55 protein-coding genes (1 of these 55 running past the window's edge) are annotated in these 57,347 nt (G+C 66.1%); 29 read left to right on the top strand and 26 right to left on the bottom strand.

Going from position 1 to position 57,347, the window contains the following annotated elements; translation table 11 throughout:
* On the top strand, window positions 1-485 hold the 3' portion of the coding sequence (locus M1248_RS28680) for an SDR family NAD(P)-dependent oxidoreductase (RefSeq protein WP_317150458.1). The gene continues 289 nt to the left of window position 1, outside the view; the window shows 485 of its 774 coding nt (coding positions 290-774); its start codon lies beyond the left edge, outside the window; it ends in the stop codon at window positions 483-485.
* A 24-nt stretch (window positions 486-509) separates the two neighbouring features.
* Here M1248_RS28680 and M1248_RS28675 read toward each other — a convergent pair whose 3' ends face one another.
* Window positions 510-1,172 (bottom strand): hypothetical protein, encoded by a 663-nt coding sequence (locus tag M1248_RS28675; RefSeq protein ID WP_317150457.1) that lies wholly within the window; start codon window positions 1,170-1,172, stop codon window positions 510-512.
* Window positions 1,173-1,325: 153 nt separating this feature from the next.
* Here M1248_RS28675 and M1248_RS28670 point away from each other — a divergent pair, with 153 nt between their 5' ends.
* From M1248_RS28670 to M1248_RS28645, 6 genes are all read left to right on the top strand, one after another.
* The gene (locus M1248_RS28670; protein ID WP_163733882.1) at window positions 1,326-2,111 is read left to right on the top strand and encodes a FadR/GntR family transcriptional regulator; all 786 of its coding nucleotides are present in this window, start codon (window positions 1,326-1,328) and stop codon (window positions 2,109-2,111) included.
* Window positions 2,112-2,141: 30 nt separating this feature from the next.
* A complete protein-coding gene (locus M1248_RS28665) occupies window positions 2,142-3,719 on the top strand; it encodes a class I adenylate-forming enzyme family protein (protein ID WP_317150456.1) in 1,578 nt (525 codons plus the stop codon).
* Window positions 3,716-4,489 (top strand): class II aldolase/adducin family protein, encoded by a 774-nt coding sequence (locus tag M1248_RS28660; protein WP_163733876.1) that lies wholly within the window; start codon window positions 3,716-3,718, stop codon window positions 4,487-4,489. Before M1248_RS28665 ends, M1248_RS28660 begins: the two co-directional genes overlap by 4 nt.
* Before the next feature lie 34 nt (window positions 4,490-4,523).
* Window positions 4,524-5,792: an amidohydrolase family protein gene (locus M1248_RS28655; RefSeq protein WP_317150455.1), complete on the top strand. Its 1,269-nt coding sequence runs from the start codon at window positions 4,524-4,526 to the stop codon at window positions 5,790-5,792.
* Between the two features lie 409 nt (window positions 5,793-6,201).
* Window positions 6,202-8,175, top strand: coding sequence for a DUF4185 domain-containing protein (locus M1248_RS28650; protein ID WP_317150454.1), 1,974 nt, complete (start codon window positions 6,202-6,204; stop codon window positions 8,173-8,175).
* Window positions 8,176-8,274: 99 nt separating this feature from the next.
* Complete coding sequence (locus tag M1248_RS28645; protein WP_317150453.1) at window positions 8,275-9,396, top strand: hypothetical protein; 1,122 nt, start codon at window positions 8,275-8,277, stop codon at window positions 9,394-9,396.
* A 3-nt stretch (window positions 9,397-9,399) separates the two neighbouring features.
* Here M1248_RS28645 and M1248_RS28640 read toward each other — a convergent pair whose 3' ends face one another.
* Window positions 9,400-11,142 (bottom strand): Hsp70 family protein, encoded by a 1,743-nt coding sequence (locus M1248_RS28640; protein WP_317150452.1) that lies wholly within the window; start codon window positions 11,140-11,142, stop codon window positions 9,400-9,402.
* Window positions 11,143-11,313: 171 nt separating this feature from the next.
* On the opposite strand from M1248_RS28640, the gene M1248_RS28635 reads away from it, so the two are divergent.
* Window positions 11,314-11,772: a nuclear transport factor 2 family protein gene (locus M1248_RS28635; protein ID WP_317150451.1), complete on the top strand. Its 459-nt coding sequence runs from the start codon at window positions 11,314-11,316 to the stop codon at window positions 11,770-11,772.
* A 3-nt stretch (window positions 11,773-11,775) separates the two neighbouring features.
* Here the strand turns inward: M1248_RS28635 and M1248_RS28630 are convergent, their stop codons facing one another.
* From M1248_RS28630 to M1248_RS28620, 3 genes are read right to left on the bottom strand one after another with little or no spacing between them, the layout of a single operon-like run.
* A complete protein-coding gene (locus tag M1248_RS28630) occupies window positions 11,776-12,420 on the bottom strand; it encodes a L,D-transpeptidase (protein ID WP_317150450.1) in 645 nt (214 codons plus the stop codon).
* Between the two features lie 9 nt (window positions 12,421-12,429).
* Window positions 12,430-13,257: an SRPBCC domain-containing protein gene (locus M1248_RS28625; RefSeq protein WP_317150449.1), complete on the bottom strand. Its 828-nt coding sequence runs from the start codon at window positions 13,255-13,257 to the stop codon at window positions 12,430-12,432.
* Window positions 13,257-13,844, bottom strand: coding sequence for a helix-turn-helix domain-containing protein (locus M1248_RS28620; protein ID WP_317150448.1), 588 nt, complete (start codon window positions 13,842-13,844; stop codon window positions 13,257-13,259). Before M1248_RS28620 ends, M1248_RS28625 begins: the two co-directional genes overlap by 1 nt.
* Window positions 13,845-13,901: 57 nt before the next feature.
* On the opposite strand from M1248_RS28620, the gene M1248_RS28615 reads away from it, so the two are divergent.
* The gene (locus M1248_RS28615) at window positions 13,902-15,392 is read left to right on the top strand and encodes a bifunctional phosphatase PAP2/diacylglycerol kinase family protein (RefSeq protein WP_317150447.1); all 1,491 of its coding nucleotides are present in this window, start codon (window positions 13,902-13,904) and stop codon (window positions 15,390-15,392) included.
* On the opposite strand, the gene M1248_RS28610 is transcribed toward M1248_RS28615, so the two are convergent.
* Window positions 15,346-16,017, bottom strand: coding sequence for a phosphatase PAP2 family protein (locus tag M1248_RS28610; RefSeq protein WP_317150446.1), 672 nt, complete (start codon window positions 16,015-16,017; stop codon window positions 15,346-15,348). The genes M1248_RS28615 and M1248_RS28610 overlap by 47 nt on opposite strands.
* A 48-nt stretch (window positions 16,018-16,065) precedes the next feature.
* Between M1248_RS28610 and M1248_RS28605 the strand changes: the two genes are divergently transcribed.
* On the top strand, window positions 16,066-16,548 hold the full coding sequence (locus M1248_RS28605; protein ID WP_317150445.1) for a hypothetical protein: 483 nt from the start codon (window positions 16,066-16,068) through the stop codon (window positions 16,546-16,548).
* Between the two features lie 14 nt (window positions 16,549-16,562).
* Window positions 16,563-17,045: a hypothetical protein gene (locus M1248_RS28600; protein WP_317150444.1), complete on the top strand. Its 483-nt coding sequence runs from the start codon at window positions 16,563-16,565 to the stop codon at window positions 17,043-17,045.
* Between the two features lie 32 nt (window positions 17,046-17,077).
* On the opposite strand, the gene M1248_RS28595 is transcribed toward M1248_RS28600, so the two are convergent.
* Window positions 17,078-18,694, bottom strand: a complete 1,617-nt coding sequence (locus M1248_RS28595; protein ID WP_317150443.1) for an HNH endonuclease signature motif containing protein — start codon at window positions 18,692-18,694, stop codon at window positions 17,078-17,080.
* A gap of 160 nt (window positions 18,695-18,854) precedes the next feature.
* Between M1248_RS28595 and M1248_RS28590 the strand changes: the two genes are divergently transcribed.
* Both M1248_RS28590 and stf0 read left to right on the top strand, forming a co-directional pair.
* Window positions 18,855-20,228 carry a sulfatase gene (locus M1248_RS28590; protein WP_317150442.1) on the top strand — a complete coding sequence of 458 codons (1,374 nt, stop codon included), beginning with the start codon at window positions 18,855-18,857 and terminating at the stop codon, window positions 20,226-20,228.
* Window positions 20,229-20,295: 67 nt separating this feature from the next.
* Entirely contained in the window at window positions 20,296-21,099 is an 804-nt protein-coding gene (gene stf0, locus M1248_RS28585) for a trehalose 2-sulfotransferase (RefSeq protein ID WP_317150441.1), read from the top strand.
* A 3-nt stretch (window positions 21,100-21,102) separates the two neighbouring features.
* Here stf0 and M1248_RS28580 read toward each other — a convergent pair whose 3' ends face one another.
* Entirely contained in the window at window positions 21,103-21,864 is a 762-nt protein-coding gene (locus tag M1248_RS28580; protein WP_317150440.1) for a trans-aconitate 2-methyltransferase, read from the bottom strand.
* A 26-nt stretch (window positions 21,865-21,890) separates the two neighbouring features.
* Between M1248_RS28580 and M1248_RS28575 the strand changes: the two genes are divergently transcribed.
* Window positions 21,891-23,096, top strand: a complete 1,206-nt coding sequence (locus M1248_RS28575; protein ID WP_317150439.1) for an alpha/beta hydrolase family protein — start codon at window positions 21,891-21,893, stop codon at window positions 23,094-23,096.
* Here M1248_RS28575 and eccE read toward each other — a convergent pair.
* From eccE to M1248_RS28510, 13 genes are all read right to left on the bottom strand, one after another.
* The gene (gene eccE / locus M1248_RS28570; protein ID WP_317150438.1) at window positions 23,052-23,996 is read right to left on the bottom strand and encodes a type VII secretion protein EccE; all 945 of its coding nucleotides are present in this window, start codon (window positions 23,994-23,996) and stop codon (window positions 23,052-23,054) included. The two genes, M1248_RS28575 and eccE, sit on opposite strands and share 45 nt — an antisense overlap.
* Window positions 23,993-25,375, bottom strand: coding sequence for a type VII secretion-associated serine protease mycosin (gene mycP, locus M1248_RS28565; protein ID WP_317150478.1), 1,383 nt, complete (start codon window positions 25,373-25,375; stop codon window positions 23,993-23,995). The genes eccE and mycP overlap by 4 nt, the downstream gene beginning before the upstream one ends.
* A 19-nt stretch (window positions 25,376-25,394) precedes the next feature.
* A complete protein-coding gene (gene eccD, locus M1248_RS28560) occupies window positions 25,395-26,834 on the bottom strand; it encodes a type VII secretion integral membrane protein EccD (protein WP_286201649.1) in 1,440 nt (479 codons plus the stop codon).
* The gene (locus tag M1248_RS28555; protein ID WP_163733820.1) at window positions 26,813-27,694 is read right to left on the bottom strand and encodes an ESX secretion-associated protein EspG; all 882 of its coding nucleotides are present in this window, start codon (window positions 27,692-27,694) and stop codon (window positions 26,813-26,815) included. The genes eccD and M1248_RS28555 overlap by 22 nt, the downstream gene beginning before the upstream one ends.
* 6 nt (window positions 27,695-27,700) lie before the next feature.
* On the bottom strand, window positions 27,701-27,991 hold the full coding sequence (locus M1248_RS28550) for a WXG100 family type VII secretion target (protein ID WP_163733816.1): 291 nt from the start codon (window positions 27,989-27,991) through the stop codon (window positions 27,701-27,703).
* Window positions 27,992-28,026: 35 nt separating this feature from the next.
* A complete protein-coding gene (locus tag M1248_RS28545; RefSeq protein ID WP_083129361.1) occupies window positions 28,027-28,320 on the bottom strand; it encodes a type VII secretion protein EsxS in 294 nt (97 codons plus the stop codon).
* Between the two features lie 56 nt (window positions 28,321-28,376).
* Window positions 28,377-29,921: a PPE family protein gene (locus tag M1248_RS28540; RefSeq protein ID WP_163733813.1), complete on the bottom strand. Its 1,545-nt coding sequence runs from the start codon at window positions 29,919-29,921 to the stop codon at window positions 28,377-28,379.
* Window positions 29,922-29,923: 2 nt separating this feature from the next.
* Entirely contained in the window at window positions 29,924-30,244 is a 321-nt protein-coding gene (locus M1248_RS28535) for a PE family protein (RefSeq protein WP_317150437.1), read from the bottom strand.
* Window positions 30,244-34,251 (bottom strand): type VII secretion protein EccCa, encoded by a 4,008-nt coding sequence (eccCa, locus tag M1248_RS28530; RefSeq protein ID WP_317150436.1) that lies wholly within the window; start codon window positions 34,249-34,251, stop codon window positions 30,244-30,246. The genes M1248_RS28535 and eccCa overlap by 1 nt, the downstream gene beginning before the upstream one ends.
* Window positions 34,248-35,819 carry a type VII secretion protein EccB gene (gene eccB / locus M1248_RS28525; protein ID WP_317150435.1) on the bottom strand — a complete coding sequence of 524 codons (1,572 nt, stop codon included), beginning with the start codon at window positions 35,817-35,819 and terminating at the stop codon, window positions 34,248-34,250. Before eccB ends, eccCa begins: the two co-directional genes overlap by 4 nt.
* Window positions 35,816-37,633, bottom strand: a complete 1,818-nt coding sequence (gene eccA, locus M1248_RS28520; RefSeq protein ID WP_317150434.1) for a type VII secretion AAA-ATPase EccA — start codon at window positions 37,631-37,633, stop codon at window positions 35,816-35,818. Before eccA ends, eccB begins: the two co-directional genes overlap by 4 nt.
* Before the next feature lie 104 nt (window positions 37,634-37,737).
* Window positions 37,738-38,634 (bottom strand): class I SAM-dependent methyltransferase, encoded by an 897-nt coding sequence (locus M1248_RS28515; protein WP_317150433.1) that lies wholly within the window; start codon window positions 38,632-38,634, stop codon window positions 37,738-37,740.
* Between the two features lie 56 nt (window positions 38,635-38,690).
* Complete coding sequence (locus M1248_RS28510; RefSeq protein ID WP_163733796.1) at window positions 38,691-39,587, bottom strand: oxygenase MpaB family protein; 897 nt, start codon at window positions 39,585-39,587, stop codon at window positions 38,691-38,693.
* A gap of 80 nt (window positions 39,588-39,667) precedes the next feature.
* Between M1248_RS28510 and M1248_RS28505 the strand changes: the two genes are divergently transcribed.
* A complete protein-coding gene (locus tag M1248_RS28505; RefSeq protein WP_163733793.1) occupies window positions 39,668-40,276 on the top strand; it encodes a TetR/AcrR family transcriptional regulator in 609 nt (202 codons plus the stop codon).
* Here the strand turns inward: M1248_RS28505 and M1248_RS28500 are convergent.
* A complete protein-coding gene (locus tag M1248_RS28500) occupies window positions 40,273-40,848 on the bottom strand; it encodes a VOC family protein (protein ID WP_317150432.1) in 576 nt (191 codons plus the stop codon). The two genes, M1248_RS28505 and M1248_RS28500, sit on opposite strands and share 4 nt — an antisense overlap.
* Window positions 40,849-40,951: 103 nt before the next feature.
* Between M1248_RS28500 and M1248_RS28495 the strand changes: the two genes are divergently transcribed.
* Genes M1248_RS28495 through M1248_RS28470 form a run of 6 tightly spaced genes read left to right on the top strand, consistent with a single transcriptional unit; the run spans window position 40,952 to window position 46,625 of the window.
* Window positions 40,952-41,590: a TetR/AcrR family transcriptional regulator gene (locus M1248_RS28495; RefSeq protein WP_163733787.1), complete on the top strand. Its 639-nt coding sequence runs from the start codon at window positions 40,952-40,954 to the stop codon at window positions 41,588-41,590.
* Window positions 41,587-42,729 (top strand): alpha/beta hydrolase, encoded by a 1,143-nt coding sequence (locus tag M1248_RS28490; protein WP_163733784.1) that lies wholly within the window; start codon window positions 41,587-41,589, stop codon window positions 42,727-42,729. Before M1248_RS28495 ends, M1248_RS28490 begins: the two co-directional genes overlap by 4 nt.
* Entirely contained in the window at window positions 42,705-43,733 is a 1,029-nt protein-coding gene (locus M1248_RS28485; protein WP_317150431.1) for a 2-hydroxyacid dehydrogenase, read from the top strand. The genes M1248_RS28490 and M1248_RS28485 overlap by 25 nt, the downstream gene beginning before the upstream one ends.
* Window positions 43,734-43,745: 12 nt before the next feature.
* Window positions 43,746-45,938, top strand: coding sequence for an acyl-CoA dehydrogenase (locus M1248_RS28480; protein WP_317150430.1), 2,193 nt, complete (start codon window positions 43,746-43,748; stop codon window positions 45,936-45,938).
* A 57-nt stretch (window positions 45,939-45,995) separates the two neighbouring features.
* On the top strand, window positions 45,996-46,274 hold the full coding sequence (locus M1248_RS28475; protein ID WP_317150429.1) for a hypothetical protein: 279 nt from the start codon (window positions 45,996-45,998) through the stop codon (window positions 46,272-46,274).
* A 39-nt stretch (window positions 46,275-46,313) separates the two neighbouring features.
* Window positions 46,314-46,625: a hypothetical protein gene (locus M1248_RS28470; protein ID WP_317150428.1), complete on the top strand. Its 312-nt coding sequence runs from the start codon at window positions 46,314-46,316 to the stop codon at window positions 46,623-46,625.
* On the opposite strand, the gene M1248_RS28465 is transcribed toward M1248_RS28470, so the two are convergent.
* Window positions 46,622-47,401 (bottom strand): SDR family NAD(P)-dependent oxidoreductase, encoded by a 780-nt coding sequence (locus M1248_RS28465; RefSeq protein WP_163733768.1) that lies wholly within the window; start codon window positions 47,399-47,401, stop codon window positions 46,622-46,624. The genes M1248_RS28470 and M1248_RS28465 overlap by 4 nt on opposite strands.
* Before the next feature lie 29 nt (window positions 47,402-47,430).
* On the bottom strand, window positions 47,431-49,119 hold the full coding sequence (gene fadD2 / locus M1248_RS28460) for a long-chain-fatty-acid--CoA ligase FadD2 (protein ID WP_163733765.1): 1,689 nt from the start codon (window positions 49,117-49,119) through the stop codon (window positions 47,431-47,433).
* A gap of 56 nt (window positions 49,120-49,175) precedes the next feature.
* On the opposite strand from fadD2, the gene M1248_RS28455 reads away from it, so the two are divergent.
* The 3 genes from M1248_RS28455 to M1248_RS28445 all read left to right on the top strand — a co-directional run bounded on the left by M1248_RS28455 (window position 49,176) and on the right by M1248_RS28445 (window position 51,453).
* Window positions 49,176-50,441, top strand: a complete 1,266-nt coding sequence (locus M1248_RS28455; RefSeq protein ID WP_317150427.1) for a DNA polymerase domain-containing protein — start codon at window positions 49,176-49,178, stop codon at window positions 50,439-50,441.
* A gap of 122 nt (window positions 50,442-50,563) precedes the next feature.
* Window positions 50,564-50,974, top strand: a complete 411-nt coding sequence (locus M1248_RS28450) for an STAS domain-containing protein (protein ID WP_174262149.1) — start codon at window positions 50,564-50,566, stop codon at window positions 50,972-50,974.
* 104 nt (window positions 50,975-51,078) lie between these two features.
* A complete protein-coding gene (locus M1248_RS28445; RefSeq protein WP_083128119.1) occupies window positions 51,079-51,453 on the top strand; it encodes an NYN domain-containing protein in 375 nt (124 codons plus the stop codon).
* Here M1248_RS28445 and M1248_RS28440 read toward each other — a convergent pair.
* Window positions 51,437-52,300 carry a helix-turn-helix transcriptional regulator gene (locus tag M1248_RS28440; RefSeq protein WP_317150426.1) on the bottom strand — a complete coding sequence of 288 codons (864 nt, stop codon included), beginning with the start codon at window positions 52,298-52,300 and terminating at the stop codon, window positions 51,437-51,439. The genes M1248_RS28445 and M1248_RS28440 overlap by 17 nt on opposite strands.
* Before the next feature lie 120 nt (window positions 52,301-52,420).
* Between M1248_RS28440 and M1248_RS28435 the strand changes: the two genes are divergently transcribed.
* The 3 genes from M1248_RS28435 (at window position 52,421) to M1248_RS28425 (ending at window position 55,137) form a co-directional block, all read left to right on the top strand.
* Window positions 52,421-53,212, top strand: a complete 792-nt coding sequence (locus tag M1248_RS28435) for an SDR family oxidoreductase (protein ID WP_317150425.1) — start codon at window positions 52,421-52,423, stop codon at window positions 53,210-53,212.
* 65 nt (window positions 53,213-53,277) lie between these two features.
* On the top strand, window positions 53,278-53,712 hold the full coding sequence (locus M1248_RS28430; protein WP_317150424.1) for a MarR family winged helix-turn-helix transcriptional regulator: 435 nt from the start codon (window positions 53,278-53,280) through the stop codon (window positions 53,710-53,712).
* Between the two features lie 9 nt (window positions 53,713-53,721).
* Window positions 53,722-55,137, top strand: a complete 1,416-nt coding sequence (locus M1248_RS28425; protein ID WP_163733751.1) for an NCS2 family permease — start codon at window positions 53,722-53,724, stop codon at window positions 55,135-55,137.
* On the opposite strand, the gene M1248_RS28420 is transcribed toward M1248_RS28425, so the two are convergent.
* Window positions 55,120-56,025 (bottom strand): SCO6745 family protein, encoded by a 906-nt coding sequence (locus M1248_RS28420; RefSeq protein WP_317150423.1) that lies wholly within the window; start codon window positions 56,023-56,025, stop codon window positions 55,120-55,122. The two genes, M1248_RS28425 and M1248_RS28420, sit on opposite strands and share 18 nt — an antisense overlap.
* Window positions 56,026-56,060: 35 nt before the next feature.
* Here M1248_RS28420 and M1248_RS28415 point away from each other — a divergent pair, with 35 nt between their 5' ends.
* Window positions 56,061-57,026 carry a DUF808 domain-containing protein gene (locus M1248_RS28415; protein WP_317150422.1) on the top strand — a complete coding sequence of 322 codons (966 nt, stop codon included), beginning with the start codon at window positions 56,061-56,063 and terminating at the stop codon, window positions 57,024-57,026.
* A 200-nt stretch (window positions 57,027-57,226) separates the two neighbouring features.
* A partial coding sequence (locus M1248_RS33455; RefSeq protein WP_410506749.1) for a hypothetical protein occupies window positions 57,227-57,347 on the top strand: 121 nt, incomplete at its 3' end.

Raw genomic sequence — 57,347 nt, 5'->3', positions numbered from 1 at the left:
ACGCCTACCTGCCCGGCGGCGTCGTCGATTTGCCGCTCGAAGCCTTCGACGAGGTGATGCGGGTCAACACAAGGGGTTTCGTGATCTGCGCCAAGCACGCGATCCCTCCGATGATCGAGTGCGGCGGCGGGTCGATAGTTTTCACCGCGTCGATCGAGGCCTACAACGGTGGGGGCAGCCGGGTTTCCTACGCGATGAGCAAGGCGGCCGAGCTTGCGCTGATGCGTCACATCGCCCGCAAGTACGGTCCGAAGGGGATTCGTGCCAATGCCATTGCGCCAGGCCTGATCTGGCACTACAAGTTCGACGAACAGTGGATGCCGGAAGGCGTCGTGGAGCAGACGCGGGCCCGTCAGATGATCAAGTCGCGCTTCGGCAATCCGGACGACGTCGCCGCTCTAGGCGCGCTGCTGCTCTCCGACGACGGCAGCTTCATCACCGCTCAGACGATCAGTGTCGACGGCGGAGTGACGTTCCGACCCTAGCTAGACGGGCTCAGTCAATCCGGCTCAGCGGTAATAGTTCTCGTCGCCGGTGGGATAGCCACCACCGGTGGTGGTGATGTGAACATGGTCGTAGTGGCCGTAGCCGCCGCCTCGTTGCGCACCGTTGGGGGTGTAGTAGGACCCGCGCCAGATGGCGTCCTGCATGCCGAACCTCGACGCGTTGCGCAGCACGTAGTCGACGATCTCATTGCCGAGCGCGATGCCCTCCGCTGTGCCGGCGTTGGGGATCATCACGTCGAGGGCGAGACCGTTCGGATGCCATCTCAGTGCATCGGGGCGCACCCCGCCGATGCTTTGGATCTCGGGGAAGGCCGCGGTGATCGCGCGTGACGCCAGGATCGTCTTCACCTGAAGGCCGCGCTCGGGAGCGAGTCCGACGGGCAGCGTGCGGTCGACGGTGCGGTATCGCGAGGCCGCGATGACGGTGTCGGGAGCGGAGCTCAAGCTGACCTGGCCGACGATTGGCGTCGGGAACGGATTCATCGGGGCGGCGGCCACGATCTCGACGTTCCAGGGAGCGACCTCTTCGACGGGAGCGCTCTTGGCTACATCCTTGCTGGGTTGCATGTCGGCGCCGACCGCGAAGAGCACGGCGGCGGGGCCGAGTACAGATGCCAGGACAACAGGCGACCTACGTCGCTTTTTGGCTAATGAGTGCCGCCCCACGCAGAGCACCATAACCGCAATTCGGTCATAACACAGCAAGGGTCCGACCTGCAACGATGTTTTCGCTGGTCACCGGCCTGAGATAATTTTGTTATCTCTCCGTTATCGGCGTCCGAGGGCCGGTTCGGCGTTTGATGCGTGGAGAATCGATTCGTGGCAGAGCCGACCATTCAGTTTCGCCGTCTCGCCGAACAGGTGGCCGACGAGCTCCGGCGCCGCATTCTGCGCGGTGAGCTGGCCGACGGCAGCATCCTGCCCAAGGAGGATGAGCTGCTCCTGCAGTTCCCGGTGAGCAAGCCGTCGCTGCGCGAGGCGATGCGCATTCTCGAGGCCGAAGGGCTGCTGCGCGTGCGCCGCGGCAAGCTCGGCGGATCCGTCGTGCGGCGACCCAACGCCGCCAATGTCGCATACACCGTCGGCCTGGTGCTCGGATCCCAGGAGGTGGGCCTGTCCGACGTCGGTAACGCCCTCCTTCAGGTCGAGCCGGCGTGCGCGGGGCTGTGCGCCCAGCGCGCCGACCGCGGCACCACCGTGGTCCCACAGCTGCGACGGGTGCACGCCGAAGCAGTCGAGGCCGTGGAGGACCTGCGGCTCGTGACATCGGCGAGCCGGCGGTTCCACGAGTCCCTCGTCGCGCTGTGCGGCAACCAGACCATGATCATCCTGGCCGGGGCGCTGGAAATGCTGTGGTCGGCGCACGAGACGAGCTGGTCGAGCCGGGTGGCGGACGGCAGCATCGTGCCGATCGACGAGCGACTGGCCGTGCTGGAGGACCACCGGCAGGTGATCGACGCGATCGAGGCCGGCGACGCCCGTCGCGCCTATGACCTCGCCGCGGCGCATCTCCTCGACGCCCAGCACTACCCGGGCTCGTCGGGGGTCGTCGACCCCTCGATGCTGCGCGGCTGGGCGACCACCCCTCCGGAAACCGACCGTTGACCGCCGGTCCTATTTTCATATGATTTGGTGATGAGCGTCGACGGGGCCACGGTGACCAGGGCCGAGGCGGCGCAGTACCGGGCCGCGGGCTGGTGGACGGACGTCACGCTGTCCGACTGCGTGCGCCGCAACGCCGCCTCCGCACCGCATAAGCCCGCCTACATCGACTTCACCCTCGATTCTGCGGGCCCTCAGTTCAGCTGGAAGGAGTTCGACAACGCCGCCACCAACCTCGCCCACGGGTTGCGCGGCCTCGGTGTCGCGCCGGGAGACTTTGTCGGCCTGTGGCACAAGGACACCGCCGCGATCCACGTCGCGCTGGTGGCCATCGAGCGGTGCGGCGCCGCGGTCGTCGGTCTCGGCTCCCGCGTCGGTGTGCGCGAGGCCGAGCACATTCTTCACGTCACGCAACCCACCGTGCTGATCGCCGACGCTGAACGGCACGGTCTAGCCGTCGAGGCCGCTGGTTCGTCGATGCGCGTCGTGGCGCTCGGCTCCGAACTCACGATCGACACTCGGCATTGTCCGCAGTCGGTGCTGCCGCAGGCCGGGGCGGACGACGTCTTTCTGATCAACTCCACATCGGGCACCACGGGTATGCCCAAGTGTGTCGTGCACACCCAGAACCGTTGGCATTACTTCCATCTCAAGGCGGTCGCCAACGGCGCGCTCACCGCGGACGATGTCTTCCTGCCGATCATCCCCACGCCATACGGCTTCGGGATCTGGACCTCGCACACCACACCCATCCACTTGGGCGCGACCACGGTCCGCATCGAACGGTTCGATCCCGGCGCGACGTGCGCGGCGATCGAACGGCACCGCGCCACAGTGTTGTGTTGTGTCAGTACGCAACTGGCGATGCTCCTCGCAGATCCGGCCTCGCGGGACCACGACCTGAGCAGTCTGCGCGTCGTCTTCACCGGCGGCGAGCCGCTGCCGTACACCCAGGCGGCACGCTTCGAGGAGCTGACCGGAGTGACGATCCTGCAGTTCTACGGGTCCAACGAGACCGGCATGTTGAGCGCTACCACCCTTGCGGATTCGTTGGATCGCCGGCTGCGTACCGCTGGCCGCATCGTGCCGGAGATGCAGGTTCGGTTGTTCGACGGCGATCGCGACGTCACCGAAACCGGTCGCGGACAACCGGTATGCCGAGGGCCTGCGCTGTCGCTCGGCTATCTCGGCGGCAGCGACCACGATCAGCTGTTCACCAAGGACGGCTGGATGCGGATGGGCGACATCTGCGAACTCGACGCCGACGGCTACCTCACCCTCACCGGCAGAACATCGGACTTCATCCTGCGCGGCGGGAAGAACATCAGTGCTGTCCAGGTCGAGGAGGCCGTGGCGACTCATCCCGCCGTCGCCGTCGCCGCGGCGGTCGCAATGCCCGACCCGGTCTTCGGCGAACGCGTCTGCGTGTATGTCGAGCTCAAGCAAGAGGCCGTACTGGATCTGCCTACCCTGGTCGAACATCTTCTAGCGCAAGGTGTTTCGAAGGAACTGTTTCCGGAGCGGCTCGAGATACTCGACGAGTTGCCCAGATCGTCCGGGGGAAAGGTCGCCAAAGGTCAACTTCGCGAACGGATCCGGGAGGGATCATGACCACAGAGGAAATTCGCCGCGGTGGCCTCGACGTTTGGTCGCCGTCGATAACACCACCCATCGGCAGCGACCTCACCGACGAACAGCTGATGGCCGTCGCGTTCCGGCACCTGGCCGACATCGGATTCGCCGAGAACATGGCCGGGCACATCACCTGGCAACCCGACGGCCAACACGACATGTACGTCAACCCCTGGGGACTGTGGTGGCAGGAGTTGACCGCGTCCGACATATGCGTGGTCGATGAGGACGCTCACGTCGTGCGCGGCCGCTGGGATGTCACACCCGCCATCCACCTGCACACCGAACTGCACCGCATCCGGCCCGACGCCCGCGTGATAATCCACAACCATCCGTACTACGTCAGTCTTATCGCGGCACTGGGGATCCTGCCCGAGCTCGTACATCAGACCGGGGCACTGTTCCTCGACGACATGTACCTCGTCGAGAAATACGACGGTGAGATCGACGCCCCCTGGCGCGCAAGGGAACTAGCACAGCAGATCGGCTCGGCCAACCTCATACTGCTCGCCAACCACGGCGTCATCGCCGCCGGACGCAACCTGGCCGAGGCGGTCTATCGCGCCGTGTCCATCGAACGGGTCTGCCGGCTGGCCTACGACGTGATGGTCACCGGGCGGACACCGTCGCAGATGAGCCGCGGCGACATGGTCGGCATGCAGCAGTCACTGATCGAACGCGCCGCCGACGTCTACTGGGCGGGCGCCGCCCGGATGACGATCAAGGCCGACCCCGACGTTCTGAACTGACAGCCCAACCGATGACACGAATCGAGGATCGCCCATGACTTCCATCGACGACATGGCGGCCAATCTCAACTTCACCACGGCCAAGACGGGCGCCGACCGCACCGTCACGTTTCTGCCCGAACCCGAACGGGCAGAACGCCGTTACACCGTGATCTCCGTCGACGACCACATCGTCGAACCGCCCGACACGTTCGAGGGCCGGGTGCCGCGCAAGTTCGCCGACCGCGCCCCACGGGTCGTCGACACCGACGACGGCGGTCAGACCTGGATGTACGACGGCAACTCACTGCCGAACGTGGGCTTCAACGCGGTGGTCGGGCGGCCGGTGTCCGAATACGGGTTCGAGCCCGCCCGGTTCGACGAAATGCGCCGCGGCGCATGGGATATCCATGCTCGCGTCAAAGACATGGATCTCAACGGCGTGTACGCATCCTTGAATTTTCCGTCGTTCCTGCCCGGTTTCGCGGGTCAGCGACTCCAGCAGGTCACCGATGACCGCGACCTCGCGATGGCGTCGGTGCGGGCGTGGAACGACTGGCACATCGAGGCATGGGCGGGCGCCTATCCCGAACGGATCATCCCGTGTCAGTTGCCGTGGCTACTCGATCCCGAGGTCGGCGCGAAGATGATCTACGAGAATGCCGAGCGCGGCTATCACGCGGTGTCGTTCAGCGAGAACCCGGCGATGCTCGGACTCCCGACGATCCACTCGGGTTACTGGGAGCCGCTGATGGCGGCGTGCGCAGATACCGGGACGGTGGTGAACCTGCACATCGGGTCGTCGGGGACGTCTCCGTCGACCACCGCCGACGCACCGCCCGATGTGCAGGGCGTGTTGTTCTTCGCCTACGCGATCTCGGCGGCGGTCGACTGGCTGTACTCCGGCGTGTGCACTCGGTACCCCGATCTGAAGATCTGCCTCTCCGAAGGCGGCATCGGATGGGTGGCGGGCCTGCTCGACCGGCTCGACCACATGCTGAGCTACCACGAGATGTACGGGACGTGGAAGGCGCTCGGCGAGACACTGACGCCCGCGGAGGTCTTCAAGCGCAACTTCTGGTTCTGCGCCGTCGAGGATCAGTCGTCGTTCGTCCAGTACGAGCGGATCGGCGAGGACAACATCCTGCTCGAAGCGGATTACCCGCACTGCGACTCCACGTGGCCGCACACCCAACAGACGATTCACGAACAGATCAGCGGTTTACCCGACGCGATCATCAGGAAAGTGACGTGGGAAAACGCGGCCCGGCTCTATCAGCATCCGGTTCCCGTAGCCGTTCAAAACGATCCCAACGCATTCTGAAACTTGCGAACGCAAATATCCGGCAACGCCATCGCCCGACGGCAATCGCGGGTGCATGCTGGATATCCGAGGATTTTGCGGACCGTCCAGAACCCAGCAACGCAAATTAGGTGAATTCGCGTCAATTAGTGGGACAGGTGTGACATTCTTCTCCCGGGTCGGGATGCATCAATCAGGGGAAGAGAAATTGGGTGCATCTGCATACGTTGGTCGTGTCGGCGGATTGGCTATAGCTCTGGGGGTCGGAGCGGCCGTCGCGACGGGGCATGGGGTGGCGTGGGCCGACGACGAGTCGGGTTCGTCGACATCGGAGTCATCGACGTCCACGAGCGTGAATTCCGGTTCAACGGGGACCTCGCCGAATTCGCCGTCGCTTGATTCGACCACACCGGGTGCACCGTCCCCAGGAGTGACGCCGGGAGCATCGCTGGGAACATCGCCGGCCACGTCGGTCAACGGCATTGCTACCAATGCCGAAAACACCGAATTCGACGACACCGAGCTAGACGACACCGAGCTAGACGACACCGAAGTCGACAAAACCGAACTCGACGACTCCGGGCTCGACGACTCCGGGCTCGACGACACCGGGCTCGACGAGAATCCCCCGACCGTCTCCGGACCCGAAGCCGCGCCGCCGACGACGAACAACGAGCGGACCGTCACGGGCGGCAACCGCTCCGCGGCAGAGCAGCAGGCGTTCTTCAACGAGACCGCGGCGGTGACGACGGAGAACCTCACGTCCCGCACGCTCAACGTCATGGACACGACCGCTTCGAACATCGGGGAATCGAACACCGTCGAAGGCGCGGTCGAACGAAGCACCGTTGAAGAGAACACCGTGTTCACCTCGTTCACCCTGAACGCCGAGTCCACGGAGAATCTCGCCGCTGTCACGATGGCGCCGCCGGTCACCGCGACGTTCGAGCAGCCGCTACTGCAACGCGTGGTGCTCAACCTGTTGTCCAGCCTCGGAATCGGGGCCTTGGCCTCCGGTGCGCCCAGCGCGCCGGTGTGGTCTCCGTTCGCGATGGCGCTGCTCGCTCTGGGATCGCGTCGCGAGTTCACCGAGCCGGTCACGGCCCAGACCAAGACCGTTGGCACGTCGCCCGTCGCCGCGCTGACGGCTCCGGAGATGTCCACGGCCGCCGTGGCGCCGACCTACCCCGGGACCACGCGGACACCGGTAGCCGTGAGCACCAACACGCATTTCATCGAGTTCGTCTCCGGCGCGGGCAACCTGAACAACACCATCTCCCGTTTCGGCATCGGCGGCACCGACCTCGGCATCATGTGGGACAACGGAATCAAGGACAATCCGTTGACCGCAGTCGACGAGCATCAGGTTCTGATCGCGTTCGGTGACACCTTCAGCAGTGCCAGCCCGGTCCGCACCGGCGTGTGGCGGTTCAACACGCTGTTCCGCAGCGCCGACGACGTGCTGAACAACGGGTTGTACGTGCCCAACGGCACGCCGTACGACATCTTCAGCGGCTCCCCGATGGAGAAGCCGAACTGGTCCGACCCGATCTTGCCCAGCCCCGGCCAGCCTGTCCATCCCCCGTATGCCGTCGGGCCCGAGGTGACGATCATCCCGACCGCAGGGGTGTCGGTCCCGTACGACAACACCTACGGCGCGCGGCAATACATGAGCTTCATGTCCGTCAGGTCGTGGGACACCCCGGGCCGATGGACGACGAACTACTCGGGGATCGCCTACTCCGACGACAACGGACAAACGTGGCGAATCGCACCGACGAGCATTCGCACGGCGTCCTGGTTCCGGGCCACCGTCCCCTACGTCGCCGGCAACGAGAATTTCCAGCAGATGGCGTTCGTCAAACCGCCCGCGGACTCGCCGGAGGCACAGCAGGGTTGGGTCTACGCGTACGGCACTCCGTCCGGACGGGGCGGCACGGTCTACCTGTCGCGCGTTCAGCAGACCCAGATCGCCGATACGACCAAGTACCAGTACTGGGATGGTCAGACGTGGGTCGCCAACAAGCCGGCGGCTGCCAAGCCGGTCCTTCCCGGAACGACCACCAGTTTCTTCGGGTTCTTCAAGCAGACGACGTACCCCAGCGCAAGCGAGATGTCGGTGCAATACAACCCGTACCTGAAGAAGTACGTGATGCTCTACGGCGATTCAAACAACAACATGGTGATGCGTACTGCGAACTCGCCGCAAGGGACGTGGTCCGCGCCGACGGTTCTGGTGACGGCGCAGAAAGTCCCCAGCCTCTACGCGCCGTACATCCACCCGTGGTCGGGCACCGCGAACCTGCCTGAGTCAGAGCGGCACTACCTCTACTGGAACCTGTCGACATACAACGACTACCAGGTGAGGTTGATGCGGACGGACTTGACGAAGATCCAGGTCTGATCCGGTCGATCCTGGGCGGTCCGACCACCGCACTTTCCTCGCAGCGGTACCCTCGAGATCGAATTCAAGCTAGATCGAGGGCCCAGATCGGGGGTGGCCATGGACCTCGTGCTCGGCGTATCGATGACCTCGGCGGCCGTGCGGTGGGTGCTCGCCGAGGGCACGACAGGCGAAGGCGCGACCATCAGCCGCGGCGCGTTCGACCTGGACGACGCCGTCGATCCGGACGATCTACTGGATGTGCTGCTGGTCGATGAGGCCGACAATCGGATGCACGCCATCGGCCTCACCTGGACCAACGAAGCAGAAGACGCGGCATCCGGGGTGTTGGAAGCGCTGCGGGCCAGGGGCCGCGAGAACGTCATCGCGGTGTCCGAACTCGAGGCGGGCGACGTTCTGGCCGCCGGAATCGCAGGCATCGCCGAGTACGACGACGTCGCTGTCTGCATCGTCGAACCCGATGCGGCGGTCGTCGCGATCGTCGACGCCGACGGCGTGACCGTCGACCGTCTCGGCCGTCCGTCGGACGGCTCCGATGTGGTGGAGCTGCCGAGTTCGGTCATGACGATGCTCGAACTCGACGACTGGCATCCCGATGCGATCTTCGTGGTGGGCTCGGCCGACGACCTCGACCTCATCAAGTCGACTCTCGAGGACGTCACCGACGCACCGGTCTTCTCGGCCACCGAGGCCGATCTCGCGCTCGCTCGAGGTGCCGCGCTGGCATCGGCCCGCGCCGTGAACGGCCTGGACACCGTCGGATCGCATGCGCCCCCGCGGGTTCGCGCTTTGACCGCGGTACTCATCGCGGCCGCCGTCACGTTCGTCGTATCGCTGTCCGTCGCGCTCGGACTGAGCCTCACACCGTCGACGCCCGAACGGCCGACCGCCGCCAACCCCGAGCCCACGGCCGAGGTGCCGCCGCTACCGGGCAACCAACCCGCGAACAAAGTCTCGAAGCTCACCGCATCTCTACAGGCGGCCCGCCCTGTGGTGGCGCAGACCATCGTGGTGGCCGCGCCACCGGCTCCGGAATTCGTGCCGCCGGCCGCGCCCGCATACGTGCCCCCGCCCGCGCAGGCCCCCATTCCGACCTATGCGCCGCCGCCGGTGTACGTACCGCCCGTGGCTCCGCAGCCGCGGCTGCGGGATCGGATCATCGAACGCATTCCGATCATCAACCGGTTCCACGAACCGCAGTACCAGTATCCGACGCGCTGACGCCTACGGCGCAGGCGGCTGAAACGGGTTGTTCGGCACCTGAATTGGAATTGGCACCGGTACGAACGGCACCGTTATGTGGGTCGTCGTCATCGCGGGTGTCGTGGTGGTGGTCGTCGTAGTCGTCGGCGACGTCGTGGTCGTGGTGGTTGTCGTTGTCGTCGTGGTTGTCGTTGTGGTGGTGGTCGTCGTGGTCGTGGGCGGCGTTGTCGTCGTCGGTGGCGTGGTGGTCACGTACGTCGTGACCGTCTCCTGCGTGGGCGGCGGAGACTCGGGGGCGACGGTAACGGTTTCCGGTGGCGGCGGCGCCACGCTGGCCGGTGGCTCGGCGGTCGCCGGCGGCGGCGGTTCGGCGTTCGTCGGTTTCGGCGCGCTGGCGGTGCTGGGCGGATCGGTCTTGCTGCTGCTGTCGGTCACGCTCGTCAACGCGATCGCCACGCCACCGACGGCGATGAACGCAACCGCGGCCGCCAATCCGATCACCAATTGCGGCAACCGCTGCCACGTGCGTGGTTTGTCGATCGGGCCGGTGGACGGCACGTACTGCACGGGTTGGCGCATCGAGAGGGCGTCCGCGTCGTACGGGCTCTCGTACCGGTTTTCGCCGGTGTACGGGACGGGTTCGTCGCCGATGTCGTCATCCTGCGACCACGCCAACGCATTGGCGGTTTCCGTTGAGGGGGCGTCCATGCTGGCCGCGGCGGGCGCCAAACCCGTTGGTGCGTCTGCGATCACCGGCGCCATACCGGTCTGGGCCTCGGCTGCGGAGCCGTAGGCCGCGAACAGCGCAGCTCCCACTGCCGCGTCGAGAGCGGGCTGCGGTGTCGCGATCACTTGGGTGTCTGTGAGCTGCGAAAGACGTTGCGCGATCAGGGGAATGCTCGCACCGCCGCCTACCGTGACGGCGGCGGCGATGCTGGGCCAGCCAATGCCGTTGCGTTCCAACGTATTTTCCAGCTCAGCGAGCATGCTGTCGAGCGGGGCTGCGATCAGCGACTCCAACTCGTTGCGGGTCAACCTGATTGTCGACCGGTAATTGGGAAGTTCGGCGACGATCTCTGTCGTTGTCTCCGTCGACAGCCGTTCCTTGGCGCTGCGGCATTCCTCCCGCAGCCGACTCAGCGAGCCCACCGCGGCCGTGGCCGCCGGATCGATACCGCCGTTTTCCGCAATGCCGTTGACGACGTGGCTCAGCAGCGCCTGATCGATCTGGTCGCCTGCGAAGTCGGGGTACCTGGTGGTCTCGTCGATTGGCTCGAATGATGCGGCGGCGTCCGCCAACGTGATGCTCGTTCCGCCGCCCCCGAAGTCGAGCAGCGCAATGATGCCCTGAGCCGGTAGTCCCGGATTGGTCTGCAGCGCCGTCAGGGCCGTGATCGCATCGGACACCAGCCGCGCGGGCATGCCGTTCGGCGACAGGGTGGGATCGGCACGCAACGCGTTGCGCAGACTGCGCAGCGTGGCCATCCCCCAGTGCGCGGGTACGGCGACCGCCACGTCGGACGACGGTTGCCCGCCGGTCGCGCGGACCATGTCGCCGAGCGCCTGGACCAACAGCTGTTCGGCCCGATGCGTCGAACCGTCCGGAGCGACCAACGGCACCGGGTCGCCGACCCGCTCGACGAATCCGTCCAGCACGGAGCCATCGCCGAGGGTCACCGCGGCACGGTGTGTGACAGGTTGATTGCCGACGCGCACCGCGACCAAGTTCGTCGTCCCGATCGACAACCCCAACGGGTCGCTCATAACGGACCACACCCTAGCGTCCCCACCTGCTGATATCCGTTAGACACTCCGTACCAACGGCGTTCCACCGACACGGTTTTGGCTCCCCCGAGTTCGCTGTGGCTCAACGGGCGAACACACTTGGCGGGGTTTCCGGCGCGGCGCGGTAGCCGGTGTGCTGCAATGTCGGCCATGGGTGACATCGACGACATCAAGCAAGTCAAATACCGGTACCTTCGCGCGCTCGACACCAAGCACTGGGACGAGTTCGCCGATACGCTCACCGAGGACGTGGTCGGCCGGTACGGCGAATCGATCGGCGAGGAGCACCACTTCACCAATCGCGACGAGTTGGTCACGTTCATGCGCAACTCACTCGGGCCGGAGATCATCACCGAGCACCGCGTCACCCATCCGGAGATCATCGTGGACGGCGACCAGGCGACGGCCACGTGGTACCTGCAGGACCGAGTGATCGCACCGGATTTCAACTTCATGTTGATCGGTGCGGGGTTCTATCACGACAAGTACCGGCGAACCGGCGACGGCTGGCGTATCAGCGAAACCGGATACGACCGAACCTACGATGCGTCGATGTCGACAGAGAATCTCAACTTCAAGGTGAAAGCCGGTAGGGCAATCAACCTTTGAGCGTCACTGCGAGATGGCGATCAGCGCACCCGGCTTGAGCCACCGCATGATTTCGACCAGTTTGGCGTCGTCGATCGCGATGCAACCCGCGGTAGGGCCCCCGTCGTTGGCGTGAAGGAAGAAAGCGCTGCCGTTGCCGGGGACGCGTTCGTCGTTGACGCCCATCACCACCGCGTGGACGTACTGCGGGATCTGGAGGTTCTCTGTTGGGGGATCCGTGCTGAACGGGCACTGGGACTTCTCACATACCTGCATGGTGTTGTAAGTCGGGCTGTTCACATCGCCGTCCCACCAGTGATTCGGGCCGACCTGAACGTATTGCAGCCCGCCGCCGGGGTTGGGCGCGGTCCCGAACGCGTAGTCGAGGGTGAAGAAACCCATCGGCGTCTTCATCTCGCCTTCGCGAGTCGTGGGCGCCATACCCCTGCTTCCGACGAACGCCGGTATGCCGGCCGCGACGGGCTGCCAGCCTGCCGGCGTGCGTTGGTAGACATCCATTTTGGCTGATGAACCGCCCACTCCGACAACGGAAATCACCTGGGTGGCTTCGCCGACGTAATGCGCGAACCACGGCGAGGTCTGAGCGTGGCTGGTTGCGCCGGCGAGTGGCAGCAGTGCCACGCAGAGCAGTATCAGCAGCCGACGCACCCACTCATGCTAGGTGCTGACGGGGTCACCTTCGAGGAGGCCACGCAGCCAAGCTGTCCATTTCGGCTGTTCGGCTGCCGCCACGTCCGGGGCGTCGGGTCCGTATAGATAGATGCTGGCCATGACCCGGCCCTCATCCCCGACCGTGCATGCGCCGACGACCGCGATCCCCTGCGACGGCTGGTCGATCCGCATCATCACCTCACGCGAGATCCCGTCCTGATGGATGCGCTCGATACGGCCCGCCAACCGGGGTGCGTCGCCGGATATTTCGACGCGATCGCCGACATTTGCGGCTCCGAGGTTCAGCGCGGTGGTCATCTTCGACCAAGCCTGCCTTTCGCCGCCGTGGTGGGTGGCCGACGTCCGAATCGTCGCCGCTTGCGCCCCAGCGAAGTTCGCGAGATAGATCTTGAGGATCTCGAAGAAGCCGGGCCATCCGGTTTCGAAGCTCTCGATCTCATCGTCCCAGTCGTCCTTGTCGGTGACCATGGTGTGCACCATGCGAACCACGCACCGGTCGCCGGACCGAGCGGTGATGGTCACCTCGGTCGCGACCGGCGGGGCGTCGCCATTCCATCCGTATTCCTCGTATTCGAAGCGCACCGGGGGATCCCAGTTGGTGACCTTGCCCGACGAGACGTCGGCGCCACAGTTCTCGTCGCCGAAATCGAAGCTGATGGCGCCGCCGACACGCTCCTCGATCTGTGTCGTCGTGAACCACGCACTCATGCCGGGTCCGGTTGCGATGGCCTGCCACACCTGTTCAGGCGTACCGGGTACAAGGAACTCCATCTCGACCCATCGGCGTCCGGAATCGTCTCTCTTCAAGGGCATTACGCATCCTCCTTCGGCTTCGGATAGGCCGCGACCACCAACCGGTAGCTGCGCCCATCGGAATCTGATTCGTCGTGATATCGGGCGGCCAGTGACGTCACCGCTTCGGACAGATCCTTGGTGAAGGCGGCCCGGTCGGCGGGAGAACGGAACCGGATCACCGCGTCGATCGACAACGTCGGGAGTCGCTTGTTGCTGGTGCGCGCCGTACGCCAGAGATCGCCGACCTCGCGCACGACACGCGCCGACAGCGCGATCAGGTAGCTCGCCGACAGCCGGTCCTCGGAGCGGCCCGGATCGGAGGCGACCGGCCCGAGCGCGCCGGGCGACACCACGTAGGACGCCGCCGTCGCGACGAGCAGACGTTCTTTGAGTCCGCCCCACTGGCGTTCGCCCGCTTCGGTGACCAGCTGGTGGCCTTCGAGGGCACGCAGATGGTAGTTGACCTTCTGCCGGGCCATGCCCATGCGCGACGCGAGGGTGGCCGCCGACGCCGGTTCGGTCAATTCGGCCAGCAGTCGACCCTTGATCGGATCGAGCGCGCTGGCCGCCGCGGCCGGATCTGCGATCACCTCGACATCGAGCACGGGGCCATCCTTGCCCTTGACAAAATAATTTGTCAATACCGTGGATAGATTAGCGGCATGGAACTCCTCCCCATTCGTCGTCATCGAGGCATCCGCCAAATCGGAGAGGGCCTCGGGACGCTGGACCGCGAGGTGTTCGAAGCCATCGCCGAGTCGCCCAGTCCCCTGCTCGATTCGCTGATGCCGCAGCTGACCCGCGCCGCGGACCACTCGAAGCTGTGGTTCGCCATCGCAGCCGGGCTGACCGCGACACGGCACCGAGCCTCGCGGCGTGGTGCGGCACGTGGCGTCATGACTCTCGGTGTCACCAGTCTGGTGACCAACCAGGTCGCCAAGCGGATCTGGAAGCGGCCTCGCCCCAGTCGCCTGCTGGTACCGCTGGCCAGACAGAGCAGGCGGGTCCCGACATCGAATTCGCTGCCGTCGGGCCACTCCGCGAGCGCGGCCGCGTTCGCCGTCGGTGTGGGCCTCGAGAATCCACCGGTCGGGCTCGGACTTGCACTACTCGCAGGGCTGGTGGGCCTGTCCAGGGTGGCGACCGGCGCGCACTATCCGGGTGACGTGTTCGCCGGCTTCGGCATCGGTGCCGCCATCGCAGTACTCGGCGCGCGGATCGTGCCGCCGACCGTGCCCACGAAGATTCCGACCGCGGATCCGCTCCGACTGGAAACGCCCGCTCGCCCGGAGGGTGAGGGGGTGGTGCTGGTTATCAACCCCGCGTCGGGCAGCGGCACCGGTGCACGTGTGGTGGCGGAAGTGCGAGAGGCCCTGCCGGCGGCTGAGATCGTCGAGTTGGACGAGGGGGACGACCTCGAGGTCGTATTGCGCGCCGCAGCCGACCGGGCCGAGGTTCTCGCCGTCGGAGGCGGCGACGGGACGGTGTCGTGTGGCGCAGGCGTCGCGATCGAGTCCGGGCTACCGCTGGCGGTCTTCCCGGGCGGGACGTTCAATCACTTCGCAAAAGACATCGAATGCGACACGGTGGCCAAGACGGCCGAGGCGATCCGGCGGGGCAGCGTCGCCTACGTCGACGTGGTGTGCCTCAACGAGAAACACATGGTGGTCAACACGGCGAGCATCGGCGCCTATCCGCAGTTCGTCCAAACGCGAGAAAAGCTCGAGCACAAGATCGGTAAACCGCTCGCAGGTATCTACGCGATGTTCCACACGCTGTGGCGGGATGAGCCCGTGCGAATCCGCTACGACAACAAGAAGTTGCAGACTTCGCTGTTCTTCCTTGGCAATTCGACATACCTGCCGTCGGGATTCGCCCCGTCGCGCCGAACCCGGATGGACGACGGTTTGATGGACGTCCGCATTCTCGAGACCGGTCGCAAGTTCAGCAGGCTGCGCATTCTCGTATCGCTGGCGCTGGGCCGATTGGTGCGCAGCCCGCTCTATCACGAGATGCGAGTGCCCGAATTCGAGTTCAATGCCGTAGACGGTTCAACGATTTTGGCTCATGACGGCGAAGTCAGCACCGAATGCACCGATGCCAGCTTCAAGGTTCGATACCGAGTTCTTCCCGTGTTTCGTCCGCTGCCGTGACGCTCACCCAGGGTGGAAGTAACGCCAGACAGACGGCGAAATAGGCGTAGCCCAAGGCCCATCCGGCGATGATGTCGGAGGGGTGGTGCACGTTGAGTACGACGCGACCGATGCCGATCGTGACGACGATCAAGGCGCCCAATGCAACGAGCCACCAGCGCAGCGGTGGCCGCACGAAGGGCCAGGCGACCGCCAAGAGCGCCAGCACGCCGACCATGACGCCGAGTGCGTGACCGGATGGGAACGACAATGAATATGCGAAGACCAGCGCCGTCGGCGGCCGTGGGCGGTCGGCGAGGTGTTTCGTGAGCTCGATGATGGGTCCCGACAGCCCCACGGTGAGCATGACGAAGCCCACCAGTCGCCAATTGCGGCGCCGCAGCGCGACGATGACCACGACAAGACCAGCCAACCGAAACGCATTGGGCCCCAGCATGGTACAGAACACATCCCACGCCGTCACCCAAGCCGGATGCATGGAGCCGTAGTGGTAGGCGGGGTCGAGAGCCGCGGAGTCCATGGCCGTCAACCAGGGCCACCCCGAGGCGAAGCCGACCCACAGCAATGCGTATATCGCGATGGCGGCCACGGCGCTCGCCAGGAGCCCACGCGTCCTGGAAGTCATATAGATAGCTGTACCAGCCCTGCCGGGTAGCCGTTAGGGTGGCTGGCCATGGCCGGACTTTTCCGCAAACTTTTCCGCATCGGCAAGCTGCCTGCCGACATGCGTGCCGGGGTCGACTCGGAGGGTGTCATCTACGTCGGCGAGTACCTCGGCGTCGTCCTGCGCTTCACCGGCCAAGTTCCCGGTCGGAAGTCGGTGGGGCTGGTCCGCGGATACGGCGGGGCGCTGGCGTTGACGAACACGCGGGTGCTCGCGACGGTCTCCGCTGTTCCAGGCAAAGGCGGACGCGCAGTAGATCAGCCGTGGAACGCGCCCCAGTCAGGCGCTGTGATGGGCACGCTGTCGGAGTCCGGCCTGGTGCTGGAGGTCGCGGACCTGTCTCAGGTCGATCCGGAGTTCTCCGGGACTCTGTCGCTGACCTTCAAGGCTGAGTTGCCCGCCGATGTATTGTGCCGAGTCCCGTCGCGGACGCTGGCGTTCGATGTCCCACCGAAGTTCGTCTACAGCGTGCTCGGCATCCCCCGCGGCTGAGCTACGGTGCCTTTATGGCGGTGTTTCTGCGCAAGCTGTTGCGCATCGGCGGGCTGCCCGCTGAACTGCGGGCCGAAGTAGAGGCCGAGGGGATCATCTATTTCGCCGAGTACGTCCCGGTGACCCGAAGATTCAGTGGCAAGATCCCCGGCAAGCGCGCCCATGGCAATGTGGCGAGCTATGTCGGTTCGTTGGTACTCACCAATCGGCGGGTCCTCGGCACGCTGTCTACAGTGCCGAAGCTGGCGGGCCGCACCATCGACCAGCCTTGGAGCGCACCACAATCGGGCACGGTGACCGCCGACCTCACCGAGGCGGGTCTGCATCTCGAGGTCAACATCGCCGCGGTGGACCCGCGGTGCGAAGGTGAACTCTCGCTCCAGTACAAGACGGACATTCCGCCCGACGTCCTGGCGCGCTTACCTCAACGGTCGCTGGCCTTCGACGTCCCACCCGAATACGTATTCCGCGCGGTCGGAGTGCCCTACCACCCCTAGAAAGCGGCGGCCGCGGACCACAAGGCTTGCGCTCAGAATGGTGCCGGGTCGTTCTTGCTTGGGGGTCGTGGCCGGGTGGGGAAATAGCCTTCGTCGCAAGCACTTTCGGGATGCTCCTGCCGATGATTGCGCATCCGTTCGAGGGCTTCGGCGTGGATGAGGGCCTGGTTGGATCGGCGTTCGTCGGTGATGGCTTGGGTGCGGTTCTGGGGGCGGGTCTGGGTGCGCCGCGGCATGGCCAGCCCACGGGCGGCCGGGTCGGTGGTGGCGGTCGAGGGCGTGACGGTGACCGGTGCGGTGGGTCGGCACAGGGTGGGGAACAGGATTCGACTACCGGGATAGGTGGTGTAGGTCTGGCCCTGCGGTGAGGTCCACTGCACGGTGCCGTCGGGGAACTGCTGGTCCTGCCAGTCCCAGAATGTTTTGAGCAGGTGGTGTTTTCGGCATAGGCATTTGAGGTTGGACGCCTGGGTCGGGCCGACCGGGTAGGCGATGGTGTGGTCGATGTCGCAGCCATAGGCGGGGTGATCACAGCCCGGGAAGCGGCACGTCATATCCCGACACCGCACAAAGGTGGCCAGCACCGCCGACGGGAGGTAGCGCGGTTCGGGGGGTTTGTTGCCGGGATGCACGATTGGGACCAGCTTGGCGGTGCCCGCGACCTTCGCGGCGAGTAGGGGTGCGGGCAGCATGCCGCGGCCCAGGACCAGCGCCGGTGGGGTGGCGGCGATGACCGGTGTCCACGGTGCGGGGGTGAGGGCTTCGCGCAGGGTCATCTCGCGTAGCGGCTTGTCGACGGGGTGCGGTGGTTCGTGCCCGTCGAGCTGGGCGGGGGTGTCATCGGTGAGTGAGTCTTCGTGGGCGATGACGTGCACGACGACCGCACTCGGTGTGGCGTTTCTGGCGTCGCAGTCGGGGTTGTCGCATCCACACACCAGCCGGTCAGCTTTGTGCCCCAACGCGCCCAGGGCCGCGGCGCGGCGTTGGTCCAGGGTGCGCGGATCGTTCTCGCACACGGTGCGCGCGATCGCGTCTAACCGTTGGTCGAGCGCTTCGGCGTCGGTGACGATGAGCCGGCCCTCGATGAACGCCACACCTGACCCGTCGTCGGGGTCGTGGATATCGACACCGCAGCCGCGCGCGGAGTATTCGGTGCGCCGCACCGCGGCGGGGTCATACCGGTCGACCCAGTAGTCGATCTGAGTGTCGGTCTTGTGCGCCGAGAGCGATCCCCAGTCTTGGACCTGGGCGGCGATCTCGGTGTCGACTTTGGCCATCGCATCCGGATCACAGATCAGGCGGGTGCGGGCCACGATCGCTGACACCAGCCGGTAGGTGATCGCCCCGGCGGCGAACACCTCACCCACCCGCGGAAGGCGCTGGCGCAGCGCGTCGGCGATCAGCAGTTGATGCGAGGCCACCCCCAGCGACACGTTCTGCGCGGCGGCGATCGACGCCGCGACCGCGCCCCAGTTGTCCAGACACCACTGCTCGCGATGGTCGGACCCGTCGGCGGCCAGCATCCGTTCGAGTTCATCAGCGCAGGCGAACAATCGGCGCGCGCAGGCGGCGTTCTCGACCCGGGCCCACGCCCCGACCGCCGCGACACCCCGGCTGCGGGTGGCTGCCTCGACGAGTTGATCGAACATGCATTCGACACTAACCGCGCCCACGCCCCCGAACCACCAGCACAACCCAACCTGGGGACAAAACCGCCATTGGGGATAAGTTGCTTGGGATGAGTCAAAAGGTTGCGGGACTGGCGCGGCACCCTGTTGCGTGGACCGACGTGACGGATAAGGACACTGCGTGACCGAGCCGAGACGAGACAACCTGCTCATCGTGCATTGGCACGATCTCGGCCGCTATCTCGGCGTTTACGGCCACGACGACGTCTCCAGTCCTCGGCTCGACCAACTCGCCGCCGAAGGCATTCTGCTCACCCACGCACACGCGACCGCACCCCTCTGCTCCCCTTCGCGCGGCTCGCTCTTCACCGGCCGATACCCGCAGAGCAACGGCCTCGTCGGCCTCGCTCACCACGGCTGGGAGTATCGGACGGGCATCCGCACGCTCCCCCACCTGCTGTCCGAAGCTGGTTGGTACACAGCGCTATTCGGCATGCAGCACGAGACGTCGCATCCTCCGCGCCTCGGTTTCGACGAGTTCGACGTGTCGAACTCCTACTGCGAATACGTCGTCGAAGAGGCCGCCCAGTGGCTCACCGACCCACCCAGGCAGCCGTTCCTGCTCACCGCCGGCTTCTTCGAGACACACCGCCCGTACCCGCGGGACCGCTACGAGCCCTCCGACGCCTGCGGCGTCTCCGTGCCCGACTATCTGCCCGACACCCCCGACATCCGGCAGGACCTCGCGGAGTTCTACGGCTCCATCACCGTTGCCGACGCCGCGGTCGGCCGTCTCCTGGACAAGCTCGAGGAGACCGGGCTCGACCGCAGCACCTGGGTGGTGTTCATGACCGATCACGGGCCTGCGCTCCCCCGGGCCAAGTCCACGCTGTACGACGCGGGCACGGGAATCGCGATGATCGTGCGGCCGCCCCGCGATGAGGCGATCGGGCCGCGGGTCTACGACGAACTGTTCAGCGGCGTCGACCTGGTACCCACGCTGCTCGGTCTGCTCGGCGTCGACGTCCCCGCGGATATCGAAGGCATCTCGCACGCCGCCAACCTCCGTCACGGGCAGGCGGCACCGGCGCGCACCGAGGTCTACACGACCAAGACGTACCACGATTCCTTCGATCCGATCCGCGCCGTCCGCACCAAGGAGTACAGCTACATCGAGAATTACGCGGCACGCCCGCTGCTCGATCTGCCGTGGGACATCGCCGAAAGCGCGCCGGGCCAGACGGTTGCGCCGCTGACCCAGTCGCCGCGTCCTGCGCGCGAACTCTACGACCTGCAGGACGATCCCACCGAGGCGCACAACCTGCTCGGGCCCGACGCGTCCGACAAAGCCGAGGCCATCGCGAACGACCTCGCGCTGCTGCTCAACGATTGGCGCCAGAAGACGAACGACGTCATTCCGTCGGATTTCGCGGGCACCCGAATTGCGGAGCGCTACACCGAGACCTATCTGCGAATTCACGGCCCGTCGGTGATCAGCCGCTCCGCCATCGCATCCGAACGCGGCATCGAGGACGAGCAGATCTCCGGACAATAGTTTTCGTCACGGTGATTGTTAAAGCCATGCTGTGCAAGGTAATTCGGATGCAGTTAGGCTCGCGCATATGTCAGTCCATCCAACGGCCTACCTGGTGCTCGCGTCGCAACGCAGCGGCAGCACGCTGTTGGTCGAATCGCTTCGGGCGACCGGTGTAGCGGGAGAGCCGCAGGAGTTCTTTCAGTACCTGCCCACCACAAGCATGTCGCCGCAACCACGACAGTGGTTCGCCGATGCGGAGGACGAGTCGATTCTTCGCCTGCTCGATCCGCTGGACGAAGGCAAACCGGATCTCGCACCGCCGGAGATCTGGCGTGACTACATCCAAACTGTCGGCCGCACGCCGAACGGAATCTGGGGCGGCAAGTTGATGTGGAATCAGACGCCGCTTCTGCTGCAACGCGCGGCGGGCCTGCCGGACCGTGAGGGCGACGGCCTACTCGCGTCCATTCGCGCAGTCGTCGGCAGTGATCCGGTTCTGGTGTACGTCCACCGTCCCGATGTTGTCTCCCAGGCTGTTTCGTTCTGGCGCGCCGTCCAGACTCGCGTCTGGCGTGGACGCCCCGATCCACGACGCGACTCCCGCGCCGAGTACCACGCAGGAGCGATCGCCCATGTCGTCACGATGCTGCGGGAGCAGGACAAGGGTTGGCGCGGCTGGTTCGACGACGAGGGCGTCACACCAATGGAGGTGGCGTATCCGGTGTTGTGGCGAAACCTAACCCAGATCGTCGGCGACATCCTCGAGGCGCTGGGGCAGGATCGCCGCCTGGCGCCAGCGCCAGTGCTGGAGCGCCAGGCCGACCAACGCTCCGACGTGTGGGTGGACCGCTACCGCGCCGACGCGGAGCGTGACGGGCTACCGACCTGATGCTCACTTCACCTGTGCGACAACGAATATCCGGCGGAATGGAAAGAATGTCGTGCCGTCAGGTCGCATCGGGTAGGCCTCGTCGAGCATCGGGATCAGCTCCTCGCGGAACTGCTGCCACTGCGTCTCGTCGAGCCGGCTCTTCACCGGCGTCAGCGCTGTTCCGGTGATCCACTCCAGCACCGGGTTCTCGCCGCTGAGCTCGTGGACGTAGATCGTCTCCCACGCGTCGACCCGACAACCAGCGTCGGCCAGCAGCGCTGCATACCCCGCCGCGTCATCGACCTGTACCTCGCGGAACGGAAAGTCCCGCAACGGCTCTGACCACCGGTCCCGACGTGCGAGCGTGCGCACGGCCGCGTGCGACGGGGCGTCGAAGTTGCCAGGAACCTGCATCGCGATCCAGGCTCCGGCTGACAGCTGACCGGCCCATCGGACCAGCAGCTCAGCGTGGTCGGGCACCCAATGCAGCACCGCATTGGTCAGCACGACGTCGGTGTCGGATTGCGGTACCCAGTCGCCCACGTCGCCCACGTCGGCATCGACACCACGGTCACGCGCCGCCTCCACCATTTCCGGAGAACTGTCCCAAGCCTCGATCGTGGCGTCAGGCCAGCGTTGCGCCAGGCTGACGGTGAGGTTTCCCGGACCGCATCCAAGGTCGACCACCCGCCGCGGCGATTCGGCCGCCACCCGCGACATCAAGTCGACAAACGGCCTGCCGCGGTGGTCGGCATAGGTCAGATAAACGTCAGGATTCCACATGGGGCCAGTCTTGCACTCAGGTTACGATGCGGAACGTGACCACTTCGGACACCACCCCGGTGGATCCACCCATCCCCGTACCCGATGTCCCCGGGGCTGACGCAACCGTCCAAGGACTCCCGCGTCGCGGCGATCTCACACTGCGCCAACGACTCATCGTGGACTCGTCCGCAGTGGCCGACATCGCCCTACGGACCGCCATCGCCTCGCTGCTCGCGACGACAATGCTGCCGACGCTCGTCGGCGGGCTGCGCGGCAGCCGAGCGCGGGCCGAACAAGATCAATTGCGGTTCTACGCCGAACTGGCTTCGGCGAAGGACCCCACGTTGTCCTTTCCCACGCCGACCGAGGTGCCGCGGGTCGCCTCACGCCCAGCCAGCCCGATCGCCGAGTGGATCGCCAAGGGCAATGTGCACAACATCCGTTTCGACAGCAGCTTCGAAGCGGTCAATCCGGCGTTACGTGAACAGTGCCGAGGCTTCGCGCGCAACAACGTAGTACATGCCCAACACTGGCGCCACGACGACGGACCCCACCCGACACTGTGCGTCATTCACGGCTTCATGGGGTCGCCGTATCTGTTCAACGGCCTGTTCTTCTCGCTGCCGTGGTTCTACCGGTCCGGCTACGACGTCCTGTTGTACACCATGCCGTTTCACGGCAGCCGCGCCGAAAAAGGCTCGCCGTTCAGCGGTTACGGCTTTTTCGCGAACGGCTTCTCCGGTTTCGCGGAAGCCATGGCACAGGCCGTGCACGACTTCAGGTCGATCATCGACTACCTGGAGTTCACCGGCGTCGACCGCATCGGTCTGACCGGAATGTCGTTGGGCGGCTATACCTCTGCGCTGATCGCCAGCGTCGACGACCGGATCCAGGCGGTCATTCCGAACGTTCCTGTCGTCGCGCCCGACCAAACCGTCGACGAATGGTTCCCCGCCAACAAGGTCGTCCAACTGCGGAGCCTGCTGTCGAACACCGACTCGGAGCTCACCAAGGCGGCGACACGTTTCTCGTCGCCGCTGAACTACGAGCCTCTGGTTCCCAAGGACCGGCGGCTGATCATCACTGGTCTCGGTGATCGGCTGGCGCCGCCGGAGCAGGCCGAAATGCTATGGGAGCACTGGGATCGCTGCGCGTTTCACTGGTTCCCCGGCAACCACATCCTGCACGTCAGCCAGCCTGACTACCTACGCAGGATGACCCGCTTCATGCGCGATTTCATGTTCGACTGACCAACGGCCGCCCACCATCCATCCGGCCGGCTCGAGCAGTCCCTGAGGCAGTGGGCTGCTCGGGATGTCGAGGCGTTCCGCCGAACCCGGCGCCAACGCGGTGAGCAACAGTCCCTGAATGCCGGGTTGGGCCGTGAGACCGGCCATGGGCGTACCGCGCGCCGGTTCAGCGGTCCGGATGGCGCACAGTGCTCGCACCCTGGGTTGTGCTGAGGTGCCACCGAATTCGAGTGCTGTCCAAGTCTCCGTCGGCTGCGACCACAACTCGGCGAGCCGATCGGGGAGGGCGTCGTCGACCGGGATTCCATACGCCGAAACGAATCCGCCGTCGTCCCGGACTCCGCGCCACTTCTCGCGGCCGCCACCGGTCAGCGGCGTCGGCGCACCGTCGACGATGACCGCCAGCAGACCATCCTCGCGGAGGTGATCGGCGAGTCGGCGACCGACGATCTGGGCCGTGTCCGACAGGGGGAGGTCGCCGGAACGGGCCCTGAGCGCCGCCAGGTTGTCGACGGCGCGCAGCGTCATGCTGATCCAGGTCGAGCGGACGCCACCGTCGTCGCGGTTGGTCACCCGGACCTTGTCGCAACGGATGCCGAAACGTTCGACGTACCCGGCCACCGTCGGAAGCGAAAGGCCCATTCCGGCCGGATCGTCGACGTGCAATACAACGGTGGCTTCGCCGGCCGCCGTTGGCTTCGGCTTGGAATGGTTCCGCCGCCAGATCGCGAAGACACGACCGATCATCTGTGTCACGAACAGTCCACGCCACCAGGCGAAGGCGAACAGCGTGACGCCGATGGCGACACCGAAAACCCACCAGTCGGTGTCGGACTCCCACGGGTAGGCCATGGCAGCGGGAACGATGAGAAGTAGCGCGAGCGCGATTCGGATGGTCACTTTGTCTCCGTCTTTCGTCTTTGGGCGGCGACCCCCGCGGTGACGGCGGCGACCAGCGCCAGCACACCGGTGCCGACGAACGCGACCGTGCGCGGCGTGTTCTCCGGTGGTGCCGGCTGCGGCGGGGCGGCTATCGGCTTGGGTTGAGGTTCACCGGCGACGTCGCTCGCGGCGCTGACGTCCCACGTCAACGACGCGACGGCATCGACGAGCCCGGCGCCGGTCAGGTTGGACGGCGCGCGAGCCGCCCCCTGCGCGCCCGCCGTCAGTCGTTCGACCACCTGCTCGGCGGTCAACTCCGGAAATCGGCTGCGCACCAATGCCGCAACGCCGGAGACATACGCAGCGGCGAAGCTTGCGCTGTTGAGGGGGAAAAGCTCACCCTGCTCGTTGGGCAACGCGTTGGCGAGCCCGCCACCATCGGCGTTTCCGACCGAAGTGATGTTCTCACCCGGCGCCGCGATTCCCACCCACGGGCCGGCCATGGTGAAATTCGAGGCCGTGCCGGTCGAATTCAATGAGCCGACGGACAGGACGTACTGCTGCCACCACGACGGGATCGAGATCTCGGTCACGCCTGCCCAGTTTCTCGGGTCCTCGGGGCGACCCGGATCCGACAGCGGATTCGACGGACAGGCCGAACCAGGATTCAATCCGGCCTTGTTGTTACCGGCCGCCGCGATGATGACGGCGTCCTTGTCGACCGCGGCGTAGCGCAGCGCGGCGCCGAGTTCGGTCTGTTCGACAGTCTTGTTGGCGGGCAGGCACGTCACCGCCGAGATGTTGATGACGCGGGCACCGAGATCGGCCGCGCGAACGACGGCCCGTGAGAGTGTTGCGACGTCGAGCGCCACCCGTGCGGTCAGGGGATCCTCCCCGGTGTCACGAGGTGCGTAGCGCGCCGATGTCGACCGGATAGACAGGATCCGTGCCCCGGGTGCAACTCCGGAGAAATCGTCGTCACCCGGTTGTCCGGCGATGAGGCCGGCCACCAGAGTTCCGTGTCCGTCGCAGTCCACCAGACCGTCGGTGGTTTCCACGAAGTCGCCACCCGGGTCGACGTTCGGCAGGCGTGGTCCGGGCCGCACGCCGGTGTCGAGTACCGCCACGAGTTGTCCGTCGCCGCGGCTGTACTTCCACGCCCCGGAGAGGTTGAGCATCGATGAGTTCTGGTTGACCGCACCGGGATCGCTGCCCGGCAGCACACCGGTCGCGACGCACGGGTTGCGCTGCGCCATCGGCAGTACGGGACCCGGCGCCCCAGAAGGCGGCGCCGCCCCGGCGTCCAGTTCGGGCGGCGTGATCGCCCCTGCCGCAGGACAACTCACCGTCGCGAGGGCCAGCATCGCCGTCGTGGCCGCAAGCGCGCTACGCAGCATCGCGTACGTCACCGATGCCTCATCGATTCAGCACCCAGGCGAACAGTCCAACCAGATACGCCAGCACCGGAATCAGCGACGCGTCGACACCGGAGGCGAGGAAGCCGACCAGACGGCGCATCGGCAACGAATAGGTGTCCGGCGATGCGACCCGCGGGACGAGCGCCGCGAACACGAACACGGCCGTCAGACCGGCCAGTGCCGCCAACGTCCACCAGGCCGCGGTATAGCGGTCCTCGGCGGCGAACCAGACGAGGAACAGGGAACCCATCAGGAACGGCTGGGCGAGCAGCCACGCCTTGCACGGTGCGGAGTCCCACACCCGGGCGCGCAACACCGCGCCGAGCGCGACCGCACCCACGACGTACCACGCCCAATACGAAACTCCGGTCGGGCCGGCAATCAGCCAGGTTCCCACGGTCCCGAGCACCACACCGCCTGCGACGAAACCGGTTTGGTGCGAATCGGTCACGCGCACCCGACGCGGGAGGTCTTCCAGCACTTTGAGCGAGGGCGGCGGCGGCGTCGGGTCGCCCGGCGCGGGGATCACCGGCGCAGGCAGGCGCGACCATGTCGCGGAGAGTTGCGGGGCCTGCACGGTGACCACGAGGGCCAGCACGATCAGGATCGAGGCGATGACGACGGCGTCCAGCTGCAAGATCGTCGCAGCACCGGCGGTGAGGACGGCGGCGGCACCCACCACGGTCACTGCGGTGAAGACCGCGATAGCGCGCTCTGCGACGGTGATGCTGACGATCGCCCACGCCGTCACGCCGGCCGCGGCAAGCAGCACCTGCGCCGCGCCGGTCTCGCCGGGTACGGAAAGCCCGAGTGCCGCGGCGATCGGGACCAGCGCTGTGATCGACAGCGCGGTGGCTAGTTTCGGCGCGCGTCCCCACGCGAGCATGGTGACGAGCACGGAGAGCACCGCGACGCCGCACGCCGCGATGAGCCCGGCGTAGCCGCCGACTGAGAGCCGGTGCGCGGTGGCGAACACCGTTGCGGTCAGGATGAGTGCGATCAGGGCCAGTGTTGCACCCCGCTGAATATGGCCTGCACTCCAAGGCTTTTCCCGTGCGGCAGAGAAGATGACCGCGGCGTCGCCGATGTCCTCCACGATCCGCGGTGCGGGCGGCCCGGCCGGTACCGGTTGCAGCGCCAGCAGATCGCCGTCGACCACGCCGACGGTGTTCAGTGTGGCGTCGAGGCTGAACGGCGCACCACCGATCGGGGCGAGCGAAAGCTGCACAGGGTCAGAAGAGTCGCCGTCATCCGTCGCCACCGCCATTCGCCTTACCGCGGGCAGGATCTCGCGCAGCGGAAGCTCTGTCGGCAGGGCCATGTCGGTGACTCGACCGCCGCCCGCAGAGTCTGGGCCGCCCGAGGCGAGCACGGCGACGCGAACGATCGGCATCACCGCCGAGGAGTTGGTGCCGATCAACTGACTGTCTGACGCCATTGCTGGTGTTCCGTTCTCTGGTCCGAGTCGAAGTCTCGGGTCAACTGCTGGTTGGGGAACCACTGCCCGTCGGGCAGCGTGGAAGTGAGCCGCTCTATCGCGGTGGCGATGGCCAGCGGCGTGCCGGGGGTGAAGGTCGAAATCCACTCCCCATCGAAGGCTTTCGACGGGGCGACGAGGACACGCCCCTCTCGGGTGTCGACGACGCTGACGCCGACATTCGTGCTCACGCGATGGCCGTCACGGTGGTCGCCGGCGACGATCTCCACATAGCTGCGGTCCGGCGCGTACGCCGCCGTCACGACTGCGCGCGCTGTCGCGGGGATGCCGAGGAACTCGATGACGTCATCGAGCGCGGCGCCGTCGCGCAGCTGCTCGTCGGCGCGCGCCCCGGTCCGTGCGGGAATGGTGAACTCCTCGAATTTCGCCGGCGACCGTCCCGACAGCCCGGCGGTCAGGACGGGCACCAGTGCCTGCGGATGGTCGATGTCCAGGGCGGTCAGCGTGATCAGGCCGCCGCCACGCAGCGCGACGATGTGCTGTTCGGTCTGCTCAACGCGACGTGCGACGTGGCCGCGCAGCATGTTTCCGGATCCGCGAACAAATCTGAGGTCGATCCAGCGCCGGGGCCGGCACGTCGTCGTGACCCATTGCCGAACACCGGGATCGATGACCCCGTCCCCGGTCATCACCCCCAGTGCCTCCAGCTCCGCGGAGAGCCTGGCCGCGACCGCCGCGCGCTGCGCGTGATCGCTGTAGGGCGGCGTGATGGCGAGAACCCAGGGAAAGCTCCCTGCTCCCAACGCATCAGCGACAAACCAGGCCTGCTCCGCGGTCAGCTCGACTGCGTTAGCGGTCAACGAACCTCAGCCACCCCACTTGGCGCCTTCGGCCGCGTCGCGGGCGCTCATCGACATGGTGTTCGTCTCGTGGGTGGCGGCCATCGCGCGGTAGGCCCGCACGAGCTCCTCGAGGCTGGTGTTCCATTGCGCCTGCCACGCCTGGTAGGTCATGCCGGTATCGCCCTGCCACGCGCTCGCCAGCGCCGCCTGCTCGGCGGCGATGTCGGCACCGACGCCGTGCATCGCACCGGCATAGCCGGCCATCTCGCCCGCGTGCCCGAGCATCGCCGGGTAGTTGTACATGATCTGCGACATCAGGTTCTCCTCTGGTCAGTCGGGAAGTTCAGATCTCAGATGGCGGTGTAGGTGCTGGCCGCTGCGGCGTCCTCGGCAACGTAAGTGCCTGCGGCGTCGCCGAGGTTGATCTGCGCGATGTCGAGCAGCGAGTTGATCTTGGCGGACACCTCGATGAAACGAGCGTGCGCAGCCTGGAACGCAGCGGACGATTCGCCCATGTGGAAGGCCTGCGCCGACTGCGCCGCCTGCTCGGCCTGGGCCATGGTGCTGCGCATCAGCGCAGCCTTGGCGGCGAACGCGGCCTCCGACGAGACCAGCTGCGGGATGTGAGCGTCCAACATGCTCATGGCTTTTCCTTTCGATTGTTAGCTCTGTCGTGGGCGGAGTCGGTCGAACAGTCTGCTCAGTTGCGCGTTCCCCCCTCTTGGTCCCAGTCGCCAGGCAACATGGGTTCTGTGGGACCGCCGCCGAACGAGTCGCCGGAGAGCTCAGTGAGCCCGGTGGCCTGCTCCGTCTCCGACTTCGTTGCGGCACCGGTGAAACCGACTGTCCCAGCGCCGCGTTCGGACGCGCGCATGCGCGAGCGCGGTTCCGGCGGCGTGTCCTCGGCTTCGGGTTCGTAATCCATGAACGCGTCGGCGTACTGGCGCTGGTGGATCGGCCGCGCACGCTTGCGGCGGGCCTTGCGTTTTGCCAGCGACGACGCCGCCGCGGCGGCCGCGGCAGATGCCGCGATGTCGGAGGCGGGCGCCTTGGCTCCGATACCGTCCCGGAACGTCGGGGAGACACCGCCGTCCGGGCCTGCACCGGGAATCACGTACGGCAGCGCCGCGCCGACACCCGGTGCCGGCGCGGCGCCCGCGGGCGCGGACCCGGCGCTGACCGACGGTGACGGCGCGGCAGTTCCAGTGGGCACAGTCGGTGCCACCGATGTCATCGGCGGCAGGCTCTCCGCCCGCGCGACCGGAACACGTGCGGGGGCCGGCGCGGGCGCGGGGGCAGGCGCGGGCGCGGGAACCGCTTGTGGCGGGTTCAGATACTGGTAGATGAGCCCGATCATGATCGGGAGGAATATCGGAGCGGCGAAGATCATCGACCAGGTGGTCCATCCGAGCGGCTGGGTGATCGCCTGGTATGCGATGAACAAGAGCAGCACCCCCGACGACGGATTGCCGAGCCACCCGAGGAAGTTGTTCAGGAAGTCGCTCAGGAAGTCGAAGATGGCGCGAAAGAAGTTGCGCACGAAGTTCAGGATCGACTCGAAAAAGTCCTCGAAGAACTTGACGATCTGCTGCAGCAGATCCGAGATGGAGTCCGCGACGTTCAGCGCCGCACCGGAATCGGCGGCCGTCACCATCGCTGCGGACTGCTGCGCGTCCGCTGCCGCCGAACCCGCTTCTCCGACACCGGGAGTCAGCAGGAACGGCGCGGGTATGGTCGTCGGCGCGGCGGCCACCGCGGCGCCGGACACCGCCTGATACGTACTCATGGTCGTGGCGGCCTGAATCCACATCCGCACGTAGTCGGCCTCGTTCAAAGCGATGGGAATCGTGTTGATCCCCAGGAAGTTCGTGCCGACCAGTATCCCGTGTACGGCATGGTTGAGCGCCAGCTCGGCCAGCGTCGGCATCGTCGCGAGCGCCACGCTGTAGGCGGCGGCCGCCGTCTCGTGCTGGACGGCGGTCGCCGTGCTGTTGGCACTCGCCTGCGCCAGCCAGGCCAGGTACGGGGTGTGTGCGGCGACATACTGCTCGGCGCTGGGGCCCTCCCAGGCGCCGCCCTGAACCCCGCCCAGCACGCCGGTCAACTCCGCTGCGGCCGAGGCATATTCGGCCGCCAACGACTGCCAAGCCCCCGCGGCTGCCAGCAGCGGACCCGGACCAGGGCCTGCGCTGAGCATCGCCGAATGCACCTCCGGCGGGAGAGCCATCCAGATGGGGGCGGTCATGTTCAGCTACCGAGCGGCCCGTGGGCCGCCAAATAAGACACAGCAGCCATCGCGTCACCGCTGAGATAGCTGGCACCGGACTCGCCGACTCCGACGCCAGAACGTCCGAGTTCCTCGACGCCGAGTGCGGCCATCGTGTTGTGCTGCACGCCGCGCGCGCTCATCCCCGCCGCGGTCTGCAGCGACACGGCATCGGCGGCCGGCGGCAGGACGGCGGTGATCAGGGGCGCGGCCGCGGCGTGAGCGGCGGCGAGTCGGGCGGTCAGTGCCTCGACCGCGGCGCTCGCCGCGACAAGACCCTCGGGAACTACGCTCAGAGTCATCAGTTGAACTCCCTTCCTCTGTTTCCGTTAATTCCGGTGCTGCCTGTACTGCCTTGGACGGTGTCCGCGAGCGGATTGACGATCTGCAGGAACGTCGGAGCATCGCCGTCGTCGAGCAACATGGCGCGACCTGCGGGCAACCTACGGAACCGGTGGCCCCTGATCTTGCCGCTGTCCTGCGGGTTACCGGACAACATGACGATGGCGGCTTGTAGCTCGTTCAGACGCCGCAGCAGCGGCGCGGTCATCAACGCGTGCGCCGATCCCGTCGCTCGCGCAGTGACAATGACGCGCAGCCCCAGCTCGCTCGCCTGCGACAGCAACCCGATGATGCCGGTCCACGGACGCTGGCCGACGAACGGCCCGCTGACCGCGGGAGCGTCCGGGATCTGGTCCACGTCGTCGACGATCAGGTAATGGGTGTGGCCATCGGCACCTGACTGGTAGGACCACCTGCTCAACTCTTGCGGGCTCAGCCCCGCCGGCGGTCGACGCTTTTCCAAGAGTGCCGAGAGCCCCAGCATGGCGGGCGTGATCCGATCGATGTTCGGGGTGTACTCGTTGTCGGGGAACAACGGTTCCTCGACGAGGTGCAGACGGCGGTCGACCACCGTGAACGCCACGCGGTCCGGCGTCGAGTTCTCGCGGATCGTGCGAATCACATGGCGCAGCAACGTCGTCTTGCCCGATTTGGAGTCACCGAACACCATGAGCAACGGATTGTCCGAGAAGCTCAATGACACCGCGGCCAGATCCTCCTCGCGCTGGCCCACGACCACCCGCTCCGGTGCCGGATACAGCGGCGCCACCGCGGCCGGGGCCAGCTCCAGCGGCAGCAGCCGCACCGGCGGCGCCGCGACACCCGGATACCGCGCATTGATGACCGCGATATCGCGCAGCGAGGGCTCCGCGACGAGGAAGTGCTCGGCCGCCATCGTCAGGCCGCGGCCCGGCTGGTCGGCGGGCACGGCTTCGGCGGGCCTGCGCAGCGCACCGGTGATCCGCACATTGCTGTCACGCGCATCCGCGAGCTTGAGCTCTAGCCGCAGCCCGAGCCCGTCGCGCATCGCCAACGGCACCTCGAGCCAGTTCGGCGTGGTGATGACGACGTGGATGCCGTAGGACATACCCGTATTGACCAGCTCGGTGACTTTGGCCAGCAACGGGTTTCGGGTGTTGAACGTGTCGGTGTTGTCACGGCTGAACGCGTACAGGTTGTCGATGACCAGAAATACTTCGCCGTACTCGTCGCGTTCCCGGCCGTTGCCTACGTGACCGCGAGCCTGGCGGGCCCGCAGCAGCTGTTCGAGTTCACCGAACGTGCGCCGGATGCGTTCGGGTTCCAATGGCGACGCGACACTGCCGACGTGGGCGAGGTCCTCCAGCTCGCGCAGCTGACCGCCGCCGTAGTCCAGGCAATAGAACGTGACGTCGCGGGGCGAGTGCAGCGCGGCGGCCGACAGGATGAACGTCTGCAGCGCCGTCGTCTTGCCCGACCTCGGTCCGCCGTGAATCAGCACGTTGGCGGCGGCCGACGTCGCGTCGAAGATCAGCGGATCACGCCGCATCGCGAACGGTCGGTCGATTTCGCCCAGCGGCCAGCGCCATTCACGCTCGGACACGTCCGCACGGGCGAGCAGCTCGTCCAGCGGTATCGGCTCGTCCAGCGGGGGCAGCCACAACCGCGGCGCCTTTGGGCCGTAGTGCGAGAGCTGGTCGCCGATAGTGGCGACGAGCTTGCGCGGCGGACGGTCCTCGTGCGCCGCTGGTTCGACGACCGTCACCGTGTCCGCGGGCGCCTCTACGTGGCCGGCGGTGAACAGCTGCGGTGCCGGAAGCGATTGCACGACAACTGACTTCTCGACCCGGGGCGGATCGTAGATGCCGTCGACATAGGTGCTGCGGAACTTGACCGGCATGGCGCCGGGCGTCGGCACCAGGTAACCCTCACCCTTGTGGTCCGGCCCCGCCTCGATGTGGAACGCGTCCTCGACGCCGATGATCTGGCGGCTGACGGCGGGGCTCGCCACCTTCAGCCCGATGCGGTACGAGGTGTTCTTGTCGATGTCCTTGATCCGGCCGACGTCGAGGGTCTGCGATGCGAACAGGATGTGGATGCGGAACGAACGGCCCTTGCGCGCAACGTAGTCGAAGAGATCGGCGTACTCGGGATGGTCGGACAGCATCAGCGAGAACTCGTCGGCGACGACGAGCAGCGTCGGCATCGGCGGCAGATCGTAGGACCCGTCCGTCGACGAAGAACGGAAAGCCTCGTACTCGAGAACCGAGCTGAAGGCACTGCCCTGCACCCGCCGGCCTGCTTCCATCAGCAACTGTTCGCGGCGCGCCACCTCACCGCGCAGCGTGTCGGCGAACCGGTCGGCCAGCGAACGCTTCTCGGCCATGTTGGAGATGACGGCGACGACCTGTGGGAAGTCACGGAAGATGTCCGCTCCGGCCTCGCCCTTGAAGTCGGCATAGATGACGATCAGCCGGTCCGCGGAGTGAGTGGTCAGCAGCGACAACAGGATCGACATCAGCGTCTGCGACTTACCGGAGCCGGTCATTCCGATCATCAGACCGTGAGGGCCCATGCCCCCCTCTGCTTCGTCCTTGAGATCGAACTCCAGCGGATCGCCGGTGGACGTGACACCGATGGGCACCCGCAGCTCGTCGGCACGCGCGCGGGGCGCCCACAGACTCGCCACGTCCAGCGCCGCGGCGTCCGAAATCCCGAGCAGCGTCGAGAACGTCGCCACCCCGGCATTGCTCGTACGCGCGTGGCTGGGATTGGAATCCCAGCGGGACAGCCGTCGCGCGACGTGGCGGGCCTCAGCGACATCGAGATGATCGGCCGCATCGACATACGGTGCCCAGCCGCCGGATTGCCACCGCTCGAGCCTCCCGTCCACGACGCGCAGGATGGGCCGTTCGGGGTCGGGGTACTGCTCGCGGTGCGGAGGTTCGGCGATGCGCTGCACCAACGTCACACCGGACAACCCGCCGCGCGGCACCAGGATGTTCGGATCGGCTGTGCTGTTCTCCGGATCGTCGACGACGATCAGCAGGTGCTTGACACTGGAATCCGCGTCGGAGCCGAACGGTGCGCGGTCGTCGAGCACCGGGTCTAGCAGCGACCGCAGTTGTGTAACGTCGTCACAGAGATAGCGCGCAGGGCCCGCACCGTCCGATGACCCCGGTATGTCATTGTGCGGCAACCACTTCAGCCACGACCAGTCGTCGCTCTCGACGTCCGGAGACGCCAGGGCGACACCGAGGACGGCGGGGTCGTGCCAGGTGACCGCCTGCATGAGCCACGCCCGCAACGCACCACGAACCTCGTCGGGCTCGCCCAGCACGGAGATCCGCGAGACCTTGGCCAAATCGATCGCCGCGGGAACTGCACGCACCGTGCGCTGCACGTCGAGCAGTCCGCGCAACGTGGTGTGCGAGACCGGTTCGAGGTCGACCTCGTCGGCGCTGTCCTTGACCCGCAGCGCGGCGCCCAGCGGTGCATCGTGCAAACCCGTTCGCACCACGAGGAAGTCGCTGTCGTGCGGGTCGCGCTCCCACTGGCGGCGGGTGCCAGGCACCTCGGCGAGCAACCTGGGATCCGGATGCGACCACTCGAGGGCGGCACGCTGTTCGGCCGCGTGCGCGCGCACGTTGTCACGGACCACCGACAGGTACCGCAGGTAGTCGGCGCGCTCGGCGTCCACCTCTTCGGTGCGCATCTTGTTGTCGGTGCCGCGGTATAGCGCTGTCGCGGCCAGCAGCAGGACGAACGGGAAGAACAGCGTTGTCGGCGAGATCAGCCGCATACCGGTGGCGACCAGCGCGACGATCATGCCGATGATGAGAATGACGATCAGATAGGGCAGCACCCGCCGCAACAACGACGGCGGCACCATCCGGGGTAGTTCCGGTGGCGGTTCGATCGTGATGGTGCCCTTGCGCAACGTCGGTGGCGCAATCCTGCGACGCGCTTCGAAGATGAGCCGACTCACGATGGGGTCTCCCTCACGACTGCGGGGCGGGGGTCGGCTGCGAGCCCGTCGTGGGCCAACAGGGCGTCGGCACGCGACAACGTCGGGCCCTCCGCGAACTGGCTCAGCATCGACCACGGAATGGGTAGCGGCGGCGGGGTCAGTCCGAGCGCCGCGATCGTCTTCTGGTCACTCTCGGTGTCGAGGCCGTACCGCACGCCGGTGTCGCTGAGCCAGAAGATCGCCCCTCCGACCGGCTGCGTCGACGTCCCTCCGCCGTCCTGGCCAACGGTCTGCACCAGGAAGCCTGAGCCCGGTGTCAGCACGACGCGGTCCGCCGTGGTACCCGATCCGGCTCCGACCAGTGCGACGGTGCGCAGTTCGTCGGCCACCGGAAGCGTTACGCCGGAACGCAGCTGAAGCGTTCCCCCGGTCGCATCCGCGGGCCGTGTCCACTGGGCGCACGTCAGCGGTGCGTCGGTGGCGTCGACGATCGTGACCGGCTCGCTCGGATACGCGTCGTTGTCGATACCGCTCGCCACCGGCGCCTTGGCGATGTCGTCGGCGCCCAGTCGTGGCGGCTGGTTGAGTCCGAACGAGTTCGTGTTGCGCAGGATCGCGGCGACCACCGGCGAAACCGGTTGCAGCCCTTGGCGAAGCACCGCGTAGTGCTGTAGTGCATTGTCGGCTCCGAACGATGTGACGACCGCACCGACCGGTGCCGGCGTCGGCAGCGTATAGCTCGTCGGCTCACCCGCACCCTCGATGACGGGCGCACTCAGCGCGGGAGCCTCCGGAATTGCGTTGAACAGTCCCGGAGCGACGGTGCGACTGGCGGGCGCGTCCGAACCCAGACCCAGCGCACCGGTGACCGCGCGATCGTTCAGGTCGATCGTGCTGCGACGGCCGCCCCACAGCAGCCATGTGCCCGCCTTGGGTCCGGACTCGTTGGAGACCAGAATGACCTCGTTCTTGGGCAGCACCGCGGCGCGTTCGCCGCCGTCGGCCAGCGGGGCGGCGATCAGCGTAACGCCGGTCGCCGGTCCGGAAGCTCCGTCGCAGACCGTCCAGTCCGCGTCGCCGGTCGTGTTCTGCACCATGCGTTCTGGCGCACCGGGGATGCCGATCAGGTTGCCGCGCGCGAACTGGTCGATCTCGCTGGTCTTCACCGTGGTCGGGTTGTCGGGTCGGCCCGCGATCAGGCGCGCGGAGGTCAGGTTCAGCACCGGGTGCAACTGGTCACCGAGGCGGACGTAAAGCGCCGACGTGGTGCGGTCCGCCAGGATCGCGTCGTTGCCCGCCACGCCGCCGGGCCTGATGAGCGAGAAGATGAAGCAGCCGGCGAGACCGGTGATCAGCACGAGTGCGCCGACGAGGACTGCGCGCGACTGGGTGCGCAGCGGATCGACGAGCATCCGGGTGTCGTGCAGTGCGACACCGGATGCGATGCGCCGCATGATGAATCGCCAGCCCGAGACCTGATGACGGGTGACGAATCCGCGCCGGTAAGCGACCCGGTCGGGGTTCTCGTTGACCGGGGTTCGAGAGGTGAACTCGCGGCGGTCGCCACCCCCGTCCTGGCCGCTCATTCGGACACCGACAGTCCGAGGCCGCGCAGCAGCGGGACGGCAGATCTCGTGACGTCCTGGTCGGTGATGGTCATCAGCTGGTCATCGGTGAAATCGTCTGTCTGGGAATGGTCGAGGCGGAATTCCCGCTCCTCTTCCGAACGCTCAACGAGGTTGCGGACGAACCGGCCGTTACCGGCGATGTCGAGGTTGCGTCGCTCGACTCCGTTGGCGTCGGGGGTGGTGACGGAGGCGAGCTGGCCGAACAGCATCTCCATGTGTTGTAGCGCCGCCGGCTCGAAGACGCTGTCTCGCTTCTCGGCCATGCGCATCGCGATCTCCACCAGTTCATGCGGCGAATACGACGGGAAGTCGATGCTGCGGGTGAACCGCGAACGCAGACCCTCGTTGGTGTCGAGGAACGCGTCGAGGTCCTTGCGGTATCCCGCGACGATCACGACCAGCCGCTCGCGGTCGTTCTCCATACGGGCCAGCAGGGTGTCGATGGCGACGAGACCGAAGTCGTTCTTCGCGCCGGTCGACACCAGCGCGTACGCCTCGTCGAGGAACAGCACGCCGTCCAGTGCGCTGTCGATGACGCCGTTGGTCTTCGCCTCGGTTTCGCCGATGTGCTGGCCGATCAGGTCGGCGCGGTGCACCTCGCGCACGGTTTCCTTCTTGAGAATTCCCAGCCCGCAATAGATCTTGGCGACGACGCGCGCAATCGTCGTCTTGCCGGTGCCCGGAGGTCCCGCGAAAACCAGGTGGTTGGTGCGGTTGGCCACGGTCAGCCCGCGCTCCTGACGACGGATCGCCATGGCGACCGAGCTCTTCAGCCGGGCCACCTGGTACTTGACCTCTTCGAGGCCGATGAAATCGGCGAGCTCCGCCTCGGCCTCGATCAGCAGGTGGGCCTTGCGCTCCTTCGCGCCGGGATCAACGAAATCTGTTTCGGAGGGCTCGGTTTCGGGATCCCACGGATCGGTCCGGGCCTCGATCCTGGCTGCCGTCGTCGGCACGATGCCGTACGAGGTATCCGAGATCGCCATCTCGACTTCTTCGTTCTCGGGGTTGGCGGCGTAGAGCTCGGCGAGCACGTCGGCGGCGTCGAGGTCCTCGCCCTGCGCGCGCAGAGACAGCGCCCTGGCCAGTGCGCCGTCGACGGCCGCGACCGCGACGGGCCCGGAGGGGTCCTCGAGGTAGGACAGCGCCGGCGCGAACATGCCCAACCTCGCGAGCGACGTGCCCAGGGCGATACGCACGGCGTGTGCGTATCGCTCGTCCAACTTCGCGTCGTTGACGACGGGGGTGAGCAGGCGCACCACGTCCGACCATCGCTCGGTCCGGTAATACATCGCAACCCGCACCCACCGTGCCTCGAGCCAACTCGGCCGTCGGGCGATCAGGGGGTCGACGAGTTTGTCCGCCGCCGCATAGTCGCCGGCGTCGCACAGGGTTACCGCGTACGCCAGCGCGAAATCGTCGGGCGTCGAGGCCGCGAATTGGAGGTAGAGACCGGTGTCGTAGTCGAAAACCAGATCGCCGTCGGCGAGGTCGACCTCGCGCTGCAGCACACCAGCGGACTTCACCGTCCGCCACACGGCTTCGATGACCAGCGCGCTGGTATCGCCGGCGGCGGCCAAACCCGTCCACGCGTCACACTGCTCACGAGCGATTCGCGTGAGTTCGGCAAACCCGGAGCGAGCCGCCGAGAGATCCGGCGGGCGTCGCCGATCGTGGACGGACAAGCCCAGCGCCCGGCAACACGTCGCAAAACGACTCACGACGTCGCTGTCGACGCGGGACGTCGCAGCAAAATCCGTTGATAGAGGCACGCGCGCTTGTCTCCCCGTAAGTTATGCCAGGCTAACCTTCGTGAAGTTAGCATTGCATAACTTAACTGTCGAGACTCACGGTGTGGGTTACGACGTGACTGCACTCACCCCTTGATCGCGCTTACCAGACTGATCGTGCTGGTTATGGTGCCGGCGTCGGAGTCGAGCGCGGGGACCGGACGGCCGTGGGCCCGTAGATAATCCGGAAGCGGTGTGGCATCGGCGCGCCAACCCCTGGCCCCGAACCACTGGGCCGCCGGCTCGTGCTGCTCGTTGTATATGAGCTCGAAGAACGGACCGCCGTGCGCCGAGCCTCCCCCCGCCCGCTCTTCCTCTTGTTTGGCGACGAACGCGTCGGCATCCATCGGCACGGACTCCTCCACCGCGACGTGGCTGCCCGGCGCCGAGAGCGCGTCGATGCCGGCGAACAGCTGAACCTGCGCGGTCGCGGGCAGATAAATCAGCAGGCCCTCGGCAATCCAGGCCGACGGCGACGTGGGGTCGAAACCGTGATCGAGCAGTGCCCGTGGCCAGTCATCACGCAGGTCGACGGCGACTTCACGGCGCTGGGCGCTGGGCCGCACGCCAGCCAGGGCACCGCGCTTGAAGTCGAGAACCTGCGGCTGATCCAGTTCGTATACGACGGTCTCGGCGGGCCAGTCCAACCGAAATGCACGCGAGTCCAGACCGGCTGCGAGCAAGACGATCTGGCGTACTCCCGCGGTGGCGGCCCTGCTGAAGTAGCTGTCGAAGTATCGCGTCCGCACGCCTTGGAAGTTCACGAAGCCGACGCCGAACTCGGATCTCAGCGGGTGCTCGGGCGCCCCGCCGTCGAGCAACTCGGACCACTGGCCGCCCACGGCACGACAGAACACCTCGGCGAACGGGTCGACGGCGACGGGGTCGGGTTTCTGCGCCTCCAGTGCTCGCGCCGCGGCGACGAACAAGGCCGTCGAGCCGACACTCGTCGTGATGTCCCAGGTGTCGTTATCGGTACGCATGCAGCCGTTGTACGCGGCCAATCTGACAACCTGCTTACAGCCCAGGTGGCTGCCCGCTAGGTCAGGGGTCGGCCGGTCCGGATCCGCCAGTCGAGATCGCGCAGCATCCAGTTGAACGGGAAGCGCCGAATGAACCGCGGCATCACCTTGTTCACGGTGCCGATGCCCGTCATCACCCGATTGAACCTGCGTTGCTTGCTCGCGTCCCACGGCAGCCGCATCTCGTCGCGGAACCGTTGCGGCAGAAAGCCTGTGGTCATGAACAAGTTGACCGCGTCCAGCCGCTTCTGCAACGGCCGCGGCAACGTGGCCTTCCCGAGACGCCCGGCCGCGATGGGCCACAGATACTCATGAACGGCGTCGTCGATGTGGATCCGTTCCAGTGACTGCTGCCAGTACTCGTCGAAAGCCTTGCGATCGGCAGGCCACATCTCCGCGGGCACCTGCAACGTCGTACCGAGTGCCATGCCTTCGCGATAGTGGCGGTCCGCGGTTTCGTCATCCATCTCGCCGACGAAGATGCGATGGACGTCGACGAAACCCTTGTACAGACATGCCGCCACCCACATCTGCAGGTCCTTGTCGAAGGCGTTGTATTGCACCGGGTCGCCAGGCTTCGAGTACACCTGTGCGTGGGACTTGTTCACCGCGCGGCGATACAGCTTCTTCTGCTCGTCGGTGCCCGAGAGCGCGACCGCGAGATAGGTGAAGGTCGTCCTGGCCCGCTTGATGGGATGACGGTCGGCGCGTCCGCTCTCGACCCGGCTGTCCTTGACCCCGTACCCGACACCGGGGCGGGCCAACTCCATGATCACGTTGGCGCCTCCGGACAGCAGACCGATGAACGCGGCGTCATCCGCTGCGCCCATCCACCTCGGCGGCTTCTTACCGCCGGGAAGCACCGGGTCGTTGAGCGGACGCTCGACGTGATCGATCGGAACAGTGACCGTCATTGGCCGCCACCTATCGGTAAAGTGAGAACGCGTGTTTCCTGATATTGCCTGCGAATGTGACAGGTGTCAAGATGGCAGGCATGGCACAGGTCCGCCCCTATCGCGGCGTCGACGCGGGCGAACGCATCGCAGGTCGCCGTCGCCGCCTGCTGGATGCCGGGCTCGACCTACTCGGCGCCGCAGGTAAGGACCCCGCCGAGCTGACCGTCCGCGCGATCTGCGGGCAGGCCGCGCTCGGCGTTCGGTACTTCTACGAAAGCTTCAACGACAAGGATGACTTCGTCGGAGCGGTGTTCGACTCGGTGATCGCCGACATCGCCGCGACCACCCAGGCCGCCGTCGCGGCGGCGTCCCCGGCCGAGCAGGCCCGCGCCGCGATGGCCAACGTCGTCCGCACGATCTCCGCCGACCCCCGCGTCGGACGCCTCCTTTTCAGCGTCGAGCTGTCCAACACCGTGATCGTGCGCAAGCGCGCGGAGTCGACGGCCTTGTTCGCCGCCCTGCTCTTCGCCCATGAGGGCGTGAAGGGGGCGCTGGACAACAAAGCCGCATCCCACTTCGCGGTCGGCGGAGTGGGTCAGGCCATCAGCGCATGGCTGTCCGGGGACGTCGAACTCGACCACGACGAGCTGGTGCAACTGCTGGCCGCGCTGATCGATCAGCTGGCCGCGATGCCGCCGAGACCCTAGACGGATACCCGCGGCCGGCGATCCGCGGCCGTCTTCGGCTCGGTCGTCGTATCACTGTCGGTGAATTCCTTTGTCCAGCAGGCGAACTCGAGAGTGATGCCGTCGGGGTCGAAGAAGTAGAACGATCGCACGTACACCCCCGGATGTACCGTCGGGGAGACCTGCTGCTTGCTCTCGTCATGGTTGAGCACCGGGCCGACACGCACGCCCTTGTCCTTGAGTCGCTGCCGGTATTCGTCGAACTTCTCCGCCGGGACGTGGAACGCAAGGTGGTTCATGGTGCTCACGGCGCTCACGATGTCGCCGATACCCGGAATCGCCTCGGGCGACGAGATTCCCGGAACCCGATCCGGTGCGTCGGCGAACCAGAAGAACGCCACGCAGTCGCCGTTGCCCGCATCGAAGAAGAAGTGTTGTCCCATGCCCCCCGGCAGGTCGAGCGACTTGATCAACGGCATGCCAAGCACATTGCTGTAAAAGTCGACCGTCTTCGCCATGTCCGAGCACACGAGCGCGACGTGGTTGATGCCGCCGAGTTCGAACTCGGAATTCGGGTTGTTCGGCTTGATCATGTGTGGCTGCTCCTCTAGTCAAGCTCGATTTCTGAATCTAACATCAGGTTCAGGTTCGATCAATGGTGCGATCGACGAGCCGATCAATGGTCGAGGAGAGGCCGTGTCCGCAAGTTCTCGCGTGCAGCTTCCGACACTGCGCGGTCGGCGGACGCAAGCCGCGATCGACGCGGGAGCCCGATCAGTGATCGCCCGCAAAGGCATTCTCGCAACGACAATTTCGGATATCGCTTCCGAAGCCGGCAAGTCCACCGCATCGTTCTACAACTATTACGACTCCAAGGAAGCGATGGTCCGCGAGTGGGCCCTGCGGTTCCGCGACGAAGCCAGGGAGCGCTCGCGGGCAGCAGCCGAGCCGGGCCTGTCGAACTGGGAGCGCTCCTACCAGGCCGCGGCCGCACACTGGCACACCTATCGTCACCAACTCGCCGAGATCGTCAGCGTGTCACAACTGGCGATGGTCAACGACGACTTCGCGGAATACTGGAACGAAATCTGCTCGCTCCCGATCACGCTGGTCACCCACATGGTGAAACATGCTCAGCAACAGGGTTTCTGCGTGGATGATGATCCACATCTGGTGGCAGTGGCGTTGGTGTCGATGCTCAACCAATTCTGCTACACACAGTTGGCCGGGGACGCCCGGCGGGGTGGCGGGAAAGAACCCGTCGATGACGAGGCATGCATCACCACGCTTGCCAACGTCTTCTATCGGACGATCTATCACAGGGGGACCGCATGACCAGGGCACCATCGAGCGGCGCGACTCCGGGTGTCACCCGGGAATTCGTCGGTGTGCAGTCACCCACCGCACGTCGGGCGGGTGCGGGCGGAAACCCATGTCAGGGCCTCTACTACCGCGGCATAGGACGAAAACCGAAGGTGGCCATGATCGCCACGCACTACCAGATCGACTTCTCCGAACACTATCTCGCCGACTACATGGCGACCAGAGGCATCGGCTTCCTCGGGTGGAACACGCGATATCGCGGCTTTGAGAGCAGTTTCCTGCTTGACCACGCATTGGTCGACATCGGGGTGGGAGTGCGTTGGCTGCGCGAGGTGCAAGGGGTGGAAACCATTGTTCTGCTGGGTAATTCCGGCGGTGGTTCACTCATGGCGGCGTATCAGGCACAGGCCGTACACCACCACGTGACTCCGCTGGACGGCATGCGGCCCGCCGCGGGACTCACCGACCTGCTGCCCGCGGACGGTTTCATCGCAAGCGCTGCCCATCCCGGCCGTCCCGACGTCCTGACCGCCTGGATGGATGGGTCGGTCATTGACGAAAGCGACCCTCTCAGCAGCGATCCCGAGCTCGATCTGTTCAATCCGGAGAACGGACCACCCTTTTCCGAAGAGTTCGTCGCGCGCTACCGCTCGGCGCAGATCGACCGAAACAATGCCATCACCGACTGGGCCGAGAGCGAACTCAAACGCGTGCACGCCGCCGGCTTCTCGGACCGCCCGTTCACGGTGCTGCGAACCTGGGCGGACCCGCGCATGGTCGACCCATCCCTCGAGCCGACCCGGCGCCAGGCAAACTTGTGTTACGCAGGTGAGCCGATCAAGGCCAACCGATCCGCCCACGGCATCGCCGCGGCGTGCACGCTGCGCAGCTGGATCGGCATGTGGAGCCTGCGACACGCGCAGACCCGGGCCGAGCCGCACCTGTCACGTCTCGCCTGTCCCGCGTTGGTGATCAACGCCGAACAGGACACCGGTGTGTATCCGTCGGACGCGCAACGCATTTATGACGCCCTGGCCTCCGAGGACAAAGCGCAGTGCTCCATCGACACCGACCACTACTTCGCGACCCCGGGCGCACGCAGTGAGAAGGCCGATACCATCGCCAAATGGATCGCGAAGCGGTGGCGTTAGCCGTCGGCTCTTCGCGCTCATCGCTCAGAGTGCTGGCCCATTACGTTCCCGGTGACAAGGTCGCACAGTTCGTTGCGCCACAAGCGGATTGGCTCGACATTCACTACTGCGCCGAAGATGACGACGACACCTTTTATCGAGAGCTCCCCCATGCCGACGTGATCTGGCATGTGCTGCGGCCGATCTCGGGTGCAGATCTCGAACAGGCTCCGCAGTGCCGATTGGTGCACAAGCTGGGCGCGGGCGTCAACACCATCGACGTCGAGACGGCGACGCGGCTCGGCATCGCCGTGGCGAACATGCCGGGCGCCAACGCCCCATCGGTCGCCGAGGGCACCGTGCTGCTGATGCTCGCCGCGCTGCGCCGGCTCACCGAGCTCGACCGAGTCACCCGCGACGGCCAAGGCTGGCCCTCGGATCCGAGCCTCGGCGAGACAGTGCGTGACATCGGCGGGTGCACCGTGGGCTTGATCGGCTACGGCAACATCGCGAAGGCGGTCGAGCGAATCGTGGTCGCGATGGGTGCCCAGGTGCTGCACACCAGCACCCGCGACGACGGTCTGCCCGGCTGGCGCGCGCTGCCCGACCTGCTTTCGGAAAGTGACATCGTCTCCCTGCACATCCCGTTGACGGACCAGACCGCGGGCTTGCTGAGTCGCAGCGCACTCGCGTCGATGCGTTCCGATGCGGTGTTGGTGAACACCTCCCGTGGAGCCGTGATCGACGAGGACGCACTCGTCGACACGCTGCGATCGGGCGGGCTGGCGGCCGCGGGCCTGGACGTCTTCGCCGTCGAGCCGATCCCCGCCGGACATCCGCTCCTGACCCTGGCCAACGTGGTGCTGACACCCCATGTCAGCTGGTACACGCTGGACACCATGAGGCGGTATCTGGAGATGGCCGTCGACAACTGCCGCCGCATCCGGGATGGCCGGGACCTCGCCAATGTCGTGAACGGTATCGTGGTTCCCAACCGACCGGTTAATAGGGAAATGCCACAATGAGGTGCAACAACTATGCCCATCGCAATCAACACCGAGCACAATGACCTGGCCGATTCGGTCCGGTCCCTGGTGGCACGGGTAGCGCCGTCGGAGGTGCTGCACGAGGCACTGGAGACGCCGGTTCCCAACCCGCCGCCGTACTGGAAGGCCGCTGCTGAGCAGGGTCTGCAAGGTGTGCATCTATCGGAATCCGTTGGCGGACAAGGGTTTGGTGTTCTCGAGCTGGCGATCGTGCTGGCCGAGTTCGGCTACGGCGCGGTACCCGGTCCGTTCGTCCCTTCGGCGATCGCCAGCGCACTGATCGCCGCCAACGACCCCGACGCGAAGGTGCTGGCTGACCTCGCGTCCGGTGACGTGATCGCGACCTACGCGATCGACTCCGGCCTGACGGCCACCAGACAGGGCGACGACCTGGTCATTCGCGGTGAGGTCCGCGCCGTCCCCGCGGCCGCGCAGGCGTCGGTGCTGGTGCTGCCGGTCGCGATCGACAGCGGTGAGGAGTGGGTGATCCTCGACGCAGAGGCGTTGGAGATCGAGCCGGTCCAGAGCGTGGACCCGCTTCGCCCGGTGGCCCATGTGCGCGCCAACGCCGTCGAGGTCGGCGACGATCGCGTGTTGGGCAACCTGAGCCGCAACCACGCGCGCGCCGTCATATCGACGCTGCTGTCCGCAGAGTGCGTCGGAGTCGCGCGGTGGGCGACCGACACCGCGACGGCGTACGCCAAGATCCGCGAGCAGTTCGGTCGGCCGATCGGCCAGTTCCAGGCCATCAAGCACAAGTGCGCCCAGATGATCGCCGACACCGAGCGGGCGACCGCCGCGGTATGGGACGCGGCGCGTGCCATTGATGCGCACAGCGAAAACCCAAGCGATGAAACGGCTTTCGAGTTCGCCGCGGCTGTCGCTGCCACGCTGGCTCCGGCAGCCGTGCTACACACCACCCAGGACTGCATCCAGGTGCACGGCGGCATCGGCTTCACCTGGGAACACGACACCAACGTGTACTACCGCCGCGCGCTGCTGCTTGCCGCATGTTTCGGCCGCACCAGCGATTACCCGCAGCGGGTCGTCGATATCGCGACGAGCACCGGAACCCGCAAGCTCAACATCGATCTGGATCCCGAGACGGAGAAGCTACGCGACGAGATCCGCGCGGAAGTGGAGTCGCTGAAAGCGATTCCGAGCGAGGAGCGGACCATAGCGATTGCCGAGGGCGGCTGGGTGGTTCCCCACCTGCCCAAGCCCTGGGGCCGCGCGGCGGGTCCCGTCGAGCAGATCATCATCGCGCAGGAGTTCAGCGCGGGCCGGGTCAAACGTCCGGCGATGGGAATCGCGGCGTGGCTGATCCCGTCGGTGGTGGCATTCGGGACCGAGCAGCAGCAGCAGCGCTTCCTGCCACCGACGCTGCGCGGCGAAATGATCTGGTGCCAACTGTTTTCCGAACCCGGCGCCGGCTCGGATCTGGCCAGCCTGACCACCAAGGCCACCAAGGTCGACGGCGGTTGGCGGATCACCGGCCAGAAGATCTGGACCACCGGAGCGCAGTACTCGCAGTGGGGCATGCTGCTGGCCCGCACCGATCCGAGCGCCCCGAAGCACAACGGCATCACCTACTTTCTGCTCGACATGAGCAGTGACGGTGTCGAGGTGAAGCCGCTGCGCGAACTGACCGGCAACGCGATGTTCAACACCGTGTTCATCGACGATGTGTTCGTCCCCGACGACATGGTGCTCGGTGAGGTGAACCGCGGCTGGGAGGTCAGCCGGACCACCCTGACGGCCGAGCGCGTGTCGATCGGCAGCACTGAGCCACCGTTCCTGCCCGCCCTCGACGGCTTCGTCGACTTCATCCGCGACGGCCAGTTCGATCAGGTCGGTAAGAACACCGCGGGTCATCTCATCGCCGAAGGACATGCAGCGAAGGTGCTGAACATGCGGTCGACCCTGCTGACGCTGGCCGGTGGCGATCCGATGCCCGCGGCGGCCATCTCCAAGCTGCTGTCCATGCGCACGGGTCAGAAGTACGCCGAGTTCGCGGTGTCCTCGTTCGGCACCGACGGGGCCGTCGGGAATCCGGATACACCGCAGGGTAAGTGGGCCGAGTTCCTGTTGGCCAGCCGCGCGACGACCATCTACGGCGGCACGTCCGAGGTGCAGCTGAACATCATCGCCGAGCGGCTGCTGGGCCTGCCTCGCGATCCGTAAAAGCCCTCGACGGCGGGCGTACGATCGAACTGTTGGCTCACGAAAGGGTCGGCAGACATGAACCTTCTCAGACGACGCCCGTCGCATTTGATCATCACCGGTGCCGCGGCACTGGGGTTTCTGATCGCGCCCGCGGTGTTGACGGCGGAGTCGGCCATCGAGTCAGAGGCGGCGCCGTGCTATCCCGGCTTCGTCCCCGGTAACCCGTACGTCCCGTCCTGCAACGTCGGACCGCGCATCCCGAGGGTTCGCGGCGGGCCACCCGATCAGGCGGCAGTGATCGCGTGCCGCGATATCCCGGGATGCCTGTCCTGGTATATCAACCATCCGCACTGAGCGCGGTTGCTCCGTGCGGTACGCGGGAACCCGCTCGATATGACGAATGACGTCGAGAAGCGCTGGGACCGGCCCGGCGCCTTCCGCGCCGCGGCGGTCTACGTCGGTGCCGTCGTCGTTGTGGCGGGCATCGTCTTCGCCCTATACGGGTTGGCTGCCCGGGAGTCGGTGATCGCGGCATCGCTGGTGCCGGCCGTCTTGTTCGCCGGCGGCATCGGCGCATTCGTCAAGACGTACCGGGAGTGGAAAGTGCAGGGTCCATGGGTGGCCTGGCAGGGCGCTGGCTGGTTCCTGCTGACCGTGATGCTGGTGTGCCTGTCGATTCCCGGCGCCGCGATACTGTCCGCTTAAGGCAGGATCGAGTCGACGTATCCACCGTCGACTCGAAGCGCGCCACCGGTCGTCGCGGACGCCTGCGGAGACGCCAGATACGTGACCATGTTGGCGATCTCTTCGGGATCGATGAGTCGTTCCAGCAGCGACTGCGGTCGGTGGTTTCGCATGAACTCCCGCTGCGCGGCGTCCCACGGCAACGACTTGTCGACCAGTTGGTAGACGAAGTCCTCCACACCCGCGGTGTGGGTGGGCCCCGCGATGACGGAGTTCACGGTGACACCGGTGCCCGACGCATCCTTGGCGAACCCTCGCGACAACGCCAACAGCGCGGTCTTCGAGACGCCGTAGTGGATCATCTCCGCCGGAGTCACGATGGCCGAATCGCTGGCGATCTGGATGATCCTGCCCCAGCCGCGTTCTGCCATCGCGGGTAGATAACTTCGGATAAGTCGTGCTGCCGCAAGGACATTCACTTCGAAGTAGGTACGCCACTGGTCGTCGGTGATCTCGCGCGCTGGAACCGCCTCGAAGATGCCGAGGTTGTTCACGAGGATGTCGACGTCAGGCACTCTCGCCAGGAGCTGGGCTACGCCCTCGTCGGTCGCGACGTCGGCTGCCACACCGATGGCGTCGCCGCCCACCTTGCCTACGGCTTCCTCGACGCGGTCAGGCGTGCGCCCGTTGACCACGACGCGCGCACCGCTGGCGGCCAACCCCTGGCCGATCGCCAATCCGATGCCCTGGGTGGAACCTGTGACGAGCGCCGTCTTACCGGCCAGATCGATGTTCACGCAGTGCTACTACCACTGCGACAGCCGAACTATTCCGACCCTTCGGTGTCCATTTCACGTAGTTCGCGCTTGAGGATCTTGCCAGTCGGATTGCGCGGCAACTCGTCGAGGAACACAACCTCGCGGGGCACCTTGTAACGGGCCAGATTCTCGCGCACGTACGCCTTGATGCCGTCCTCGTCGATTGAGGCACCTTCGGCCTTGACCACAAAGCAGCGCAACCGGTGGCCCCACTCCTTGTCTTCGACGCCGAGCGCGGTGGCCTCGACGACCTCGGGATGCCCACTCACCAGGTCTTCGATCTCCGCGGGGAACACGTTCTCGCCGCCGGAGACGATCATCTCGTCGTCACGACCGCTGACGTACAGCAGACCGTGCTCGTCGAAGTAGCCGACGTCGCCGGAGGACATCAGCCCGTCGATGATCTGCTTGTGCCCGCCGCCGGTATAGCCCTCGAACGGGAAGGTGTTGCCGACGAAGATGCGGCCCACCTCGCCCTGCGGTAGCTCGGCGCCGTTGTCGTCGAGGATCTTGACCTTGACGCCCTTGACGACGGGGCCGACGGTGCCCGGATTGATCGACAGGTCCTTGGGCCGCGCGATGGTCGCGAAAGCGATCTCGGTCGAGCCGTACAGGTTGTAGATGACGGGGCCGAGGTCCTTCAGGGCACGTGTAGCCAGCTCGGCGCCCAGCTGTGACCCGGACACGAACACGATGCGCAACGACGACAGGTCGGGTTTGGGCTGGGTCTTCTCGAGTTCGTCGAGCAGCCGGGACAGCATCACCGGTACGACGACGATCGCGGTGGCCTTGTTCTTCTCGATGTCCGCCAGCACAGTCGACGGCTTGAAGCGCCGGCGCAGCACCAGTGTGGAGCCCAGCATCATCGCGATCGTGGCGTGCAGGAAACCGAGCGCGTGGAACATCGGCGCCGGAAGCGACGTCACCTCCCCCGCCTTGAACGGCACGTGGGACAGCACGCCGCCGATGGGCGCGAGCGACGGCGGGGTGCTGCGGTTGGCTCCCTTGGGCGTGCCGGTGGTCCCGCTGGTCAGGATGATGATCGACGAATGCTTGGTGACCTTGGGGGCCTGCGCGGTAGTGCTGCGGGCGATGAGGTCGGCGATGGTTTCGTCGGTGCTGCCGGACGGCTCGTCCTTATCGGGGTTGGTGGCCAGCGCGCGCAGCTTGCCGAAATCGGGGTCGGCCTGCGAGACGGCGGAGGTGTACTCGTCGTCGTAGATGATGACCTTCGCGCCCTCACGCTCGGACACCTCTTTGATCTGGGGCCCGGAGAATTCGCTGTTGAGCAGGATGATGCGCGCTCCGGTGCGGGCCGCGCCGTACACCGAGACGAGGAACCATCGGTGGTTTCGCGCGAGGATCGCCACCCCGTCGCCGCCCTTGACGCCCATTGCCAGCAGGCCGTTGGCAAGGGCGTGCGCTGCGTCGTCGAGTTCTTTGAACGTGAACTCGCCCTCGTCGTCGACGACGGCGATGCGATCAGGTGTGCGGCGCGCGTTGAGCGCCGGGATCATGCCGAACTCGCCCCAGCGCCGGATGTCGGCGAGGAACGCGGCGATGTTCTGCGGTGCCTCCAGCTTCAGCGCGCCGGCTTCGAACATCTTGCGGGCGTAGTGCAGTTCGGCCGATCCGCGCTCGGCATACTGCTGGATTTTGGCCGCTGCCTGCAACGGAAGTTCGGTTAGCTTGGGCATGAACCCACAATATGTGACGCGGGTCGCATGTCGGGTCCGGAACCTAACATGGACCCATGCCCGCCCCGCTCCATATGGAGGTCGACGGTCAGCAGGTGCCCATCACCAACCCCGACAAGGTCGTTTTCCCAGCGATCGGGGTGACCAAGATGGACCTGATGCGCTACTACATGCGAGTCGCCGACGGTGCGCTGCGTGGTGTGGCCGACCGCCCGATGATCCTCAAGCGGTTCGTCAAAGGTATCTCCGAAGAGGCGGTGTTCCAGAAGCGTGCCCCCGCGAAGCGGCCCGACTTCGTCGACGTCGCCGAACTGAAGTACGCGTCTGGAACGTCGGCCAAAGAAGCGGTGATCCACTCCGCGGGTGGGCTGGTGTGGGCGGTCAACCTCGGCTGTGTCGACCTCAATCCCCACCCGGTGCGCGCCGACGACCTGGCCCACCCCGACGAGCTGCGCGTCGACCTGGACCCGATGCCTGGCGTGGATTGGCGCCAGATCGTGGCGGTGGCCCTGGTCGCGCGTGAGGTGCTCGAGGACCACGGGCTGACGGCGTGGCCGAAGACCTCCGGATCGCGGGGCTTCCACATCTATGCCCGCATCGAACGACGCTGGCCGTTCAAGCAGGTGCGTCTGGCCGCACAGACGATCGCGCGAGAGGTGGAACGCCGCGCTCCGGACCTCGCCACCAGCCGATGGTGGAAGGAGGAGCGAGAGGGTGTGTTCGTCGACTTCAACCAGAACGCGTTCGACCGCACGGTGGCGTCTGCCTACTCGGTGCGATCGCTGCCCGACGCGCGAGTGTCGACACCGTTGGTGTGGGACGAGGTCGCGGACTGCCATCCCGAGCAATTCACCATCGCGACCGTGCCACAGCGGTTCGAGGATTACGGCGACCCGTGGGAGGGAATAGACGACTCAGCGGGTTCACTCGATTCGCTGCTCGACCTCGCCGACAAGCTCGGCCCGCCCGAGAAGGCACCACGCGGTGCCCGGAGCCGCCCCGGCGGCGACATCGGATCCAAGAAAGGAACGGGACGACGGGAGTCGGTGATGCCGCTGATCGAGGTCGCCCGCACCAAAACCAAAGACGAGGCGATGGCAGCGCTGGACACCTGGCGCGAACGTTACCCGTCGGTAGCTGAAAGGCTCGAAGCACCAGACATTCTGGTAGACGGCATGCGGGGCCCCAGTTCGATCTGGTACCGCATTCGGATCAACCTGCAACATGTGCCCGAGGATCAGCGTCCGCCGCAGGAACCGCTGCTCGCCGACTACAACCCGTGGGAGAACTACACGGGGCCACAATGGATGCGCCGAGACTGACTCGTTTGCTATTCGAAAGCTCGCAGTACCAAAACACGTTCTTACCAAAGTATTAGCGATAGCACCCGGTTGCCTTACTTTGCCTGGATACCTTGAGACTCAAGAGACCGAGGGGAGGCAACATGTACGGCAACCCGGCGTTCGATTGTGCTGGCGCTCAGATCCATGCGGTGTGCCGGCAGTTGGCCACCGTAGTGACGGTCGAAGGCGTGATCGACGACACCAACATCGAGCGGGTCACCGCGCTGGCGCTTCGGTTCGTCATCGCCGAGAAACCCTTCGTGCTCGACCTGAGCCACGTGAGTTCCTTTTCAGGACACGCACTTTCGCTGCTGTCCGCGGTCGACGAAGGTTGCTTCCACAGCGGTGTGGAGTGGTCGCTGATCACCAGCGCCCCGGTCATGCGCGCGATGCAGGCTGCCGGGCTCGGCTTCCCGGTCGCCGAGTCGATTCCCGACGCGCTCCACCATTTCGCCGACAGCATCGACGAACGCCGTCGCCTGCTGCCCTTGCTGACCAAGAAATCCGCATAGCGGAAAGGTCCGAAAATGCTTCTCGATATTCGCTGGCTCCAGTTCCTGCTTGGCCGCCGTCACCTGCCCGCCAGGCGCGCACTGCCCGCCGCCCGGTAGCGGTATTGCGCTGGATCGTCGACGGCATGAACGTCGTCGGATCCCGTCCGGACGGCTGGTGGCGCAATCGCCGATCGGCGATGTCCACCTTGATCGAACACCTAGAACGTTGGGCGTCCACCGAAGGTGAGGACGTGACGGTGGTGTTCGAGCATCCCTTGTCACCGCCGCTGGAATCGTCGGTCATCACCATCGCGCATGCCCCGCGAGCGGCGGCCAACTCGGCCGACGACCACATCGTCACGCTGGTCGGGTCCGCCGAGAATCCGCAGGACGTCCGCGTGGCTACCTCGGACCGTGCGCTGTCAGAGCGGGTCGGGGCGCTCGGCGCGACGGTCTACCCTGCCCAGCGCCTGCGTGATCTCATCGACCCTCGCTGACGCGCTCACCGGTCCAGTTGGCCAGCAGGCGTAAGGCCGTCTCCGAGGGCGACGCCGCCTCCGCGCTGTAGAGGCACAGCGTCTGGTCGGGATCGCCGAGGAGCGCAACGGACTCATACTGCAGCGTCAGGTCCCCGACGAGGGGGTGGTGGTAGCGCTTCGTTCCATGCGTGCGTTCGCGCACATTGTGATCGGCCCAATAACGGCGAAACTCCGGGCTCTTCACCGACAGCTCACCCACCAACTCCATCAGCAGCGGGTCGTCGGGATGACGTCCGGCGTCGAGGCGCAAGGTCCCGACGTTGTCCTTGGCGACCTCCTCCCAATCGACGAACAACTCTTGGGTGGACTCGTCTAAAAACGTGTAGCGCAATAGGTTTCGTTCACGCGGCGGGAGCTCTTCGAAATCCGTGAGCAGTGCGCGCGCCAGGTTGTTCGCGGCGAGCACATCCATCCGGCGGCCGAAGACGAACGCGGGTGTCACGTCGTCCAGCGTCTCGAGGAGGCGCCGTACACCGGGCCGCACGCGCTGCACGGGCGCCGGTGCACGCCGGCGCGGACGTCGCGGGTTGGTCTTGGCGATCCGAAACAGGTACGCGCGTTCGGTGTCGTCGAGGCGCAACGCGCGAGCCACGGCGTCGAGAACTTCATCGGACACATTCAGGTGGCGGCCCTGCTCGAGGCGGCTGTAGTAATCCACGCTCACACCGGCAAGCGCAGCGACCTCTTCGCGACGCAACCCCGGCACGCGCCGCTTTCGGCCGGTGCCCCCGACATCGACATCGTCGACGTTCAGACGCGCACGGCGGGTACGCAGGAAGTCCCTCAACTCCACGTTGTGCTCCACATAGACCAGTCTGAGGCCCCCGACGCGTGCCCGCCGGAACAAACGTAGGTCTGCCAGACCTAGGAAGAGCAGTGCTCGAATAAGCGGTAAGCATCGCGCCGCCGCGATGTTGATGTGGGCATGACCACTTCAACCAACACCACCCCCGACACCAACACCACTCTCGTCGGCCGCGTCGCCGTCGTCACCGGTGCGTCCAGCGGCATCGGCGAGGCCACCGCCAAGCGTCTGGCCGCATCCGGCGCCAAGGTCGCCGTGCTCGCTCGGCGCGCCGAACGGCTCGACAAGCTCGTCAACGAGATCGAGCAGGCCGGCGGCATCGCACTGGCCGTCCCCGTCGACGTGTCCGACGCCGAAGCCGTGCGCGCCGCCGCCGATCGGGTGGCTCGCGAGCTGGGCACCGTCGACCTGCTGTTCAACAACGCCGGGGTCATGCTTCCGGCACCCGTCGAGGAGCAGCGCTTCGATCAGTGGCAGCAACAGATCGACCTCAACATCAGCGGCCTGATGTACGTGATCGGCGCGTTCATTCCGCAACTGATCGCGTCGGCAGCCGAGAAGGGCGTGGCCGACCTGATCAACACCTCGTCGATCGGCGCGCAGAACATCTTCCCGAACTTCGCCGTCTACTCGGGAACGAAGGCCTACGTGACGCACATGTCGCGGACGCTGCGGGCGGAACTCGGCCCCAAGGGAATCCGGGTCTCCGCGATCGAGCCCGGCATCGTCGAGACGGAGCTGCCGAACCACGTGACCGACGCCGGGGCCACGGAATGGATCTCCGAGACCAAGGGCCAGATTGATGTGCTCGAATCCGAGGATGTGGCTGAGGCGATCAACTTCCTGGCCAGCCAGCCGGCCCGGGTGAACTTCCAGCAGCTCACGATCATGCCGACAGCGCAGGTTTCCTAGGTCGTTCGCAGGCCGCACAGCAGTAATGCCGCGAGGTCGGATCGGTCGCTGACTAATATTCGTCCATGCCGTCCAAGGCAAGGCGCCCCGACCTCGCGGCGATGCTGGCTCCGCTGCTCCGTGAGTTGATCGCCGCAGAGGTTCCAGTGCTCAAGGAACACGATGTGTCGATGTGGGGGTACGCCGTGCTGCTCGCCCTCGACGAATCCCCGGTACGCACCCAGGCAGCGCTTGCTGAGTCCATCGGTGCCGACAAGACGCGCATCATCCCGACGCTCGACGAACTGCAGACCAAGGGCTACATCGAGCGACACGCCGACCCCGACGATCGCCGCGTACGACTGCTTTCCATCACCACATCGGGCCGCCTGGTGAAAGACGCGGTGCAGAAGGACATCCAGCGCGGCGAGGAGCGCTGGCTCTCGGTGCTATCAGCCGACGAGCGTCGGGGGTTCCTGACCGCGCTACAGAACATCGCACGCGTGCGCGATACCCCTTAGGGTCGAAGAGTGAACCGCCTCGACCGCTTCTTCGAGATCTCGGAGCGAGGGTCCACGCTCACCAACGAGATCCGCGGCGGCGTAGTCACTTTCATCGCGATGGCCTACATCATCGTGCTGAACCCGATCATCTTGTCCGGCATCGACGACGTGACGGGCAGCCAGCTGGAATTCGATCAGGTCTCGGCGGTGACGTCGCTGGCCGCGGGCGTCATGACCATCCTGTTCGGGCTCATCTCGCGACTGCCGTTCGCGTTTGCCGCGGGACTCGGCCTCAACTCGTTCGTCGCGACGACGCTGGTCGACTCGTTGACCTGGCCCGAGGCGATGGGACTCGTCGTCATCAACGGGCTCATCATCGTCGCCCTGGCGGCAACCGGGTTGCGCAGACTCGTCTTCGACGCCGTCCCGATCCAGCTGAAGATCGCGATCACCGCCGGCATCGGCTTGTTCATCCTGTTCATCGGATTGGTCGACGCCGGCTTCGTCGGGTCGACCGGAACACCGTCGCCTCCGGTGGGTTTGGGCATCGGCGGCGCCGGTGACATCAGCACAATCCCCACCGTCATATTCGTGTTCACGCTCCTGGTGACGGGCATCCTCGTCGCGCGGCGGGTGCGTGGCGGCATCCTCATCGGACTCGTCGCGGGCACCGCGGTCGCCGTCGTCGTCGAGGCGATCTGGCACCTCGGATCGGCGGTCGAGAAGCCCGGCGGGTGGAGCCTGTCGGTGCCGACCTTGTCGGGATCACCGTTCGCGCTGCCCGACCTCTCACTGATCGGCGACTTCAGCCTCTTCGACAGCTTCGGCCGCATCGGCGCGATCGCCTTCGTGATGTTCGTGTTCACTCTGGTCTTCGCGAACTTCTTCGACGCGATGGGCAGTTTCACCGGCCTCGCGCGTGAGTCAGGGCTCGCCGACGATCAAGGGATCTTCCCGCGCCTGCGTTCGGCGCTGATCGTCGAGGGCGCGGGCGCGGTTGTCGGCGGGGCGACGTCGGCGTCGTCGCAAACCGTCTTCGTCGAGTCCGGAGCGGGTATCGAGGAGGGCGCGCGTACGGGTCTCGCGAATCTCGTTACGGGCGTTCTGTTTTTGGCCGCCATGTTCATCTCGCCAATCGCGTCGATCGTTCCGACCGAGGTCGCCGCGGCTGCGCTGGTGGTCGTCGGAACGATGATGGTGGCGCATCTGCGGCACATCGACATATCCGAGTTCTCCATTGCGCTGCCCGTCGTGCTCACCGTGGCGACGATGCCGTTCTCCTACTCGATCGCCAACGGCATCGGTGTGGGATTCATCGTGTGGGTGGTGACACGCTCGGCTGCGGGCAAGGCCCGCGAGATCAGCCCGCTGATGTGGGTCGTCGCCGCGGGCTTCGTGGTCTACTTCGCGCGCGGCTGGGTCGAGTCACTGCTTGGCATGTAGCGCCGCGAGGTCGTGCGGCCCCGCGGCGGGATAGCCGTGCGCCGCACGCACGGCGTCGGAGAACCGCCGTAGGACGGCAACGGCCTTCTCGAAGTCGGCACCAAGGGCTTGTAGGACCGGCGCGCACTGCGCATCGGTGCGGGTCTCGATGGCCTCTCGCTCCTGCCTGCCGTTATCGGTCAGCCCGCCATCGTCGATCAAACCGCGGCTTTTCAGGTCGGCGATCGCCGCGTCGAGTTCGGCGTCCGACCAGCCCCGGGTCCTGACGTACGTCTTGGACCGCAACCCCCAGTACAGCTCGGTCGTCAGTCCGATCTCGATGGCGCTGTAACCGGCCGACGTCCAGGCGGCCGTATGCGCGTCGCCGCGGAATTCCCGAAGGCGGTCGGCGAACCGCCACGCCGCGCCGAGCGGGTCCTCGGGCACGTCGGCATTCATCAACCCCGCATAGAGCGGGCGCCCCGCGACCGGAAGCGACCCGCTCACCGGTCCGAGGAGTCGGGCCAGCTCGTCGGCGCCGTCCGGGTTGGTTCCGAGGATCCTTCGCAGCTGACCCACGGCGGCCTCATCCCTGGCCGCGATGATCTCCGCGGCCGTCGTCAGCGACCAGCCGTGTTCGACGGCAGGTACCACGATCGCCGGGTTGAACACCGCGAACGCCGACGCCACCACCTCCCCCGGCACCTGGCCGAGGAGCGCGCCGCGACTGCAGAAGTAGGCGTTCATATCGGGCATCGCCACCCCGCCGACAAGCCCCGGGCTGCCGGAGAAGCCGAGCTTCTCGTACCCGGCGTGGGCTTCGGGAGCGAAGTAGACCTGCCCGGCGAACGCTTCGACGGCACCGGCCAGAATTCGCGTTGCGCGAAACGCGCCATCGGCACCGGCCATTGGCTCACGGTAACCTCCAGACCCATGGGGAAGCGATGAGCGCGGGCCTGTTCGGACTTCTCGACGACGTTGCGGCGCTGGCGCGGCTGGCCGCGGCATCGGTCGACGACATCGGTGCCGCGGCGGGACGCGCGACCGCCAAGGCTGCGGGCGTTGTGATCGACGACACCGCGGTGACGCCGCAGTATGTGCACGGCATCACCGCCGACCGCGAACTGCCGATGATCAAGCGGATCGCGATCGGCTCGCTGCGCAACAAGCTGCTGTTCATCCTGCCCGCGGCCCTGCTCCTCAGCCAGTTCGTGCCGTGGATCGTGACGCCGATCCTGATGTTGGGCGCCACCTACCTCTGCTACGAAGGCGCGGAGAAGGTAGCTGGGTGGTTTCACAAAAGTGCGAGCCACGACGCGCATGCCGCACCCGCATCGACCCTCGGCGGAGACGCCGAGAAGCAGATGACGGCGGGGGCGATCAGGACGGACTTCATCCTGTCCGCCGAGATCATGGTGATCGCGCTCAATGAGGTGGCGGGCGAGAGGTTCTGGTCGCGGTTCGCGATCCTCGTCGTGGTCGCGATCGTCATCACGGCCGCCGTCTACGGCGTCGTCGCGCTGATCGTGAAAATGGACGACATCGGCCTGAACCTCGCGCAGCGCTCGTCGACATTCGCACAGAAGGTCGGTCGCGGGCTGGTCGCCGCGATGCCCAAGCTGCTGTCGGGGCTGTCGACCGTCGGCACCGTCGCGATGCTCTGGGTCGGCGGCCACATCCTCCTACTGGGTACGGATACGTTGGGCTGGCACACGCTCTACGGGTGGGTGCACCATCTCGAAGACCTGATAAAGCGCGCGGTCGCCGAGGGGCTCGGCGGCGTGCTGGCCTGGCTGGTCAACACCGCGGCTTCGGCGCTCATCGGCTTGGTCGTCGGCGCCGTCGTCGTGGCGATCATGCACGTGCTGCCGTTCGGCAAGAAGAAGCACAAGAAGGCGCCCGCCACATAACTGGGGGCCCGCCAAACTCGGCATGCGAAGTCCGACAACGCGGTAGGAGCGATTGTCACTGCCGGTACTGATGCGTTGACGGCGCGGCGAAATCGTCGATTGTGACCGAATGGTGAACTATGCCGCCGTTACGAGCACATCTCGCGTCGACCGAGCATCTTGGAGAGTAGCCCCGCGTAGCTTCCCAGGAGCCGACGCATATGAACTCAAAATTGAACGACATCGCCGCAGCCCAAGGCGATGCCATCGACTCGCGTTATCACCCGTCAGCGGCGGTGCGTCGGCAACTCAACAAGGTGTTCCCGACCCACTGGTCGTTCC

This window comes from Mycobacterium sp. 29Ha, assembly GCF_032883055.1.
Classification (GTDB): domain Bacteria; phylum Actinomycetota; class Actinomycetes; order Mycobacteriales; family Mycobacteriaceae; genus Mycobacterium; species Mycobacterium gallinarum.
This window is presented reverse-complemented; position numbering and strand designations above follow the sequence as displayed.

What these genes read in the sequence shown, in the direction of transcription:
- M1248_RS28665 (WP_317150456.1), top strand. Translation starts at nt 2,142, where the DNA reads ATGAGCGTCGACGGGGCCACGGTGACCAGGGCCGAGGCGGCGCAGTAC.
- M1248_RS28660 (WP_163733876.1), top strand. Translation starts at nt 3,716, where the DNA reads ATGACCACAGAGGAAATTCGCCGCGGTGGCCTCGACGTTTGGTCGCCG.
- M1248_RS28655 (WP_317150455.1), top strand. Translation starts at nt 4,524, where the DNA reads ATGACTTCCATCGACGACATGGCGGCCAATCTCAACTTCACCACGGCC.
- M1248_RS28645 (WP_317150453.1), top strand. Translation starts at nt 8,275, where the DNA reads ATGGACCTCGTGCTCGGCGTATCGATGACCTCGGCGGCCGTGCGGTGG.
- M1248_RS28640 (WP_317150452.1), bottom strand. Translation starts at nt 11,142, where the DNA reads ATGAGCGACCCGTTGGGGTTGTCGATCGGGACGACGAACTTGGTCGCG.
- M1248_RS28635 (WP_317150451.1), top strand. Translation starts at nt 11,314, where the DNA reads ATGGGTGACATCGACGACATCAAGCAAGTCAAATACCGGTACCTTCGC.
- M1248_RS28625 (WP_317150449.1), bottom strand. Translation starts at nt 13,257, where the DNA reads ATGCCCTTGAAGAGAGACGATTCCGGACGCCGATGGGTCGAGATGGAG.
- M1248_RS28615 (WP_317150447.1), top strand. Translation starts at nt 13,902, where the DNA reads ATGGAACTCCTCCCCATTCGTCGTCATCGAGGCATCCGCCAAATCGGA.
- M1248_RS28610 (WP_317150446.1), bottom strand. Translation starts at nt 16,017, where the DNA reads ATGACTTCCAGGACGCGTGGGCTCCTGGCGAGCGCCGTGGCCGCCATC.
- M1248_RS28605 (WP_317150445.1), top strand. Translation starts at nt 16,066, where the DNA reads ATGGCCGGACTTTTCCGCAAACTTTTCCGCATCGGCAAGCTGCCTGCC.
- M1248_RS28600 (WP_317150444.1), top strand. Translation starts at nt 16,563, where the DNA reads ATGGCGGTGTTTCTGCGCAAGCTGTTGCGCATCGGCGGGCTGCCCGCT.
- M1248_RS28595 (WP_317150443.1), bottom strand. Translation starts at nt 18,694, where the DNA reads ATGTTCGATCAACTCGTCGAGGCAGCCACCCGCAGCCGGGGTGTCGCG.
- stf0 (WP_317150441.1), top strand. Translation starts at nt 20,296, where the DNA reads ATGTCAGTCCATCCAACGGCCTACCTGGTGCTCGCGTCGCAACGCAGC.
- M1248_RS28580 (WP_317150440.1), bottom strand. Translation starts at nt 21,864, where the DNA reads ATGTGGAATCCTGACGTTTATCTGACCTATGCCGACCACCGCGGCAGG.
- M1248_RS28575 (WP_317150439.1), top strand. Translation starts at nt 21,891, where the DNA reads ATGCGGAACGTGACCACTTCGGACACCACCCCGGTGGATCCACCCATC.
- mycP (WP_317150478.1), bottom strand. Translation starts at nt 25,375, where the DNA reads ATGCTGCGTAGCGCGCTTGCGGCCACGACGGCGATGCTGGCCCTCGCG.
- eccD (WP_286201649.1), bottom strand. Translation starts at nt 26,834, where the DNA reads ATGGCGTCAGACAGTCAGTTGATCGGCACCAACTCCTCGGCGGTGATG.
- M1248_RS28550 (WP_163733816.1), bottom strand. Translation starts at nt 27,991, where the DNA reads ATGTCGCAGATCATGTACAACTACCCGGCGATGCTCGGGCACGCGGGC.
- M1248_RS28545 (WP_083129361.1), bottom strand. Translation starts at nt 28,320, where the DNA reads ATGAGCATGTTGGACGCTCACATCCCGCAGCTGGTCTCGTCGGAGGCC.
- M1248_RS28540 (WP_163733813.1), bottom strand. Translation starts at nt 29,921, where the DNA reads ATGACCGCCCCCATCTGGATGGCTCTCCCGCCGGAGGTGCATTCGGCG.
- M1248_RS28535 (WP_317150437.1), bottom strand. Translation starts at nt 30,244, where the DNA reads ATGACTCTGAGCGTAGTTCCCGAGGGTCTTGTCGCGGCGAGCGCCGCG.
- eccB (WP_317150435.1), bottom strand. Translation starts at nt 35,819, where the DNA reads ATGAGCGGCCAGGACGGGGGTGGCGACCGCCGCGAGTTCACCTCTCGA.
- M1248_RS28515 (WP_317150433.1), bottom strand. Translation starts at nt 38,634, where the DNA reads ATGCGTACCGATAACGACACCTGGGACATCACGACGAGTGTCGGCTCG.
- M1248_RS28510 (WP_163733796.1), bottom strand. Translation starts at nt 39,587, where the DNA reads ATGACGGTCACTGTTCCGATCGATCACGTCGAGCGTCCGCTCAACGAC.
- M1248_RS28505 (WP_163733793.1), top strand. Translation starts at nt 39,668, where the DNA reads ATGGCACAGGTCCGCCCCTATCGCGGCGTCGACGCGGGCGAACGCATC.
- M1248_RS28500 (WP_317150432.1), bottom strand. Translation starts at nt 40,848, where the DNA reads ATGATCAAGCCGAACAACCCGAATTCCGAGTTCGAACTCGGCGGCATC.
- M1248_RS28490 (WP_163733784.1), top strand. Translation starts at nt 41,587, where the DNA reads ATGACCAGGGCACCATCGAGCGGCGCGACTCCGGGTGTCACCCGGGAA.
- M1248_RS28485 (WP_317150431.1), top strand. Translation starts at nt 42,705, where the DNA reads ATGGATCGCGAAGCGGTGGCGTTAGCCGTCGGCTCTTCGCGCTCATCG.
- M1248_RS28480 (WP_317150430.1), top strand. Translation starts at nt 43,746, where the DNA reads ATGCCCATCGCAATCAACACCGAGCACAATGACCTGGCCGATTCGGTC.
- M1248_RS28475 (WP_317150429.1), top strand. Translation starts at nt 45,996, where the DNA reads ATGAACCTTCTCAGACGACGCCCGTCGCATTTGATCATCACCGGTGCC.
- M1248_RS28470 (WP_317150428.1), top strand. Translation starts at nt 46,314, where the DNA reads ATGACGAATGACGTCGAGAAGCGCTGGGACCGGCCCGGCGCCTTCCGC.
- fadD2 (WP_163733765.1), bottom strand. Translation starts at nt 49,119, where the DNA reads ATGCCCAAGCTAACCGAACTTCCGTTGCAGGCAGCGGCCAAAATCCAG.
- M1248_RS28455 (WP_317150427.1), top strand. Translation starts at nt 49,176, where the DNA reads ATGCCCGCCCCGCTCCATATGGAGGTCGACGGTCAGCAGGTGCCCATC.
- M1248_RS28450 (WP_174262149.1), top strand. Translation starts at nt 50,564, where the DNA reads ATGTACGGCAACCCGGCGTTCGATTGTGCTGGCGCTCAGATCCATGCG.
- M1248_RS28435 (WP_317150425.1), top strand. Translation starts at nt 52,421, where the DNA reads ATGACCACTTCAACCAACACCACCCCCGACACCAACACCACTCTCGTC.
- M1248_RS28430 (WP_317150424.1), top strand. Translation starts at nt 53,278, where the DNA reads ATGCCGTCCAAGGCAAGGCGCCCCGACCTCGCGGCGATGCTGGCTCCG.
- M1248_RS28420 (WP_317150423.1), bottom strand. Translation starts at nt 56,025, where the DNA reads ATGGCCGGTGCCGATGGCGCGTTTCGCGCAACGCGAATTCTGGCCGGT.
- M1248_RS28415 (WP_317150422.1), top strand. Translation starts at nt 56,061, where the DNA reads ATGAGCGCGGGCCTGTTCGGACTTCTCGACGACGTTGCGGCGCTGGCG.